The following is a 50,300-nucleotide window of genomic DNA, read 5'->3' on the forward strand; positions in this document are numbered from 1 at the left end:
TTCCCCGGGGCAGCTACATGGTAAACACCCCCCCGCGGCGGGGGGGGGGGGGGCGGTGGCGCCCGGGGGGTTCACTCTCTGGGGACCCCCCCCCGCACGACATGTGCGGTGCCGTCTCGCGTTCCCGGGTCAGGCCGCCATCGAGAGCTCCCGCCTGGCGGTCTCGGCGGGGACGGCCGCCGCGCGGTGGCGGGGCAGGAAGCGCGCGACCACGGCGATCAGGACACCGAGCAGCACGGCGATGCCGAGGCCCACCCTGAGCGTGGCCAGATCGGAGAGGAAACCGATGATCACCGGGCCCAGCAGAAGTCCCGCGTAGCCCATCGCACCGGTCTGGGCGATGGCGGGTCCGGGGGTGTCGGTCGCCTCGCCCGCCAGGGACATGGCCATCGGCGAGACCGTCGCCACGGCGACGCCCACGAACAGCATGGCCGCGAGGGCGACCGGCGCGCTGGGGGCCGTGATGACCACGCCGAAGGTCGCGGCGGTGGCCAGGCCCGAGGCGGCCATCATGCCGCGGGCGCCGAAGCGGGCCCGGACCCGGTCACCGGCCAGGCGCCCGGCCAGCATGCCCGCCTCGAAGATCGGGTAACCCAGGGCGGCCACCGCCTCCGGAGCGCCCAGCGCGTCCCGCAGGTACAGGCCGTTCCAGTCGGCGACCGTACCCTCAACCATGAACGCGCAGAAGGCGATCACGCCGAGCAGGTAGATCATCGGAGGCATCCGGCGGCGGGGCGCGGCGGGGGCGGCGCCGGACGCCGCCGTCGGGTCGGGCAGGTAGGTGCGACTGACCAGGACCGTCGCGGGGAGCGCGAGCAGGGCGACCAGCACCAGGTGGGTGGTGATCGAGAGTCCCGCCGCGATCGCCGCGGTGCCCAGCAGGCCGGCGCCGATCGCCCCGGCGCACCAGCCGGCGTGCATGCCGTTCATCAGCGGGCGGCCGTAGGCGCGCTCGACCACCGATCCCTGCGCGTTCATCGCGACGTCCACCGCGCCGAACGCCATGCCGAACAGGCCGCTCGCGACCACGGCCAGGGGGAACGACGGCGCCACCGCCAGCAGGGCCAGGGCGGTCGCGGTGAGGGGGGCTGCGACCCGGAGGATGCTCCGGCTGCCGAAGCGTGCCATCACGGCGCGCATCGACTGCATGGTGACGAGCGCTCCCAGCCCCCATACGAGGAGGGTGACACCGACCGACGCCTCGGACAGGCCGAGCTTGTCGGAGAGCGCCGGAATGCGCACGGTCATCGATCCACACATCAGACCGGCCAGCACGAATGTGAGAACCGCCCCGGTTCGAGCTGTTCTCAGGTCGCGGGTCATGCTCAATCCCTTCAATAAATGTTTTGACAAACCGGTGAACGGGCACACCAAAGACGGTCGCTTTCGCGCGTGCGGAAGCGACCACCAATCTGTGTGACGGGTTCTCCCTGGCCGGGCCCGCGATCAGGCGCGCGGGCGAGTGAGGGAAACCAGGGGAACCAGGGAAAAGGGTGTCGGGGGCCTGTTAAGGCAGCATGGCCAGCAGGCGCCGTTTCAGAGTCTCGTAGTGCTCGTCGTCATAGAGGTCGGGGTCGTGGCTCGCCACGTCCCACAGTCCCTCGCAGGCGAGGCGCACGATCTGCGCCGCCTCCGGGTCGGGCTCGCTGTCGAGCCCCTCGCGATGCCACCGGGCCATCGCCACCCGCAGCGGTGCCAGAAGATAGAGGTTGCCGGAGGCTCCGGTCACCACGGCCCAGCGCCGCAGCCTGCCGCTCCGCACGGCGGCGAACGTGGCCGCCAGGTAGTTCTTGGTGTAGGTGTCGTGGCCCTGGGCGGCGATGAGCTCGTCGAACTCCTCGATCAGCCGCTCGACCATGCCCTTGATCAGGGCTTCCTTGGTGCTGAAATGGTAAAGCAGGCCGCCTTTGCTGCATCCGGCGCGCTCGGCGACGGTCGCCAGGGTGAGCGCCTGGGAGCCCTGGTCGGAGAGCAGATCCTCTGCCGCGTCCAACAGTTCACCCCGTCTCATGCCAGTTACTGTACCGTCTGGACGGTTTAGTGGTCAACTCCGGGGATGAGGCCCTTCGCGGGCACGGATACCCTTGGAAGGTTGACAGCGATGTGGGGGAGGGGATGCGGCCGTGAAGTCCGCCTATCTCGATCACGCGGCGACCACGCCGATGCTTCCCGAGGCGATCGAGGCGATGACCGCCCAACTGGGCCAGGTCGGCAACGCGTCATCCCTGCACGCCGCCGGCCGTCGTACCCGCCAGGTCGTGGAGGAGTCGCGGGAGACCATCGCCGCCGCGCTCGGCGTCCGTCCCAGCGAGGTCGTCTTCACCGCGGGCGGCACCGAGGCCGACAACCTGGCCATCAAAGGCCTGTACTGGGCCCGCCGCGCCGGGGGCGCGGACAGGATCCTGATCAGCGCGGTCGAGCACCACGCCGTCCTGGACCCCGCGCACTGGCTGAGCGATCACCAGGGGGCGACCGTCGAGCTGCTCGACGTCGACGAGTTCGGCCGGGTGCATCCGCAGACCCTGCGCGAGGCCATCGAGCGCGACCCGGACAGCGTCGCGCTGGCCAGCGTCATGTGGGCCAACAACGAGGTCGGCACCGTCCAGCCCGTCCACGCGCTCACCGAGGTGGCCCGCGAGTACGGCGTCCCCTTCCACACCGACGCGGTCCAGGCGGTCGGTCAGATCCCGGTGGTCTTCGCCGACTCGGGGATCGACGCGCTGACGCTCTCCGGTCACAAGGTCGGCGGCCCGATGGGCGTCGGCGCGCTGCTGCTCGCCCGGGGCGTCGACCCGGTGCCGGTGCTGCACGGTGGCGGTCAGGAGCGGGACGTCCGCTCCGGCACGCTCGACGCCCCCGCCATCGCCGGTTTCGCCACAGCCGTGCGGACCGCGGTGGCCCGGCAGGCCGAGACCTCGACCCGGCTGGCCGCGCTCCGTGACGACCTGATCCGCCGGGTCCGTGAGGCGGTGCCCGATGTGATCCTCAACGGCGACCCGGTGAACCGCCTCCCGGGCAACGCCCACTTCTCCTTCCCCGGCTGCGAGGGTGACGCGCTGCTCATGCTGCTGGACGCCAAGGGCGTGGAGTGCTCGACGGGCTCGGCCTGCTCGGCAGGGGTCGCCCAGCCCTCCCACGTCCTGCTCGCGATGGGCGCCGACGGGTTCCGGGCGCGCGGCTCGCTGCGCTTCTCCCTCGGCCACACCTCGACCGAGGCCGAGGTGGACCGGCTGGCCGAGGTCATCGGCCTCGCCGTCGAGCGCGCCCGCCGCGCGGGTCTGAGCTGATCCGTACAGCTTCGAGCGGTTCCGTACGGCGGGATGGCCCCTTCACCGCCTGCGGTCGCTGTGGCAGGGACAGGATGGTCGCGACGCGCCGCTCGTCCGGTCTGTATGCGCCACGAAGCCGACCGGTCGATCACCTGCGTCCCCCCTGAGCCGGTTCGCCCGAGACGGGCCGCTCCGCCGGTGTGGTGATCGGGGGAGAGAGGACCTCGCCGCTGCCCGACCCCCTGAGCGAGATCGCGCGGCGGCTCGCAGAACCCAGGCGGGGCCCGGGCACCGCCTCAGTGGGTCAGTTCGCGAGGTCCTCGTCCCTGGTGGTCTCGACCCGGCAGTGCGAGAGCGTGTTCCGCTTCGGCTGGTAGACGCAGACCTTGAGATCGATCCTCTTGACCTGGCCCTTGGTCTCGAAAAGGTAGCCCTTGTACCCGGAGGAGGCGCAGGACCAGCGCACCGGGGACCAGGACGGCCCGCCATTCTGGTAGTGGAACCTGGCGCGAACCCAGGCGCAGTGACCGGGGTGGCGGTCTCGGTCGTAGATCCTGCCGTACGCGGTGAAGTGGCTCTGGTTGAAGCCGGTGACCCACAGTCGCGCCTTGGCGTACCCGGAATGTCCGGAGCCGGATGTGACCGTCCCCAGATGGAAGTCGCCCTGGGCCGTCGCGCTCGCCGCGGCGGGCAGTCCCAGCACGAGCGCGGTGGCCAGCAGCGCTCCACGGACGATCCTGCGCATCGTCTCTCCTCTTTCCGGTGCTTCCCGGCGCGGGTTCTTCGCGGCTCGGATGATCCGTCACCAGTGATACGCGAGACGACTTGGAACCCTCTTGCGAGTCACTGCCCGCAAGGGTGTCCAGGACCTGACGTCGAGGGCCGGGCCTTTCGTCTGGACCAGGACCGCCGAAGAAGTCCTCGGCGCTCTCGCCTCATACCGTCGGCCTGTCGGCGAACCTCTGACTCAGGGCACTAGGTCAGGAAGGGCGAGATGGCGATCCAGCCGGGGTCGCCGACCACGTCGACCCGGGGCCGCCCCTCCTCCCAGCTCACGATGAGCTCCTTGGCGTGGATGGCCGTCTCGCTCACCGGGTCGGCGTAGACGTGCAGCACCCGCTGCCCCTCGGCGCTCATGTGCGCGGCGAGCAGGGCCTGGCCGTTCAGCCTGCTGATCCGCCCGGCGAGACGCTCCTCGAAGTCGCGCAGCGCCTCCAGCGAGGGGCCGGTGGGCAGCCCTTCGGCGTCGCGGTGCGCGTACGGCAGCGTGATGGCGATGTGCTGGTCGAACAGCGGGTGGTCGACCGGGCGGAGCGGGTACCGGGCGGTGGCGATCAGGCGGGCACCGGTGGCGGTCTCACCCTCCAGCAGCGCCCACTGCTCGTCCCGGTAGCCGGAGGCCAGATCGGAGACCACGCTCGGCAGGTGCACGGCGGGCACCGCGTCGATCGGCTCGAAGGCCGCGGCGGAGATGTCGCCCACCCAGCGGGCCACGTCGTCCTCGCCGAGCAGCCAGTCGAGGGCGAGCAGCGCCGCCTCGGTGCGCGTCTCGTCGTCCAGAATGGTGAAGATCGGATGGTAGGCGACCACGTCGACCCGGGGGTTGCCGTGCGGGGCGCGCAGGCCGAGCACGAGCTTGTCGAGCGCGAACTCGTAGCCGCCCACGTCGAGCGTTAGGTCCATCGCGTGCGGATTGGCCCGCCGGGACGGGTGGAACTCCCACAGGGCGTCGGCGGGCGGCGCGGCGGCGGCCCAGCGGTGCGCGATGGGGCGCAGCTCGGGGTCGCCGGCCGAGGTGACCACGAGGGCCTGGTCGGCGTCGAGGCCGGGGGCGATCTCCCACACCAGCGACGGGTGGACGACCAGCACCGCGGGCCCGATCCACTCGGCCAGCCGCTCGGCCTCGCCGGCGGCGACCATCGCGTCCAGTTCCGGTCTCGCCTCCGCCCACCACGCCCAGAACTCGCCGATACCGTCAGCAGGGTCGGCGGCGGGCTCGTTCTTCCGCCCGAACAGTCGCATGACCCCGGATTCTCCCAGCCCGACGGGGCGCCCGCCAACGCGGGTACGCTCAAGGGGTTATGAGTCTTCGTGTGCTTGCCGCCATGTCCGGCGGCGTCGACTCCGCCGTGGCGGCCGCCCGCATCGCCGAGGCGGGCCATGACGTCACCGGTGTCCACCTCGCCCTCTCCGCCAACCCCCAGTCCTATCGGACCGGCGCCCGCGGGTGCTGCACGGTCGAGGACTCGCGAGACGCCCGCAGGGCCGCCGACGTGATCGGCATCCCCTTCTACGTCTGGGACATGGCCGAGCGGTTCCACCGCGACGTGGTCGAGGACTTCGTCAGCGAGTACGCCGCCGGCCGCACGCCCAATCCGTGCCTGCGCTGCAACGAGAAGATCAAGTTCGAGGCGGTGCTCGACCGCGCCCTCGCGCTGGGCTTCGACGCGGTGGCCACCGGGCACCACGCGCGCGTCACCGACGGCGTGCTGAGCCGCAGCCCCGACGCGGGCAAGGACCAGTCGTACGTGCTGGGCGTGCTCACCAGGGAGCAGCTCGGCCATGCGATCTTCCCGCTGGGTGACTCCACCAAGGCCCAGGTCCGCGAGGAGGCCGCGCGGCGCGGGCTCATGGTGGCCGACAAACCCGACAGCCACGACATCTGCTTCATCGCCGACGGCGACACCAGGGGCTTCCTCGCCGACCGCCTCGGCACGGCGCCGGGTCCGATCGTCGACGAGTCCGGTGAGGTGGTGGGCGGCCACGAGGGCGCCTACGGCTTCACGGTCGGCCAGCGCAAGGGCCTGCGCATCGACCGGCCGGCCCCCGACGGCCGTCCGCGCTACGTGCTGTCCATCGAGCCGGTCTCCAACACGGTCACGATCGGTCCGCGCTCGTCCCTGGCGGTCTCGGAGATCGTCGCGGAGCGCCCGGTCTGGAACGGCCCGACCGGCGAGCCGCGCGAGCCGCTGACCTGCACGGTCCAGCTCCGCGCGCACGGCGAGGTGTACGGCTGTCGTGCCCGGCTCTCCGGCGGGGAGGTGCGCATCACGCTGGACGCCCCGGCCACCGGGGTGGCGGCGGGCCAGGCCGCGGTGCTCTACCTCGGTGACACCGTGATCGGCTCGGCCACCATCGCCTCGGCCTCCTGACCCGATCGCAGGAGTGCGGGGCGGAGCACCGGCCCGCGCTCCGGTGGCGTTCGTCCCGCGGCCGCGGGAACGCGTCCGTGCCGGTCGCCTCCCGATACGGGCGGGCGTCCGACAGGCCGGGACACGCCCCACCCGGGCGTGAGGTCGGCCCAGGTCAGGGCTCCGGTCAGGGCAGGGTGACCGACTCGCCGGGCTTGAGGCGGCGCATCTCGGCCTTCTGCCTCTCCGACTCCATCTCCAGCCACCTGTCGACCAGGCCGAGCCCGATGTCGTTGAGCAGGCCGTCGTGGGTGGAGAAGGCGCGGGCCGGGCGGACCAGGCGCAGGTACTCCACCATCTCCGCCAGCTTCATCCATGGCGCGTTGGTCGGCACCAGGAGCGTGGGCACCTCGACGCCCGGCGGGGTGAACGCATCGCCAGGGTAGAAGACCTCCTCGTCCACCAGGAAGCCGACATTGCGCACGATCGGCTGGTCCGGGTGGTTGGGGGCGTGCCACTCGCCGACCACCCGCACCCCGAAGCCGGCCGTGTCGAACGTGTCGCCGTGCCGTACCACCTGGGTCTTCGCGGGGACGCCGGTCAGCGTGGCGGCCACGCCCTCGTTGGTCCAGATCTCCAGGGAGGGGTTGGCCTCGGCCGCCCGGCGCAGCCGGTCGGCGTCCACATGGTCGAAGTGCTCGTGGGTGATGAGCACGGTCTGGGCCCCGTCGAGCGCGGACTCCTCACTGAAGGAGCCCGGGTCGATCACGAGCGTGGAACCGTTCTTCTCCAGGCGAACACACGCGTGCCCGAATTTCGTGAGTCTCATTCCCTCACCCTAAGGGGCACGCCGATCTTCGCCGTGCCGCCGGAGGGCCGCTCATGTTCGGCGAGGGGTCAGTACGGTTTGTAGCCGCCGCCATCGCTGAGGGAGGTGATGCCGGGATGACCGTCCAGGGAGCCGTAGCGGCTGATGGTGTAACGGACACCGGCCATGATGTTGTGCACCGGGTTCCAGATGTCGTTGTAGCCGGGCTGTTTGTGGGCCTGGAACGTGGGGTCGATCGTCTGCATGAGCCCCTTGGACGGGATGCCCGCGGCGGCGTTGGAGTCCCAGTTGTTGATCGCCTGCGGGTTGCCGCCCGACTCGTGGAAGATGATCGTCCAGATCTTGTCGACGGTCGCCGGGTCGTCCGGGTTCACGGCCACGCCGTGATCCCGCAGGATGGTGAGCGCCTCCTTGATCCACTCCACGACCTCCTTCTTCGGCGCGGGGATCCCGCCGCCTGATGGCGCGCCGCCGTATCCGCCGGAGCCGTGCCCGATCTCCGAGCCGTTGCCACCGAGGCCGCCGCCGCTTTCGATCCGCGGCCGATAGCCGGGGGTCCGCTGCCAGCCGGAGGTGGGGATGGAGGAGTCACTGCCCGGTGACCTGATGAGGGCGAAGTGGGCGAGCTTGTCCTTCACCTGTGTCTCCAGAGTGGCCACGGCCTTGCCCACGGCGTCCTCGGCGGGTTTGATCGCCTCGCGAGCGTCGGAGACGGCCGCCGTGACCCACGGTCCGAAGGTCTTGTCGAGGTCGCTCTGCTCCGTGTCGGGGTTGTTCCGGCGGTGGGTCTCCACCCGGTTGAGGAGGGTGGCGCAGATGCCGTCGACCTTCGCGCTCGCGTCCGTCAGTTTCGTGGCGACCTCTCCGACGGAGACCGCGCAGCCGTCCAGCGCGTCGTGGAATCCGTCGCCGGCCTTGTCGTACGTCCGCATGTAGTCACAGAAGGCGTCCGCGGAGGCGCCCTGCCAGGCGTCGTCCACGTCGAGCACCGCGGCCTTCAAGTCGCCCATGAGCTCGTTCGCCCCGTTCGCCGTCCCCTGCCAGCGGGTCATGACCGTGCGGATCACCGCCGGGGCGCCACTGACCTTCTTCCTGAGCGCGGCGAGGTCACCGCCGCCGGGCAGTCTGCCAAGGGCCGCCGCGACATCGTCCGAGGCGGTCACTCCCGTCCCCCCGGTCCGCTGGCGGCGTTCGCCCCTCTGACGTTGTCCTGCACCGCCGCCAGGGCGTGTTCGACGCCTCCGAGCTTCTCCCTGACCTGCTGGAGCTCCTCGTGGATCAGCTTCTCAAGGGAGTCGACAAGACCGGCGAGCGTGGCGGATCCGGTGAGGTCGCCGTAGTCGGAGGTGTCGGACGGCGGGGCGGGGTGATCGTCGCCGAGCTCGTCACGAACCCGGTTGGCCAGCTTTCCCACCTTCGTACGGCACCGCTCGAGCGCCTGGAAGTGAAGATCGATGCCTTCCAAAGGACCCTCTCCTCCTCGGCACCGCCCCCGAGCCGATCAAGATCGAGCATAGCGGAGACGGGCCGGCGGGAAAGAGGGGCGTGACCTACACCTCCGGGGGCGGAAAGAGCGCGGTCTGGACGAGGCGGGCGCCGGACTTCCTGTCGACGTGGTATCCCCGGCCCACCGGAAGCGGATGGGGACGCACGTTGCCGAACAGGGAACCCTCGTCCTTGTTGCCGGAGAGGATGACCGCGGGGCTGGCCATGTCCTTGACCCGCTGGATGACCGGGTCGAACATCGCCCGGCCGACGCCGCCCATCGCGCGCGACATGACCAGGTGCAGTCCGATGTCGCGGGCCTGCGGCAGCAGCTCCACCAGCGGCGCCAGCGGGTTCGACGAGGTCGCGACGAGGTCGTAGTCGTCGACGACGATGTAGAGGTCGCAGCCCTGCCACCAGTCCCTGGCCCGGAGCTGGTCGGGGGTGAGATTCGCCGGAGGCAGCCGTTTGAGCAGCGCGGCACGGGCGTCGTTGATCAGTTCGAGGGCGGCCACGCCGGAGGCGGCGTAGCCGATGCGGTGCTCGGTGGCGGCGGAGTCCAGCAGTGACCGCCGGTAGTCGATAACGATCATCATGGCCTCCTGCGGAGTGCGCCGGGCGACCAGGCCCTCGGTGATGAGCCGTAGCAGGTTGGACTTCCCGCTCTCGGTGTCGCCCACCACGATGAAGTGCGGGTCCGTCTCGAAGTCGAGCATGACGGGCGAGAGGGTGGCCTCGTCGATGCCGATCGGGATCCGGCCGGGACCGGTCCGCGCGATGTCGGGCAGCGTCCCGGCGGGCAGTACCGACGGCAGCAGCCGCACGGGCTTGGCGGAGGGACCCTTCCAGGCGTTCTTGACGGCCGAGACGAGCGCGCGCACCCCGGTGGACAGGTCCTCGGCGTTCTGGACGCCGTCGATCCGGGGAAGCGCGGACAGGAAGTGCAGGCCCTCCTTGGTGAGTCCGCGTCCCGGTACGCCCTCCGGCACGGCCAGCGACGACTTCCGGTTGACCTCGGACTCGTAGGCGTCGCCGAGCTTGAGCTCCACCCGGGTGCCGAACAGGTCGCGGATGCCCGGGCGGAACTCCGACCACTTGTTGGTCGCGGCCACGACGTGGATGCCGTAGCCGAGACCGCGTGCGGCCAGGTCGGTGATCACGGGTTCGATCGTCTCGAACTCCTGCCGGACGGTCAGCCAGCCGTCGACCACGAGGAAGACGTCCCCCCAGCCGTCACCCTCGATCGTCCCGTCGGCGAGCCGCTGCCGGTAGGTGGTGATCGAGTCGATGCCCTGTTCGGCGAAGTCTCGTTCTCGTCGCTGGAGGAGGACGGCGATCTCGGCGACCGTACGGCGGACGCGGTCACCGTCGAGGCGGCTGGCGATCCCGCCCACGTGGGGCAGCCCCTCCAGCGAGGCGAGTGAGCCGCCGCCGAAGTCCAGGCAGTAGAACTGCACCTCGCGGGGCGTGTGGGTGAGCGCCATGCTGGTGATCAGCGTGCGGAGCACCGTGCTCTTGCCGCTCTGGGTGCCGCCCGCGACGCCGACGTGACCGGTCGCACCCGCCAGGTCCATCCAGAACGGATCGCTGCGCTGCTCGAACGGTTTGTCGATGATGCCCACGACGGCGTGCAACCGGCCCCGGCCCACCCATCCGGCCGTGGTGAGGCCGTGTTCCGGGGTGACCGACAACGCCGGGAGCAGCCGGCCGACGGTCGGGGGTTCGTCCAGCGGAGGCAGCCAGATGCGGTGGGCGGGCGGACCCTGGTCGTTCAGTCGGCCGACCACGATGTCCAGCAGGCTGCTCGTGCTGTTCCGCACGTGTTCGTCCGCCGACGGCTCCTCCACGACGGGGACCGGGACGAATTCCGGCCCGTACCTCATCACCTGCCGGGTCGCCTCCCGTCCGTCCGGCGTCACCGTGTGGCGCGGGTCCGCCTGGTAGGGGCCTGACACGTAGGCGGCCTTGAACCGGGTCATCCCGGTGGTCTCGAACTTGAGGTAGGCGTTACCCGGGGCGGACGGCAGCTCGTAGGCGTCGGCGACGCCCAGCACGACCCGGCTCTCCATCGCCGAGAACGTGCGCAGGCCCACCCGGTAGGACAGGTGGGTGTCCAGGCCGCGCAGCCGCCCCTCCTCCAGCCGCTGGGAGGCCAGCAGCAGGTGCACGCCGAGGGAGCGGCCGAGCCGCCCGATCATCACGAACAGCTCGATGAACTCGGACTTGGCCGCGAGCAGCTCGCTGAACTCGTCGATGACGAGGAACAGCGTGGGCATCGGCGCCAGGTCCGCGCCCTGCTCGCGGGCCCGCTCGTAGTCGCGGAGCGAGGCGTAGTTGCCGGCGGCGCGCAGCAGCTCCTGGCGGCGGACCATCTCGCCGTGCAGGGCGTCGTACATGCGGTCGACGAGGGGGAGCTCGTCTTCGAGGTTGGTGATGACCGCCGAGACGTGGGAGAGGTTGTCGAGGCCGAGGAAGGTGGCGCCGCCCTTGAAGTCGACCAGGACGAAGTTCAGGATCTCCGACGAGTGGGTGATCGCCAGGCCGAGCACCAGGGTGCGCAGCAGCTCGCTCTTGCCCGAGCCGGTGGCGCCGATGACCAGCCCGTGCGGTCCCATCCCGCCCTGCGCGGACTCCTTGATGTCGAGTTCGACCACCCGCCCGTCGGAGCCGAGGCCGATCGGCACCCGCAGCCGGTTGCGACCGGCTCTGGGCCGCCAGGTCACCGCCGGGTCGAGGCGGGCCGGATCGCCGACGCCGAGCAGGTCGGTCAGCGAGGTGTTCACCGAGAGCACGTCCTGTGTCTCCCCGCCCTTGGCGGTCGAGGCGCGCAGCGGCGCGAGCTGCCGCGCCAGTCCCTCGGACCTGAGGAAGTCCATCCGGTCGGGATCGCCGAGGCGGGTCGACTGCTCCTTGCCCGCGTGGTCGATCTTGACCATGAAGAAGCCCTCCGGCTGGACATCCAGCCGCAGGGTGTTCTTCTCCTCGATCGGTGCCGTCGAGCCGGACAGGTCGATCACGGTGACACCCTGGATGGTGTCGCCGCCCAGCTGGGAGTCGGGTGGCACGTGGCCGCCGTCGATGATCAGCACGTGGTACGGCAGGGCGGCGGAGGAGGCACCCGGGTTGAACCGTGCCCGCTCCCTCAGCTCGTCGCCGACCAGCTTGTCGAGCTCGCCGAGGTCGCCTGTCATGAGCCGGATCGGGCCCGCGGCGTCACTCTCCTCGGGGTGCAGCGCGTGGGGCAGCCACTTGACCCAGTCCCACTGCGACATCCACTCCTCGCTCGCGCACACCATGACGCGCATGTCGTCGGGGGAGTGGAACACGGCGATCTGGGCGACCATCGCGCGGGTGATCTCGCGTACGGACGCCGGGTCGCCGGTCAGCCTGATCCGGGCGAAGGAGTGCAGAGCCACCGCGACCGGCAGCCGGGAGACGGTCGAGTGCGCCCGGACGAACCGTCGCAGCGCGCCGGAGGACAGGGCGTCCAGATCCTCCACCGGCTTGGAGTCGGGAGGGATGAGCTTGAGGGCGAGCTTCTGCACGCCCGTGCCCAGCCGTACCGTGCCGAAGTCGTCGTCGTTGGGGCGCCGTTCCCACAGGCGCGGACCCATGGCGATCCACCACAGCGAGTCGGGGGCGGGGGCGCCCCACTCAAGGGCCTCCCGCTGCTGGGCGGCCGCTCGCCGGACCCTCCTGCGGATCTGGGCGAGGTAGCGGAAGTAGTCGCGGCGCAGACCGTTCAGCCGCTGTCTGCGCTCCCCGGACTGGCGGCCCATCTGCCCCAGCGACATGCCCACCATGGAGAGGGCGAACAGGCCGCTCGCCACGTACATGATCGGGCTGGAGTTACCCCCGGCGGTGAACATCAGGCCCATCGCGGCGCCGCCGGCCAGCATCGGCAGGTAGGTGAGGATCGCGGCGAACCCCTGCGACTCGACCTCGGGAATCTCCGGTGGAGACTCAAGCAGGATCTCGCCCCGAGGCGGTTTGGGCGGGGGACGGCGTTCAGGACGTCGTATGACGACGATGCTCACCCTGGGACCACCCTTCCGGCGGTTCGACGGGTCGCCGGCCACGGATGTTCGCGTGCGGCTCCCGCGTATGATCCATTCTCGCCCGCTACCGTATCCGGCGTATCCGTGATGTCTGTGACGTTCATGGGGAGACGGAGGACAATCGTGAGTTCACTGGCTCAATCGCCCGCTCCGGGATTGATACCTCAGACCGCGCTGGCCCGGGTCGCCGCCCCACTGCCCGCACTGTGTCATGTCACGGTGGTGGCACCCGGGGGGAAGGCGGACCTGGCGCTACCGGCCGACCTTCCCCTGCCGCACATCCTGCCGGGCCTGCTGCAGGCGATGGGCGAGCCGGGGGGCGATTCCGTGACGGCTCCCGGATGGGTGCTCCAGCGGCTCGGCGGCGCCCCGCTGGACCTCGGTCAGAGCCTGGGGGCTCTGGGAGTGCTCGACGGTGAGGTGCTCTACCTGCGGCCCCGCGATTCCATCCTGCCGCCGGCCCTGTTCGACGACGTGGCCGACGTGGTCGCCACCAGGGTGAAGGACGGCCCCGGAAAGTGGGACCCAGAGCACACCCGCCTGACCGGAGTGGGGCTCGCGGTGGCGCTCCTGGTCACCGGAACCCTGTCCCTGATGCTGGCGGGGCCACCGTGGACGGTTCCCGCCGTGCTCTCCGGGGTGTTCGCGGCCCTCCTGATCGCCGCGGGCGCCGCGCTGTCCCGGGCGGTGGGCGACTCCGGGGCGGGCGCGCTGATCGGGTACGCGGCGCTGCCCTACGGCTTTCTCGCCGGACTCCTCGCGCCGCTGGGAACCGGAGGTCTGAGCGGGCTGGGCGCGCCCCACCTGCTGTCGGCGTTCGCCGTCACCGTGCTCGTCGCGACCCTCGGCCTCGTCGCGGTCGCCGACGGCGTGCCCGGCTTCCTCGGCTCCGCCGTGGCCGCGGCGGCCGGGGCGGTGGGAGCCGCCGTCGTGCTGTTCTCCGGTGCCCCCGCTCAGGGGGTCGCCGTGGTGACCGTCACGGTCATGCTGGCGTTCGGCCCGCTGATCTCGACGATGTCGTTCCGGCTCGCCGGGATGCCGATGCCCTCGATGCCTACCAACGCGGAGGAGTTGCGGAGCGACAACCAGCAGGTCGACGGCGTGGCCGTCGGGGAAAGCGCCGGTCAGGCCCGGCAGTACGCGACCGGATTCGTGGTGGCGACCGCGCTGGTGGGGCTGGTGGCCCAGGTCTATCTCGCGCTGGACCCGCGCTGGATCGCCACGGCCACCATGCTGCCCCTGTCGCTGACCTTCCTCATGCGAGCCCGGGTCTTCCAGGGGTTTGGTCAGCGGCTCTGGCTGATGAGCTCAGGAATCGGGGGGATCGTCCTCTTCGCGCTCTCGGAGGCCGTCGCCGGGGGCGGCCTGATGGCGATCGGTGTGACGGCGGCGGTGTTCTGGGTCGCGGCGATCCCGGCGGGCATCGGCCTGTCGCTGCCGCGCGGGAAACCGTCCCCGTTCTGGGGCAGGGCCGGGGACATCGTGGAGACCCTGCTGCTCGTCGCGCTGTTCCCGCTCGCCCTCGGCGTGCTGGACGTCTACTCCTGGGTGCGCGGCCTGGCCGGCTGAGCCACTGCCCGCAGGGCAGGGGTTCGTCCTGCTCGGGGGTGATCCGTATTGCCTCCCGTGGGGAGGGCGGCTAGGTTGCCCGGAAGCTGACCGCCTGTTACTCGTGGGGTAAGTGATGCCCGGGGAGGGGACCCTTGGTGAGGGAATTCGGGGATTTCGCGAACATCGACATCGACAAGCTGCTGAGCGGCGCCGAATCGCAGTTCGCCCAGATGGGGAGAGCCCAGGAGGACATGGCCGGGGTGGTGGGGCGCGCCCAGGACGAGGACGAACTGGTCACGGTGGAATACGCGGTCGAGGGGCTGCGTACGCTCGACATCCATCCCAAGGCGATGCGGCTGAGCTCGTCCGAGCTCGCGGAGAAGATAAAGGCGGTTCTCCAGGACGCCTCCCGGGACCTGCAGGTGCGGCTGAGCGCGGCGATGGGCGAGATGTTCGGCGAGGAGATGAACCCGATGAAGTTCATCGCCAACCCGGACGCGGCGATGGGCCGGTTCGACTCCGCCCAGGACGCCTACAGGCGGACGTTCGACGATGTGATGGGCGAGCTCGACCGCATCCGTCGAAGGCTGGAGTAGTGCCCCGGGTCGTCGGGCCCTCGGGGGTGACCGGCCGGCGCCACTCCGTGTCGATCACGTTGGGCACCCGCGCCGCCCGCGGCCTCCGGCCTGCACGTTTTCCTTAGTGTGTCTAAAGTGTTATCTGAGCTTGATATGCATTCATGTTAGGTATGTTGCGTCTGATAGCTAGCATGCCGTTTGATGATGTTCGCGGCTATGGCCCTTTCTGTCCGCATGTGTGGCTTTATGAGCGTACGGCCGGCGGGGCACGGCATCGTCGCGACGAAGCGGGCTTATGTCACGGAGGTGGCCGGTGACGGAGTTTTTCGGCGCGAGTGCGTCACAGATCCAAAAAGGGGCCGAGCTTGTCGTTGACACCGCGCAGTACGTCGAGGGTCTGCGCAAGGGCGTCGAGACCACGACTTTGGAGTTGACCAGTTCGGGCTGGCTCGGCCCGGCGTCCGCCAAGTTCGTCAGCGCGATGCGCGTCTGGGACGAGCAGATGCTGATCGTGCGACGGGACCTGGAGGAGATCGCCCGAAAGATGGGCGACAACTCCATCGTCTACAGCGCGGCGGACCAGGACGTGCAGGCAGGCGTGGGCAGGGTCGAGGCTCTCATCAACACCCCCAGGAGCTAGCGGCACGGCACCGTGAGGTGAACCCGTCCTACCCATGATCGAGAACGGAGATCAGCGTGTCCGATGACTATACGAAGGTTAACTTCGTCCAAATGGAGCTGGCTCAGGAGAACCTCCTGAAGGTTGTCACGGCCATGGACAAGGCCACCGACGACCTCATCACCAAGCTCGCAGTACTGCTGGGCAACAAGTGGGAGGGCGGCGCGGCGAACTACTTCGAGGATCACCGCAAGATCTGGGATGCCGCCGAGCGGGAGATGGGAAACCAGCTGAACAGCGCTGTGGCCGCCCTCGGTACCGCGAACGAGAACTACCGGGCGGCCGAGGCGCGTAACAAGGCCATCTGGAGCAGTTGACACGGTCGGCACGCGTCTCGCGTTGGTCTCGGCCATCGAGCGTGACGCGATGGCCGGGAACCGTTCGTCTTCTTTAGGGGGAAACGTGAGCAGAGCCTCCATGGACGGCGCTCCAGGCTGGCCCGGGCTGGACGGTAAGACGGAGCTCGAGTACGACACCGCGCTGATGCGGAAGGTCGCGGAGGAGCTGGAGCTGCATCTCGGCCCCCTCAAGGGGGCGGCCCACGACGAGGGGTACACCACGGGGTCACTGAAGAGCGTGCAGGTCAACGGCGGGCTGACCGAGCGGGAACTGGGGTCCTGGCCGCAGGCGAGCGCGTTCGCCAGATCTGTCGGCATGGTCCCCGATCCCGGTGGGGTCGCCTCCCTCGAACAGGGGAACGCGGCGCTGCGGTACGTCTACCAGCTGTTCGTGACGCGCTACGAAGAGGCCATCAAGGCGATCCGCGCGAACGCCGACGAGTATGACAGGGCCGATCCCGACCGAGGAGACGGCGCGAACGCGTAGGAAAGGGGCGTCGTGGGCAGCGAATCAGGGAGCCGGCGGATCCGCGCCACCGGTGCGGCGCCCGAGCCGGGCGAGGTCACCGCGTCGAGGAGCCAGATCGAGCAGTGGCTGCGAGACACCCTGCCGATGATGGTCGACGACGCGGGGTTCGCCTACACGCACGCCGCGAGCACGATCGGCACCCTCCGCGACGCGCTGCCGTCGAACGCGACGAAGCTCAGCCAGTCGTGGCGTGGTGAGGCGTCGGCCGAGGTGCAGAAAGCACTGCTGATGCTGCACTCCACCGCCGGGGAACTGGTCTCCACGATGGAGAAGATGGCCGAGGTCCTCAGGCTGTACGGCGGGGTCTATCTGCCGGAGGCCCGGGAGAAGATCGAGAACCTCAGGGACCCCAAGGGGTTGCCGTTGCCGCGATCGCTGCAGGACGCCCCGCCCGGCTCGCCGCTCCTGTCCGGTACATCGCTCAGGTCCGATACGTTCGACGCCGACGGTACGATCGCGGCCCGCCAGGTGCTGCGCACGCTGAACACGCAGATCACCGAGCTTTACCACAGGGTGCCCGAGGAGATCTCCTACGACCTGCCGACCGTGACGATGCCGTCGGGCACCCACACCTACACCCCCGTCGTGTACCGGGAGGGCGACCCGTACCCGAACGGCCGTCCGCCGTCCGGGGAGGGATCGCAGGGCGCCGGAACGGGGAGCGGCGGGGGAGCGAGCGGTGGCGCGAGCCGGGGCGGGGCGACCTCGACCTCCGGTTCTGGCGCTCCGGCTCCGGGCGCCTCAGGGGCGGACGGTTCGGGACCGAGTGGTTCGAACCCGAGCGGTCCCGGCGCGGATGGTGCTGATCCGGGTGGTTCCGATCCGGGTGGTTCCGGGAACGGCGACCCGGGTTCGGCCGGCTCCACCGGGACGAACGGGCAGGATCCGTCCACCGACGCCGGCGCGGCTCGGAACTCACCGGACGACGGAACCGTCCCCGCGGTGATCGACGGAACGGACGGCACGCCGGGCGGCGACCCCGGAAGCACCGAGGTGGCGAGCTTCGTCCCGCAGAACCCGGTGGCGGTCCCGGTGATCCAGCAGAACCCGGTCGGGCTCATCGGGCCGACGACGACCGTCGCTCCCCCCGTCACGTCGGTTCCTCCGGTGCTGGGCACCCTCGGAACGGGTCCGGGGACGGCTGTGCCGCCCTACGCCGCGACGACCCGGGGAGCGATGGGTGGCATGCCGATGATGCCGTTCATGGGCGGCGGGGCCGGTGGCGAGAGCGCCCAGGAAACCGAGAGGTTCAGTCCGCTGGTGGAGGAGAACGACGTCTGGGGTTCGCGCCCCGACGTGACCTCCGCGCTCATCGGTGAATCCGTCACGGATTCCGGAAAGGCACGGCATGGCGATCGAGCTTGACAAGGACTGGCCCGGCCTGACGGTGAAGGGCGACGACGCCGCGTGGGACCCGACCGAGATCAAACGGATCACGGGTGAGCTGGAAGAGGCGCTGAAGGCGCTGAGGACGCCCACCCAGCCGCCGGCGAGATCGGTCGCCTACGCCGCGGGAAGCACGCCCCCGCCGCTGCCGGGACCGCCCCCCGGCGCCGGATCGCTGCCGGATGTCCGCCTCCAGTGCGCGATCGGCACCGCCCAACTGGGTGAGTGGATCACCGCGGCGAGTTTCGCCCAGACGGTGGAAACCGCTTACATGACCTTCATCGGTGACACGGAGAAGTCCGGCGGCAACTACTCGTCGCTGCTCCAGCAGTGCGACGAGGTCATCGACGCGCTGGTCGACATCGCCAAGACCAATGCCGGCGCCGAGCAGGCCAACCTGGAGCCGGGCACCCGGCGCGACGTCTGACGGGAAGCCACCATGGCGGAAACAGGCATGTTCAAGGAGACGCTCTCGGTCGAGCTCTTCGACAGTCTCCTGGAGAAGATCAAGAAGTGGATCGACAACACCGATCCGGATTCGGTGCGACGGGCCGGCGACTACTACCTCGCCGCCCAGACCCTGCTTGAGAAGGCCGCGCGAGAGCTCAAGGACAAGGCCGTGGACCTGGCCGCCCACTACGGGGGGCCGGCCAGTGTGGCGACGCAGAAACAACTGCAGTACCTGCACGCGACCATTCGCGAGCTGGCGAATGAGATGGGCGGGATGGGCCCGCCGTTGCACCGGTACGCGGACACCCTCGTCTGGGCCCGGCAGAACCTCGTCGTGAAGAGGGGCGAGGACTCGCGCTCGGACCACGACACGGACTGGGCGGACATGATCCCGTTCTACGGGGCGTACCGGGTGGAGGACCGGGCCAGGGACCACTTCTACAAGGTCAACGAGCGGATCGCCGAACACTACGCGCTGCTCCCAGATCTCGGGAAGCTGAATTTCCTCCCCCCGACCCCACTGGAGATTCCCGACTTCAAGCCGGGGGGTTTCTCCCCCGAGGGATTTCCCCGCGGGGGAACCGGATCGGGTTCGCCGTACGGTTCCGGCGGTCCGGGCGCCCTGCCCGGCTCGGGACCGGCGGGAACGGGACCGTACGACCTGGTCTCGCCGGCACTCGACATGAACGGTGCCGGCGGACCGGGCGGGGAGGGGACGGATCTGTTCGGACCGGACCCGGACGTCGGGAGCCCGGGCCTCGTTCAGCCGTCCGGGCCGGCCGGGAACGGCTCGGACCTGTCCACGGAGTTCCCGGGCGGTGTCGGTGTCGGGGCGTCAGGCCGGGACCTGTCCGTGCCGGATGGCGGGACCCGGCTCGCCGGCCTGAACGAGACGGCACTTTCCGGGCCGTCGAACGCCCTGACGACCGGCCTGTCGACGAACGGCGTGCCGGGCATCGGCATGCAGGGTGGCGCGGGAGCGGGTGGCACGGGAACCGGCGGCGGGGGAACGGGCGGCGGGGGAATCTGGGGAGCGGGCGGCGCCGGTGCCCTCTCCGGAGCCCGCGGCGGGATGAGCGGTGTGCCGATGATGCCGTACGGGGCGGCGGGCCATGGGCGGGGTGGCGAAAAGGGCCAGGAGCACGAGAACACCACCGAGCTCCTGGAGGACGACGATGTCTGGGGCAGCGGCGGCTCCACCACACCTCCGCTGCTCGGGTAGACGCGGCACTGGAAGGGGCGGACATGGGCGAACTTATGCCGGATATGAGCGGAATTGCTGCAGGGGCGAGTCTCGGCCCGACGAGCAAGGAGATCGGCTACTCGCCCAGCGAGCTGAAAACGCTTGGCAATGGCTTCGGCAAGGAGGTGCCGGGCCTGGAGTCACTCGGGCAGCGGACCGGCGCGATGGGCATCGGCTTTCCCGCGTTCGGCGTCATCGGCATCGGGCTGATGATGGCCACCGACCAGGCTCGCGACAGCGCCGTCCAGGCTCTCGGAGCGAGCGTGAGGGTGTTGAACTCCTGGAAGACGGCTCTTGGCGCGATGGCCGATGACATCGAGCAGCGGGAGAAGGACATCAAGGACTCCCTGAAGAACGGCGGGGGACCGGGTCTCGGGAACACGGGTCCGGGGGGCGCGGGTCTCGGTGGTGCGGATCTCGGTGGCGCGGGCCTCGACGGTGCGGGCCTGGGGGGTGCCGGCCTCGACGGTGCGGGCCTCGGGGACACGGGTCTTCCCGGCGGAGATCTCGCCGGCGTGGACGGTCTCGCCCCGACCAGGCCCGACCTGAAGACACCCGACATCGACACGCCGGGCACGGACCTTCCCGACTCGAACATCCCCACGCCCGACGCGCCGGGACTGAACACCGACCTGCCGCAGGCTCCCGACACGAATGTCCCGAGCCCGGATCTGGGCGACGCGGCCAACACACCGACCACGCCGAACCTCGGCCTGACGGAGCCGGGGAAGACGAACCTGGCGGGTTACACCCCTCCCGACCTGACGACGTCGCAGCCGAGGACACCGGAGGCCGGCACCTGGTCGGGAGACTCCGCCCGTTCCGCCGGCTACTCGGCCGGAGCAGCGGGCAACAGGCAGTCCGCGCCGGCCGGCGCGCGCGGGGCCGGGGCGAACGGCATGTCGGGGATGCCCTTCATGCCGATGGGCGGCGCCGGTGCCGGCGGCGAACAGCGAAAGGAGCACAACAGCTCACTCGCGGGTCTGTCGGGGGACGAGGCGGACTGGGAGGACGACATCGACGTCGCTCCCGCGGTGCTCGGGCAGGAGCCGTGACCGACGAGGCGCCGGTCCGGCGGCCTGAGGAAAGGTGCTCGCCGTGAGCTATGAGAACGACAAGGCGATGTACATCTGGGCGGCGGGGGAGAGCGCCTTCGCCGCGATCGTGCTCATCTCCCCCGCCGCGAAGTACATCGCCCTGATGATCGGCACCATGATCTCCGATCCCGCCGGGATGCAGAAGCTGGCGGATCAGTGGCGTGACTCGAAGCTGGGGGGCGAGTCCGTGGATCTCGGCGCCCTGGAGGCCGCGGTGGCCGACCAGAAGGCGAAGGCCGAGACCGGGGGATGGAAGGGCGAGGCACGCCAGCTGTTCGACTCCTCCTCGGACACCTTCCTCCAGGAGATGAACAAGCTCGCGAACCACCGGATCAGCGCCGGTGACACCGTCGAGCAGACCGCGCTCATCTTCCACTACGGCGCTCTGGTGGTGTTCTGGGCCGCGAAGCTCATGGACATCCTGGCGGGGGCGGCCCTGGCCGCCACACTCATTCCCGTCTTGAGGGGGCCCACGCAGGTCGCGATCCAGGGGGCGCTCAAAAAGATCGGCGACGGCCTCGTGGCGTTGATCAGGATGAAGAAGAAGGGCGTCCTCACCGCCGCCGGGATTCTCGGCATCGTGAACATGTACAGCGCCACCCAGGCGCAGCTGTTCCCCGCCCTGGAAGCCATCACCGACAAGACGCCCGACTTCGGCGGCGCGGGATTCGACCACCAGTCCGGCAGACTCGTTCCCTCGATGGATCTGAGCGCCGCCCAGCCCAAGGGCGGATTGCTGGGCATGTTCTGACCTGGACCGGCCTCGTGGCGGGCTCCGGACCACGAGGCTCCGGACCACGAGGCTCCGGACCACGAGGCTCCGGACCACGAGGCTCCGGACCACGAGGCTCCGGAGCATGCGGAGGGCGGGCTCCGCGCTCACCGGCGTGCCGGACGTTCTACTGCTGGGGGCGGGCGGCCGACGGCTGCTCCACCCGCACGGGGTTCCGCGCGGCCGCGGGATCGAGCACCGGACCCTCGGGGATCAGGAGCATGAGCTGCGCGGGGAGCGGGGCGACGTTCTCCACCGCGTACCCGAGGCTTCCCAGCGCCTCCGGGGTCTGGATGGCGTGCCGCCGTCCCTGGTCGCCGATCAGGTAGAGCGACTGGACCGAGTCCAGCCTGCCGTTTCCCGGCAGCACGCCCACCAGGGCGCCGGTGCCGGGCGGGAGCACCACCTGGTCGACCGCGTCCTGGCTGAACCGGCCCGTCGGCGGCGTGGGTATCCGCACCGTGCTCTCGATCGTCAGCGTCGCCTGGGTCGAGCCGCGCTCCGTGTCGGAGTAGACGGCACAGAGCGGGTCGGTCGGATTCGGAGTGATGATCTTCGGCATGACCGGGGGAAGCCCGGTGGAATCCATCCGGGTGGCCGACACCTTCATCCCGTTCACGCTGGCGGCGTCCGTCTCGATCGGCAGTGCCTGTCGCCGGCCGTACGCCTTCTTGCTGTCGGGGTGCTGCAACAGCAGGTTGACCTGGGTGGGGTTGAGGCCGGCCAGCCCGTCGGAGAGCAGGACGTACCACTTCTCGGAAGCGCCGACCAGCGCGGGAACCCGGTACACCCGGCCCACCACGGACTTCTCCCCGCCGGGCCCGCGGGCCGCGCGGCCGAGGCCGGGCACCTTCGGGCCGCGGAAGTCAGGTCCGATGGGCAGCGCGTTGAGCCAGGCCGCGGGGACCTGGCGGCGCGCGCCTTCCGGCAGCGACCGCACATTGTCGGCCGGTACGAGCATCCGCTGGTTCGACCAGAGCAGCCAGGTCTCGTTCCCCTCCTCGACGACCATGGCGCTGTCCGTCCCGATCGGGCGGCCTCCGACGTTCAGGCCGCCGATCAGCGAGGTGTGCAGCCGGCGCTCGCCTCGGGCGTCCGCACCCTCCACCACACAGGCCGACCACGGGGTACGGACCAGCTTGTCGGGGGTGGGCAGAGACTGGGGGGCGCCGGGGATGCCCACCAGCACGCCGCGCTGGAAGCCCGCCAGGGAGGCCGAGCCGACGGTGCGCACGGTCACCTCCTGCTCGCGCAGGAGCAGCCGGGCGGAGGTTATGTTGGCGACCGGGAGCATCTCCTTCCGCGACGCGCTGTAGACGAGGATCGCCCCCGACTCCTCCTCCACGATCACGGTCCCCGGCTCGGTGAGCGCGGTCGCGCCGCCGGGAAACAGCAGCCCGACTATGCCGAAGCCGGCCGTCACCAGCACCGCGACCAGCACACCGCAGAACATCGCCACATTGAGCCTGCGCATCGGTGACTCGGGCAGGTCCGGCTCGCCCTGGAGCAGGGCCAGATTCAGGCGCTGGACCATCAGCTTGTGCGCCTGGTAGAGGTCACGACGGGTCTGCATGCCACTCCCACCTCGCGGATCTCGCCGGGGAACGGCGGATACCGGAACTCATCGCGCGCTCACCCGCCACTCTCGATCCGGGCGGGCCGCCATCCCCGGCGCCGGCCCAGCGGAATCACCAGCCTGACCAGGACGGCCAGGACCGCCAGTGAGAGGGAGACCAGGGCGACCCAGGCGGCGATCGCGATTCCACGGGAGTCCTCCACCGGGACCCGCGGGATCACGTCGGCCGGCAGCGGAGCGGCCTCGTCCGGAGCGATCGCCACCGTCTCCGACGGCAGGATCGCCGAGACGGCCAGCAACGGGTTGATCATTCCCGAGCCGGTCCCGGCCCCGGCACCGCCGCCGGCGGTCAGCCTGATGCGCCGCTGCACCGCCAGGTGGTCCAGTCCGGGGTGCCGGGCGCGCACCAGCGCCGCGACTCCGGCGACGTACGGCGCCGCGAAGCTGGTGCCTTCCAGCCTTTCGGCGTAGGCCCTGCCGGGCGAGGTGGAGGTGATGTCGACGCCGGGGGCGAGCACGGAGACCGGGGTGGTGGTGCTGGAGGAGGAGGCCCTGGTGCCGTCCGGGTTGGCCGAGCCGACGGAGATGACTCCGGGATAGGCGGCCGGGTAGGCGGGCGCGGAGGTGCCGTCGTCCTTGTCGACGTTGCCCGCGGCGGCCACTATCACCACGTCCTGGGCCAGGGCGTAGTTCACCACCTTCTTCAGGTCGGGCTGGTCGTACGCCTTGACCGACACGTTGATCACGTCGGCGCCGAGCCGGACGGCCCGCAGTATCGCGTGGGCCAGCCGCTCCGCCTCTCCGATGTCCTTGTTCGTGTGCTTGACGGATATCAGCCTGGCCTCCGGCGCGACGCCGGCGAACGGCACTCCCTTGATCTCGCTTCCCCCGATGATGCCCGCGACCTCCGTACCGTGTCCGATGCAGTCACCGCCGCCCGTTCCGGTGAGGTCGACCAGTGACTTGGCCATCTTCGTCAGCTGGGGGTGGGTGATGTCCACGCCGCTGTCGACGATCGCGACCGTCACCCCCGCGCCCCTGGTCAGCTTCCACACCTCCGGCAGGTTGAAGCGCCGCTGGGCCCATGACTCCCCGATGCTCTTCGTCCCGCGGGGCGGAGAGCAGTCGGCCGTCCCCGTCGCGAAGGTGGGCACGGGAGTCGTGATCGTCACTGCGAGCACTCCCGCGACAAGCTTCCCACCGATCATTGAAACCCCCGAAACGGACGGACGTCAGAGCGCTCTTGATCTCTCAGAGGGGTGGGCGGGGTCTCCGCCGTCACCTGATCCCGGCCGGATGCCGCTCGGTCTTCTCCGCCCCGCTCACCTGTTCCTGGAGGCCGGCGGGCATCCGCCGGCCTCACGGTCATCGGCAGGGGAGAGCACCGTGACGGTGCTCTCCCCTGCCGCGTTCATCCCGTGGTCATCCGCAGTTGGCCCAGCCGGCGCTGGTGCTGCCGCCGGGGCCGCCGCCGGAGATGCGCACGCACTTGCCCTTGGCGGGAACGTAGACCGGGCCCGCGTAGTACTCGAAGTTGCCCCGCTCGGTCTTGGCACCGCCACCCTGGGCCTCCAGGGTGACCCAGACCTGTGTCGCCTTCCCGACGTCGGCGGTCTTCATCGTGACCGCGCAGTTGGTGCCGCTGGAGGTGTTGTAGAGCTGGTAGGTCGTTCCGCCGCCGAACTGGACGGACCGCTGCACGTAGTAACCCGACCCGCAGACCTGCGTCGGGGTGTAGGGGTTGGAACGCTGCGCCGCCGCGGCCGGTTTCGAGGTGGCGGCCGGCTTGGCGGCGGCCGATGACGCCGGCGGCTTGGTGGTCGGCTTGGCCGCGGGCGGCGGTTCCGGGTTCACCACCGGGGGGTTGGTGGTCGGCTTCGACGAAGCGGGCCTGGACTGGGTCGGGGCCGGAGACTGGGGGGCCTCCTGCGTCCGGCTCGGCTCGGCCTGGGTCGGGGCCGGGGACTGGGGCGCCTGCTGCGTCTGGCTCGGCCTCGGTTGTGACGTCCGCCGAGGTTCGGTGGCTCGGGGAGTCGGCTGCGTCTCCTTGGCCTGCTCCGTCGGACGGGCCTTGCGCGTCTCCTTGGCCTGCTCCGTCGGCTGGGGCTGGGGCGGTGGCGGTGGCGCGGTGATCGGCGGGGTGGCGGTCGGAATCGTCGGCACCGCGGCCGGCGGTGAGGTGAGCGGGTTCAGCGTCGGAGGCGTGGGGGCGTCGGTGGACAGCTGCAACGGCCCGACGTCTCCCACCCGCGGCTCCGGTGTCACGCCCCAGGGCACGGTCACCCGGTTCGCCGGGTCGTCCGCGGCGCCCTGGCTCGGGTCTCCACCGCCCTGGCCGGGACCCGCACCTCCCTGGAGGGGATCGCCGCCCCCCTGGGCCGGGTCAGTACCGCTCTGCCCCCGCCACTGGCTCGCCAGTGCCAGCGGGGCCTTCTCGTTCGCGGCGGCCTGTTCGACGTTGCCAAGCGAGGCGTAGCTTCCGGCGGCCCAGATTCCGAGGCCGGACATCAGGGCGACCACGCCGACACCGGCCACCAGCATGAGGGGGAGACCCGTGGACCTGCGCTGTTCCCTGGCGGGTTCGGTGATCACCGCCCCGCTCAGCGGGGGCGGGCTTCCCGGCAGCGGCGGTGTGCTCCAGAGCGGGGCCGCCGGTGGCAGCACCGAGGCCGGGTACAGGGCTCCGTCCTGCGGGCCGGTGTTCGCGCCGGGCACGCTCGGGCCGCCCTCAGCAGGGGTGGCGGGAGCCGGCAGGAGCGCTTCCGTGGGCTGCTCGCCGAGCAGTCGCAGCATGGCCGCTCTGGTGTCGGGCCGAGCCTCCGGGCGGCTGTCCAGGCAGAGGGCGATGAGGGAGCGGAGCCCCGACGGGATGCCGGTCAGGTTCACCGGGCTCTCCGCCGCAGTGCCGGCCTGCTCCGTCTCGGGCCGGTCGAGGCGAGGCGGTCGCCCGGTCGCCGCGTAGCAGACCGTCGCGGCCCAGGAGAAGAGGTCCGCGGGCCTTCCCGCCGCGGTGGCCGGGACCGGTGCCTGACCGGTGCCGGAGAGCAACGCCGGCTGGATGTGCTCGGGGGCGCGGTATCCCGGCTCGGAACCGCTGTCGCCGAGGCCGATGTCGCAGACGCGGGGACCGTCGGGACCAAGGAGCACGGTGTCGGGGCTGAGACCGCCGTGGACGAGGCCGGACAGGTGGACGGCCGTGAGCGCGGTGAGCGTGCTGACGGCGAGCCGCTCCAGGGCGTCCCCGCTGAGCGGTCCGTCGGCGGACACCGCCTCGCGCAGGGAACGACCTTCCACGTGCTCGCGGACCACGTAGGGGGAGTCGTCGAACCAGCCGACCTCAAGGAGCCGGGCGGTGTGCGCACCGGACACGCGCCTGGCGGCGTGCAACTCGTTTGTGATCCGTTCGCAGGTCTCCGGATCGGCGCCCGGGTGTGCTTCCAGCACACGGATCACCCGGATGGTGTCCTCGTCTGGCAGATGACCCAGGTAGACGGCCTGAGTGGGATCTTCGACGAGCCGGCCGACCAGGAGGTGAACACCGATGCGCTCCGGATCTTCCGGCAGCAAAGGGTGCAAATCGCCCATGGAGTTCCTTTCCGGCTCAAATCTCTCTACCGGTACCTACCGATTGATCAAGAACCATCCAATCAAATCCGGCCCACCTGAATCACCGTTTTCATCCGTTCTTCATGTTTTTTCGCCTATCGAGGGTGAAATGACTGTTTCATTTGCGTATCGGAGTAATGGCGAAGTCGCTTCCGGTAACGAGGGCGGCGATTCCCTCCGTCTGACACACCGCGCCCGGCACCGGGAACCGATCGGTGGGATCGCGGGAGAGGAGATCGCTCGGGCGGGTGCGGGAATCCGCGGTCCTAAGCTGGCCTGGGTGGGTGCGCCGGGCGGACGCCGGTGAGCATCGCCCATGTCCCGACGCGAGACCAGGAGCAGGCAATGAGCCAGTACCCGTGGGGCGAGGCGACCGCGACCGGCATCGGGTCGCATCCGGGGGAGGACCACGCCGAAGCGGTCAGGGTCGTCCTGGGCGAGTCGCCCGCGCTGCCGTATCTGCCGGAGTTGCCCGCCAGAGGCGTCGGCGCCGACATGATCGGGCGCACCGCCTCGCTGCTGCTGGAGATGCCGGTGGAGGTGCAGCCCTCGGGCTGGCGGTTCGCCGACCGGCCGGGCCGCGACCTCAAGCGCGCCCGAGACCACCTCGTACGCGACCTCGACGCCCTGGAAGAGGCGGCCCAGGGATACGAGGGACCCTTCAAGATCCAGGTGTGCGGCCCGTGGACGCTGGCGGGAGCGGTCGAGCTCAAGTACGGCGACAAGACGCTCGCCGATCCGGGGGCGGTGCGTGACCTGGTGGACTCCCTGACCGAGGGACTCGCCGCGCACATCGCCGACGTGCGCCGCAGGGTGCCCGGCGCCTCGGAGATCGTGGTCCAGATCGACGAGCCGGGGCTGCCCGGCGTCCTCGCGGGCACGGTGCCGACCGCCTCGGGCTTCGGGCGGCTGACCGCCGTCGACCGCCAGGTCGCCGCGGACCGGCTCGGCGCGGTGTTCCCCGCGGGGACGTTCGTCGTCGTGCACTGCTGCGCCCCCGACGTGCCCTTCCGGGTGCTGCGCGCGGCGGGGACGGCGGGCGTCTCGCTCGACGCCCGCCGGTTGAACAGGCGCGACGAGGACGCGATCGGCGAGGCCGTCGAGGCGGGGACGGCCCTGTTCCTCGGTGTCGTGCCGGGCGTGGACGCGAGGCTTCCCGATGTCGGCGTGGTCGCCGGACCGGCCGTCGAGCTCTGGCGCCGTCTCGGCTTTCCCGCCGCGACGCTGGCCTCGCAGGTGGTGCTCACCCCGGCCTGCGGCCTGGCCGGGGCCTCGCCCGCCTACGCCAGGGCGGCCCTGGCCACCTGCCGTAAGGCCGCCCGGGTGCTGCAGGACGACCCCGGCGAGTGATCCCGGCCGCCGGGCGTGCCAACTCGGGGTAAGGAGGGGCACGGACTGTCGGTGCTCAAGGATACGTTTGGCTTGGCCGACGACGAGGGGAGAGGCGGGCGATGGGCGCTGAGGTCGAGGGCGTGCCGGTGCGGGCGTTGGAACGGCACGCGGAGCTGACCGAGCTGGTCGAGGAGGCCAACTGGCGCTACCACGTGCTCGACTCGCCCACCGTGAGCGACGCCCAGTACGACGGCTGGATGCGCGAGCTGCGCGAGCTGGAGGAGGAGAGCCCGTCCCTCCGCACGCCCGACTCCCCCACCCAGAAGATCGGCGCGCCGATCTCCAGCGATTTCAATCCCGTTGAGCACCTGCAGCGGATGGAGAGCCTCGACAACGCCTTCAACGCCGAGGATCTCGCCGCCTGGCGGGCGAGGGCCGAGCGGCTGGCCGAGCGCGACCCCGCGCCCTACCTGTGCGAGCTGAAGATCGACGGCCTGGCGATCGCACTGGTCTACGAGAAGGGCCGCCTGACCAGGGGGGCCACCAGGGGCGACGGCCGGGTCGGTGACGACGTGACGGCCAACGTCCGCACGATCGCCAACGTGCCGCACCGCCTGACCGGCGACGACGTGCCCGACCTGGTGGAGGTCAGGGGCGAGGTCTACATCCCGGTCGAGGAGTTTGGGAAGCTCAACGAGCAGCTGGTCGAGGCGGGCAAGGCCCCGTTCGCCAACCCGCGCAACTCCGCGGCGGGCTCCCTGCGGCAGAAGGATCCGCGCGTCACCGCGCAGCGGCCGCTGCACATGATCGTCCACGGGATCGGCAAGTGGGAGGGGACCGCCCCGCCCCGCACCCAGTCGGAGATCTACGACCGGCTCGCGGCGTTCGGCCTGCCGGTCAGCGACCTCTACCGGGTCGTCGACGACCTTGAGGGCATCAACGACTTCGTCGGCTTCTACAGCGAGCACCGTCACGACCCGGCCTACGAGATCGACGGCGTCGTGGTCAAGGTCAACCGCATCGAGCTCCAGCACAACCTGGGCTCCACCAGCCGGGCCCCCCGCTGGGCGATCGCCTACAAGTATCCCCCCGAGGAGGTCAACACCAGGCTCCTCGACATCCAGGTCGCGGTGGGCCGCACCGGCAGGGTCACGCCGTACGGGGTCATGGAGCCGATCGTGGTGGCCGGCTCCACCGTCGAGCGGGCCACGCTGCACAACGCCTCCGAGGTCGCGCGCAAGGGTGTGCTGATCGGCGACACCGTGGTGCTGCGCAAGGCGGGTGACGTCATCCCCGAGATCGTCGGCCCGGTCGTCGACCTGCGCGACGGCACCGAGCGGGCGTTCACGATGCCGGAGCGCTGTCCGGAGTGCGACACCGAGCTGGCGTACGAGAACGAGGGCGACGCCGACCTGCGCTGCCCCAACACCAGGGCCTGTCCCGCCCAGCTCCGCGAGCGCATCTTCTTCGCGGCCGGTCGCAGGGCCTTCGACATCGAGGGGCTGGGCTACGTGGCGGCCACCGCGCTGACCCAGCCGCTGCCGCCGCAGGAGCCGCCGGTCCGCACCGAGGCCGACCTGTTCGATCTGACGATCGAGCGGCTGCTGCCGATCAGGTCGGTGGTCCGCGACCCCGACACCGGGCTGCCCAAGACCGATCCGGAGAGCGGCGAGCAGAAGGTCGTCACCTTCTTCGCCAACCAGAGCGGCGAGCCGAGCAAGAACGCCGAGAAGATGCTGGAGCAGCTGGAGAAGGCCAAGGGCCAGCCGGTCTGGCGGGTGCTCGTCGCGCTCTCCATCCGGCATGTCGGCCCCCCGACCGCCCAGGCGATCGCCGCGGAGTTCGGTTCCATCCACACGATCGCGAAGGCCTCCGAGGAGGAGCTCGCCGCGGTCGAGGGTGTCGGCCCGCGAGTGGCCGCGGCGATCCGCGACTGGTTCGAGGTCGACTGGCACCGGGAGATCATCGAGCGCTGGGCGGGCGCCGGGGTCCGGATGGTCGACGACCCGCCGGCCGAGCAGCTTCCGCAGACCCTGGCCGGGCTGACCTTCGTGGTGACAGGCACGCTCGCCGACTTCACCCGCGACGAGGCCGGTGAGGCACTGGCCGCCCGAGGCGGCAAGGTCTCGGCGTCGGTGTCGAAGAAGACCTCCTTCGTGGTGGTCGGGGAGAACGCGGGTTCCAAGTTCGACAAGGCCGTGAAGCTCGGCGTGCCGATCCTCGACGAGGCCGGTCTGCGGGTCCTGCTGGCCGAGGGGCCCGAGGCGGCGGCGAAGGTGACGGTGCAGCCCGAAAAGTGATGGAACCGCCCCGCCGCCGTGTGCAAGGACGCGTGAATTTCCAGTGACGGAACGTGCGCAATCGGTTTCGCGAAGTGGCCCGTAGGCCGTACTCTCCCATAGTGAACTAATGGGGGTTTTGTTACTCATGGCCGACCCAACCGACACTCGCGATACCGGACCGCGTCTGGGATCGCCCCTCTGGGCCTATCTCGCCGCCGTCATAGCGGTCGGGTTCGTCGCCCTCGTCGTGTCCCAGCTGCGCATGGACACGGCCGAGATCGTGGAACTCGCCCGGAGCCCGCTGTTCTGGATGCTCACGGTCCTTGTCGTGCTGGGTGAGTTGCGGCCGGTGATCCTGTCGGCGTCGCTGACCGTGGGCGGCACCTACCCGTCGACCATGTTCACCTTCGCCGCGCTGCTCCACTACGGCCTGCCGATCGCGGTGCTGCTGCAGGTGGTCGCCATGGTCGTCAACGGGGCGGTCACCCGTAAGGCGTGCCACCGGGTGATGTTCAACATCGCCCAGGTGACCCTGGCCTGCACCGCCGCCGGGATGGTGCTCGGCCTCTTCGGCGACCGGCCCGTCACGGTGGGCGCCGGGGTGCCCGACGGCACCGACCTGCTGGCGATCGGGCTGGCCGGGCTGGCCTACTTCGTGGTCCGGGCCGCGCTGGTCTCCGGCGCGGTGGCGCTGCACGAGCGCAGGTCGATCCACCGGGTGATCAAGACCACGATCGGCCACCAGAGCCTCGTCTACGCCGGGCTGCTCGGCATGGCACCGCTCGTCGTGGTGGTGATGAACCACTCGCCGGCCCTGGTGCCGCTCTTCCTGGCGCCGGTGCTGGCCGTCTACTTCACGGCCAGCATGTCGGTCCGCCGCGACCACCAGGCGATGCACGACGGTCTCACCGGGCTGCCCAACCGCAAGATGCTCGTGCTCAGCACGGAGGAGGCGCTCGCCGAGGCGCGGGAGGGCGAGCGGGTCGGCCTGTTCCTGCTCGACCTCGACCGGTTCAAGGAGATCAACGACACCCTCGGGCATCCGGTCGGCGACCGGCTCCTGCAGATGGTCGCGCACCGGCTCACCCACAGCGTCCGTCCCGGCGACGTGGTGGCCCGGCTCGGTGGCGACGAGTTCGCCGTTCTGCTGCCCTCGGTCAGGGACGCCGCGGCGGCCAGGGAGGTGGCGGCGCGCCTGCGGGTGGCGATCACCGAGCCGGTACGGCTGGAGGGCATGAGCTTCGACCTGGACGCCTCGTTCGGCATCGCCATCTACCCCGACCACGCACCGGACTTCGAGATGCTCCTGCAGCGCTCGGACGTGGCGATGTACCTGGCGAAGGAGAGCAGGACCGGGGTCGAGATCTACGCCGCCGACAAGGACCGCAACAGTCCCGAGCGGCTCACCCTCCTCGGTGACCTGCGCAGGGCCATCGACCGCTCCGAGCTGCGGCTGCACTACCAGCCCAAGCTCGACCTGTCGGGAGGGCAGGTGCGGGGCGTGGAGGCGCTGCTGCGATGGCGCCACCCGGAGCGAGGGATGATCTCCCCCGGAGAGTTCGTGCCGATGGCCGAGCAGTCGTATCTGATGCGCCACCTCACCGGATACGTCATCGACGCGGCCCTGGAGCAGGCCGCCCACTGGTGGCACACCGGCCTGCACGAGCAGATCTCCGTCAACGTCTCGGCCCGCGACCTGCTCGACTCGGCGCTCTCCGACCAGCTGGGAGCGGGCCTGGCGCGATACCGGCTGCCGCCCAAGGCGATCCAGCTGGAGGTCACCGAGCGCATCCTGATGACCGACCAGGCGTACACCGCCGACGCGGTCCGCGCCCTGGCCTCGCTGGGCGTGCCGCTCGCGCTCGACGACTTCGGCACCGGCTACTCCTCGCTGGTCCGCCTGCAGCGTCTGCCGGTGGCCGAGGTCAAGATCGACTCTTCGTTCGTCCGCCGGATCGGCGAGTCCAAGGACGACGAGCGGATCGTCCGCTCGATCGTCGACCTGGTCCGCTCCCTCGGCCTGCGCTCGGTCGCCGAGGGCGTCGAGTCGGCCGAGGTGGCCGAGCGCCTGGCCGACATGGGGTGCGACCTGGGCCAGGGCTGGCTGTTCGCCAAGCCCATGTCGGCCGCTGACGCGACAGTATGGTTGCGCAAGCATCGAGGGCTCGCCCCGCACGACCTCGGCTTCCTGCGTCCCACCGAGATCCTCGACTCCCAGCGGGCCTGGTCCTCCCTGTCGCCGTGATCTCGTGTGCGGCCGTTCCGCCTCCCGGCAAGCGTTCTCCGGGGCCGCGCGAAGAAGCTTTCAAGATCGATTTCGGGCAGTAAAACGTTTCGTGACCTTCCCGGAGCCGGGGCGCGGCGCGGCCGGGGTTCGGCGATCCCGGCGGGCGGCGGCACCCTGCTCAGGGAGTCTCGGATCGGTGCGCACCGGACAGGCCGGGGGCCGATTTCTCCGGCCTGGCGGGCCGGGGACGGCCTGACCGCTTCGAGTAAGAGATCTTCGGTTGGTTGCGACGGTGTTAATGAGTCGGGACCCTCAGGTCGCGAGCCATAGGATGACACTGTCCAATTGCCATTCCACGAAACGGGTTCAACGACTCATGTCCGCCATAACCCGCGACGAGGTCGCTCACCTCGCCCGGCTGTCCCGGCTGGCGCTGGCCGACGAGGAGCTCGACCACTTCGCCGCCCAGCTCGATGTGATCATCGGTGCGGTCGCCCGCGTCGCCGAGGTGGCGGCCGACGACATTCCGCCGTCCTCGCACGCGTTGCCGCTCACCAACGTCTACCGCCCCGACGAGGTACGGCCGGGACTGACGCCGGAACAGGCGCTGTCAGGCGCCCCGGCAGTCGAGGACGACCGCTTCCGCGTGCCGCGCATCCTCGGGGAGGAAGCATGAGCCTCATCCACAAGACCGCCGCGGATCTGGGCGCGCTGATCGCCGCCGGAGAGGTCTCCGCCGTCGAGGTCGCCCAGGCCCATCTCGACCGGATCGCCGCCGTCGACCCGCAGGTCAACGCCTTCCTCCACGTCAACGCCGAGACGACCCTGGAGCAGGCGCGGGTCGTCGACGCCCGCCGGGCCGCCGGCGAGGAGCTCGGCCCGTTGGCCGGCGTGCCGATCGCGCACAAGGACGTCTTCACCACCGTCGACATGCCGACCACGGCCGGATCCAAGATCCTTGAGGGTTATCGCCCGCCGTACGACGCCACCGTGACCCGCCGTCTGCGCGAGGCCGGCCTGGTGATCCTCGGCAAGACCAACCTGGACGAGTTCGCGATGGGCTCCTCCACCGAGAACTCCGCCTACGGCCCCACCCGCAACCCGTGGGACCTGTCCCGCATCCCCGGCGGCTCCTCCGGCGGCTCGTCCGCCGCGGTCGCCGCCTACGAGGCCCCGCTGTCCACCGGCACCGACACCGGCGGCTCGATCCGCCAGCCCGCCGCGGTCACCGGCATCGTGGGCATGAAGCCGACCTACGGCGGCTCGTCCCGCTACGGCCTGATCGCCTTCGCCAGTTCGCTCGACACGCCGGGCCCCTTCGCCCGCAACGTGCTGGACACCGCGCTGCTGCACGAGGCGTTCTCCGGCCATGACGTGATGGACGCGACCTCCGTCGACGCCCCGGTGCCCTCGGTCGTGGCGGCGGCGCGCAGCGGCGACGTGGCCGGGCTGCGCATCGGCGTGGTCAAGGAGTTCGGCGGCGACGGCTACCAGGCGGGCGTGCTCGCGCGCTTCCACGAGACCGTGGAGCTGCTGGAGTCGCTGGGCGCGAAGGTCTTCGAGGTCTCCTGCCCCTCGTTCACCACCGCCCTCCCGGCGTACTACCTCATCGCCCCCTCGGAGTGCTCCTCCAACCTGGCCCGCTTCGACGCCATGAGGTACGGCCTGCGCGTCGGCGACGACGGCACGCGCAGCGCCGAGGAGGTCATGGCCCTGACCCGGGCCCAGGGCTTCGGCCCCGAGGTCAAACGCCGCATCATCCTCGGCACGTACGCGCTGTCCAGCGGTTACTACGACGCCTACTACGGTCAGGCGCAGAAGGTCCGCACGCTCATCGCGCGCGACTTCGAGGCCGCCTTCCAGCAGGTGGACGTGCTCATCTCGCCGACGACGCCCACCACGGCGTTCCCGATCGGCGAGCGCGCCGACGACCCCATGGCGATGTACCTGGCCGACCTGTGCACCATCCCGGCCAACCTGGCGGGCAACGCGGCCATCTCCGTGCCGTGCGGCCTGGCGGACGAGGACGGCCTGCCGGTCGGTCTGCAGATCATGGCTCCGGTGCTCGGCGACGACCGCTGCTACCGGGTCGGTGCCGCGGTCGAGAAGGCCCTCCAGGCGCGGTGGGGCGGCAACCTGCTGTCCAGAGCCCCGGAGCTGTAAGGGTTTTCTGGATTTCGGGGCGAGGGGGCGACAGGTGACAGGGAGAACGGCGGCATGATCACTCGGATCGAGATCGACGGGTTCAAGTCCTTCTTGAGCTTCGATCTCGATGTGCCGCCCTTCCTCGCGCTGGTCGGACCCAACGCGAGCGGCAAGTCGAACCTCTTCGACGCCGTGGGGTTCGTGGCGGCTGAGATCGAGGGGCCGGGCGGGCTGCTGGGCGCGACCCGCGGGCTGCCGGGCGAGCAGTTCCACCGGGTCGCCCACGGTTCCGCCGTGGGCGGGTTCGTCGTCTCGGTGGAGGCACTGGTCACCCCGGAGCCCGGCTCCGTGGTGCCGGTCAGGTTCGACGTGGGCGCGGAGATGGTGCTGAAGATCCCCAGATCCAGCGGGGCCGTGGTCAGCCACGTGGCCCAGCGGATCCCGCACGAGCTGCTGGATCTCCTGGTCGAGGACCCGGATCCGGAGGGCACGCCCCGCCGTACGGTCTCCTCGTGGCGCCGCTACTCGCCGTCCCCGGCGGCGATGCGCCGCCGCTGCCCCTCGGCCGACCGGGGAGCGCTCGCGGACGACGGCGCGAACCTGGCCGCGGTGCTCGGGCGGATGGCCGGTACGGAGGCGCTGGCCGACCTCGTGGTCGACCTCGCGGGAGTGCTACCCGACGTCACCGGGCTGGTGCCGCGCACCGACCGGAGGGAGTGCTCCTTCGACCTGCTCGTCGACGGTCAGGGAGCGGTGCCGGCCACGCTGCTCTCCGACGGCACCCTGCGGGTCCTCGGCCTGCTGACCGCCCTGCACGACCCCGACCACCCGGGCACGCTGCTGGTGGAGGAGATCGAGAGCGGCGTCCACCCGGGGCGCCTCGGCGAGCTGCTGCGGCGGGTGCGCCAGAGGACCTCCGGGCCGGGGGGTGCCGAGCCGCCGCGGCAGGTGATCCTCACCAGCCAGTCCCCGATCGTCGTCGCGGAGGTCTACCGGACCGAGCCGGACGCGCTGACGTTCCTCGACACCGCGGTCCGCGTCGACCCCGACAACGACCGGGTGTCGAGGGTGACCGTGGCCAAGCCGATCCAGCCGGACGGCGAGCCGGGCACGTTCGTCTCACCCCGGCAGGTCCGCAAGTACCTGGGCGCGGCCGCATGAGCCGCCCGCTGGTTCCCGGACTCATCGCGGAGGGGGAGACCGACGAGGGCTTCCTCAGCATCGTGATCGCCAGGCAGCTGCGCGAGCTCACCTGGATGTCGCCGTACGCGGTGGACGTCAAGGAGACCGAGGTCGTCTCCCACGACCGGGAGCACATGGTCACCGCGCTGGAGGAGCTCGCGGCCGACTGTCACCTGCTCTTCACCCACGATGACGGGCGGGAGCGCCGCCGTAGCGACGGCGTCCGCTACCACTCGCACTACCTGGTGCCGGTGATCGGACTTGGCGACACCGGGGCCTGGCTGCTCGCCGACCGCGCCGTGTGGGCGGGGCTGGCGGGCAGTGACCTCGGCGGGCTGCCCGCGCGGCCCCGCGATGTCGAGAGGATCGCCGATCCCGCGGGGGTGCTGGCCGCGACCGTCCCCCGGCGTGGCAAACCGGTCCGCGACTACTTCGAATACATAGGACGCAACATCGACCTCGCCGCTCTGGCCCAGGTGCCCGCCTACGCGAACTGGGTGGCCGAGACGAGGAACGCTTTGAAGGGACTTGGTTACCTGTGAGTGCTGAGAGAATCCGACGCAGTGAGCGTAGTGGCGCGCGAGGGACGAGCGCTCCGCGTAGCGAGGGAGGAGCGGTGAACGACAATGAGCGCTGAGACGTTGATGCCGTACGACGAGGCGCTGGAGCGCTTCGAACCGGTGCTGGGCCTGGAGACACACGTCGAGCTGGGCACGGCGTCGAAGATGTTCTGCGGCTGCCCGACCACGTTCGGCGCCCCGCCGAACACGCACGTCTGCCCGGTCTGCCTGGCGCTGCCCGGCTCGCTGCCCACGACCAACGCCGCCGCGATCGAGTCGACGATCCGTATCGGCCTGGCGCTCAACTGCTCCATCGCCGAGTGGTGCCGCTTCGCCCGGAAGAACTACTTCTATCCGGACATGCCGAAGAACTACCAGATCAGCCAGTACGACGAGCCGCTCTGCTTCGACGGCTACCTCGACGTCGAGGTCGACGGCAGGACGGTACGGATCGAGATCGAGCGCGTCCACCTGGAGGAGGACACCGGCAAGTCCACCCATGTGGGTGGCGCGACCGGCCGCATCCACGGGGCCGACTACTCGATCGTCGACTACAACCGGGCCGGCATCCCGCTGGTGGAGATCGTCACCAAGCCGATCCCGGGGACCGACAGGCTCGCCCCCGAGGTCGCCCGCGCCTACGGCACCGAGCTGCGCGAGCTGGTGCGCGGTCTCGGCGTCTCGGACGTACGCATGGAGGAGGGCTCCATGCGCTTTGACGTCAACGTCTCGCTCATGCCGCGTGGCTCCTCGGAGTGGGGCACCCGCACCGAGACCAAGAACGTCAACTCGCTGCGCAGCGTCGAGCGCTCCGTACGGGGTGAGATCGAGCGCCAGGCCGCGATCCTCGCCGACGGCGGCCGGATCATCCAGGAGACCCGCCACTTCCACGAGAACACCGGCACCACCACCTCGGGACGGTCCAAGGAGGAGGCGCAGGACTACCGCTACTTCCCCGAGCCCGACCTGGTGCCGATCGCCCCCGACCCCGCGTGGGTGGCCGAGCTCAAGGCGGCCCTGCCGGAGCTGCCGGGCGTGCGGCGCAAGCGGCTCCAGCAGGAGTGGGGCGTGTCCGATCTGGACATGACGTCCATGCACAACGCCGACGCCATCGGCCTGGTCGAGGCGACGGTGGCCGCCGGTGCCCCGCCCGCGGACGCCCGCAAGTGGTGGATGGGCGAGCTGGCCCGCCGTGCCAACGAGGCGGGGCTCCCGCTGAGCGCGCTGCGGATCACCCCGGACCAGATCGCCAGGGTGTGCGCGATGGTCGCCGGGGGGGCGCTGAACGACAAGCTGGCCCGCCAGGTGCTGGAGGGCGTGCTGAACGGTGAGGGCTCCCCGGACGAGGTGGTGGCCGCCCGCGGCCTGCAGATCGTCAACGACGAGGGCGAGCTGATGGAGATCATCGACCAGGTCCTGGCCGGCAACGCCGACGCTGCGGACAAGGTCCGCAGCGGCAAGGTCGCCGCCGTCGGCGCCCTGGTCGGCGGCGTCATGAAGGCCAGCCGGGGCAAGGCCGACGCGGGCCGGGCCAGGGAGCTCATCCTGGAGCGTCTCGGCGTCTCCGGGTAATCGGCGTCTCCGGGCAACCCGCGCGTAGGGTTTCCCGGGAGCTCAAGCGAAGGGTCTGCGAGTGGCCCGCGCGTAAGGTTTCCGGGGAACTCACGCTGAAGGTTTTACGGGGAGCTCGTGCGAAGGGTTTCCGGGAGTCCGCGTGAAAACCCCGCCGCCCTGGCGGGGGCCGCGCTCGCGCCCGGATGATCCGATCGCGTCCAAGCTCCACGAGCGGCCCGTGGTTGCGTACCACCGCTCGCGAGAAGTTGGGCGCGACGGCACGGGAGTCGTCCCTCCGTGCCGCCGCGCTCCTCATGGTGGGTTCGGCGGCTCTGCGTAGTGCTCACCGAGCCGTTCGGCGATCCGGACCGCGACCTGCGTCAGGTTGTCCACCGGAGCATGCTCGGCGGGCTCCTCCTGGTAGGCGGCGCCCCAGCAGAAGACGGTTCCTGCGTGATCGGCCCACACGGTCAGCTCTGCGCTGACCACGAGGCGAGGCTGTCCCTCGTCGTAGGAGATCGCCGAATAGATCCGGTGAGTGTGCAATTCCATGCGCAGGCGCTGCAGAGCCGTGACGGCGGCGGGCCGCCGGATGGCGGCGCCCAGCCGGTCGCCCGCCGGTGTGCCGTAGGACGGGATCACCGTCAACTCCTCTCATCTGCTTGAGAACATGACTCCGACGGGCTCAGGTGGTCGGCCGCGATGGCCACGAGCGGCGTGGCACCTGGGGACGGGGTTCGCCAAAGGCCGAGTTCCACCTGTTGCATGCGGTCCCACAGTTCGGCGGCGCTGTCTGCGTAGACGGCGCGGAAACACGCCGCGTCCCGGCAGTCCCAGGCTTCGAAGCGCCGGTATCTCAGGCTCCACCAGACCAGCCACCCGTACGCGTACGCCTGCACCTGCTCGGCGGCCAGCACCGCATCGGCGTCAGCACGGGTCGACATGCTCTGCCAGGATCACGTCGGCCAGCAGCGGCAACTCGCAGCCCAGCAGCGTGGTGAGGGGGCGGGCGCGCAGGATCTCGTAGTGCTCGGCGAGCAGTTCGGCGGCCGTGGCCGAGTCTGAGGCGGCGCTGAGTAGATGCTCACCGGATCCGTCAAGCTCGGGACTGGTCCACCAGAAGTTCTCACCGTCGCTGTAGGCCAGGAGCCCGCGGTAGACGGACACGACGGCGTTGCCGGAACGGAGCTCATGGATGTCGGCCGAGATGCCATGGGCGCGATCCAGTTCGGCGACCAACTCTTCGGCGCGGAGCCGGGCGGCGGTCGGCGGTGTGGCGGTGTGCACCGGGGAAGGGAGACCGCCGCGCCTGCTCACGAGAGCGTCACTACGCTTCGGGGCCACGTTCATGCCGCGACCCCTCGCCGGTACGGCTCACGCCGCCGGGGCGGGGAGGTGGTGTCCGGCGAGCGGCCCCCGCCATAGGCATCGGTGACCGCCACCGGCCGCGCGTGACGTCCGGGACGAACCTGGGACGGAGTGACGGGCGGGTGAACCTTCAGCGGGCGCGACGGCGCCGCGACCGGTAGCCGACCGCCCAGGCCCAGACGCCGCCGCGCGGCCATCCGGGCGCACACCTGCCGGGGCGTGGGCTGCTCCCACAGATGGTCACGACGGTGAGGCAGGCTGCGCGCCTCATGGGCATAGGGGGCATGCCCGCACCACCGGCAGCCCAGCGGCAGCGGCGGGGAATCCGCATTCCAGCGGATGCGAATGGCTCTAATCTTGCCCATGGATCAGGACTCACTTCCTGGTCGAGGGACCCGTACGGCGTGTCAGCGCCTACGGGTCCCGTTTCTTTTGCGTCTCCTCTCATCACAACGCTGCGTAATCCCTCCGGCACAGATGCGTTTGGAGGACACTGGGGGCGACAGAACCGCCCCCAACTGCGGCGAAGAGGTGTACGTGATGGCCGCTGATCTCCCCCTGTGGGCCGTACGACTTCGTGAGGAACGACGCAACCGGCTGTGGCCCCAGCGCGAGATGGCCCGCCGACTCGTCGAGGCGGCCGACGAGGAAACCCGCAACCACCTGCCCACCCGAGAGACCCTGATCCGCCGGATCAAGGCGTACGAGGCCGGGCACAACCGGCCCGGTGACCCGTACCGCGTGCTGTACGCACGAGCGTTCGGCATCCCCGAGGCTGACCTGTTCGACGATCCGCAGGATGTCTCTGCATCTGAGCATCCGACCCGGGGTAGCCTCGCGGGGAAGGCGCCAGATGGAGACGACATGGAACGCCGACGACTTCTACAGCTCGCCGCCACCGGGTTCGGAATACTCGGCCTGTCCGGCGAAGCAGTTCGCCAACTGCTCGACCTGTCTCTCGCACATGATTTCCGCAGCGCCGAGGAATGGGCGCTGACCTGTGACGATCACCTCTACGCGCTCCGGACCCGACCTCCCGCACAGGTGGCAGCCGATCTCATCATCGATCTGCTCCTGGTGCGACGGCAGTTGGAGACATCGGCTCCCGCCGAGGTAGCCGGACTGCAGAGGACCATGGCCACACTTTCCACCGTCCATGCCAACGCGCTGACCCGCCTGGGCGATCACGGGGCCGCCGTCCGCTGGTGGCACACGGCCCGCCACGCGGCTGATGCATCCGGGGATCGAGAACTCCGACTGCTGGTCCGTGCGGAAGAGGCGGGCCACGGACTCTACGGGCAGCGCGCCCCGGAGACGGTGCTCCACCTCGTTCACGACGCGAAACAGATCGCCGGTGGGCCTTCCGTCGACCTGATGACCACCCAGGCCAAGGCCCTCTCCCTGCTTGGCAGACACGATGAGGCGCTCGGAACGCTGAACGCTCTTCTCGACCTGGCGGCAAAGGGCGTCACCGGAGACTCCCTCGGCTTCTGGAAAGCGAATCAGATCCATTTCGCCGAGAGCTGGGTCTACGCCGGTGCGGGCGACGAGGCCAGGGCGGACACGGCCCGGACCAATGTGCTCAGGCTGACCCGCGACTACCAGTACCAGGCCAACGTCGCACTCCACGAGGCACTCTGCATGGTCGTCAGGGGGGACGTCGACGAGGGCATGCGACAGGCGGCGGCGGTGATAACCCCCCTTGCACCCGCCTACCGCAGCAACCACATCATCGAAACCGGGAAAATACTGCTACGCGCCATACCCCGCGATCAGCAAGACCGCCCCGCTGTCGGCGATTTTCACGAAGTGCTGACCAGCGAGGTCTCGAAGAGTGCGTGAACGAATAGATTTTCGAGCATCCTCGCGCGGGCCATCAATCTCGACCTGGACTCACTTGGGTGCATGAGTGGAAACCCCTAAGAGGCGTGAGATGACCGAGGCGCTGACGAATATCACCTAGCAGGAACCCTGCGGGATAGCGAGGTGGTGAACATGGGTCTTCGTGACCCCTTGCCCGCCGAAGAGGTTAAGTGGCGCCTGGCATCAAGCGGCTGGTCCGGCGACACCAACGAGATCAGCAAGAACTACTCGATCGACTACGACAGCGCGATGCGCGCCGTCACCGAAATCGCACAGGTTGCCATCGAGTTGGAACATCGGCCGGACATCGATATCCGATGGGACCATCTGCGGATCGCCATGACCACTCACACGGCAGGCGATGTCGTAACGGAGCTGGATTTTCTTCTTGCCGCCCGGATCAACGAAATCACCGAAAAGCACGGAGCCGTAACGACCTGACCCGAAGCGCTGTACCGGCGCGTCTGACCCACGAGCGGCCCCTGGTATCCGCGCCACCGCTCGCGGGAGTTCAGTGCGACGGCACGAAAGGGTCCGTGCTGTCACGGCTGTTCACGGGGCGGTGAAGGTGTACCGGGCCCGCGCGCTGTGCAGCCTTTCGACCTGGTCGGACAGTTCCGAGGCGAGTGTCTCGGTGGAAAAGCGCATGAACGTCTCGCGGACACAGGCTTGTCGCTGCCGCTGGGTGACGGCGGTGCGCAAGGTGACGTACCGGACAGGGACGGTGAGGTCGGTCGCGCAGATGATCTTCCAGCCGGGATGGGCCTGCCGGAGCGCGGCGAGCCGGCGTTCGGCTAGTTCCGCCGCCTCCTCGGAGAACTGCGGTCTTCGCAGGGCGGGCTCTTAGAGCTTGTCATCGCGAAGCCTCCATCCGGGTCCGGGTCCGCTGCTCGTGCTCGTCGAGCTGGCGACACAGGCAGCTCGGGGCGGGGGCGTGCAGGGTACGGGTGCAGACGCAGCTCGGCACCGGGGGCCGGTGGCGTACCAGATGCCGTTGGCCCGCCAGATCCTCCAGGGCGGGAACGCGTGGCCGATGCCCATGGCGAGCGCATCGGCCTGGTCCCCGGTCAGGAGTGGCGGACTCTCAACGTCCGGCGCGTGTGGTGACAACACCCCGCTGACCAGCTGATCAGCGTCAGCGTCGAAGGAAATCGATCATCTCGGTTCTGGTCTCCTCATGCGGTTCGACCGATGCCGCCTGCCGTATCCAGTGCCTTGCCTCGTCCGGTACGGCTGAGGCCGACCAGGTAGTCAACGCGGCCAGGGCGGCGCGCCGGATCCGAGTGACTCGGTTGCGCAGTGCCACGTCGATCAGCGCCAGCCCGATGCCGGGGAAGGCCTCCAGCCCGCCCACGATGGACTCCAGCGCTCGATCCGGCCCGTACTCCTCGCCGATGTCGTGGCTGTCCTCTGGCCCATTGGCCAGATCGGCCAGGGGAAGAAGTCGTTCGGCCAGGTGGCTGAGCTGCTCGGCTTCCTCGGCGGTGGCGAGCCGGATGGCGTGGTGCCAGGCGAACTCATCCAGCGGATCAATCTTCAGGCGGGCGATGATCTGCTCGACCACCTGCAGATGAAGTTCGTCGGCAGCCCACATCGCATGGCTGAAATCGACATGGTGTGGATCGGCCAGGCACCCCAGCACGAGGTCTTTCCACCGAGGTTGGGTGGTGAGTTCCTCGTAGCGGCGGCGGAGCTGCGCGATCATGTCGGGCGGCCAGGGCGAATCGTCGTCGGACTCGCGCAGGAAGGCCAGGATTCTCAGCACGGCGTGCAACCTGTCGAGCGTGGCCTGCCGGTCGGCAAGGAGGTCGGCGAAGCGATGCATGGCCGGTACGGCGTCGGCGTAGTCGCCCATGTCTTCGGCCGGACCACCCAACGCCAGGGCGGCCAGGATGTCCGCGGCGCCGTCGAGCAGGGTGTCGTCGATGTCCGGCTCCAGCAGGGCCGAGTACAGGTCGCCGGTCGTGGCCGCGAGGTGGGCCAGGTATTCATTCATGATCCCGTTGCGGAAACCATCCCTCAGCAACCAGGCCTTGATCTGTGGATCGTCGCATCCCTTGAGCCGTTCCACCGCGTGGATGCGGCCCCAGTCCCGCACTCGGCGGGCCAGTTCGTAGGCGGCACGTTGGCGGTCGGGCTGAGTGTGCTGCAGGGCCACCACCGCGTACAGGGTGAGCTCCTCCAGCGTGCCGAGCAGGAGCAGCAGCTCCCTGTCCCGCTCCTCTCCACAGACGCCGAGCAGCACAATGCCGATCTTGACAGCGCCGCGCCGGGTACCGTGCTCGGTCAGATGCCGCCCGACTTCGCCGATTCGATCACGGGGGAGCCGCCGTCGCCGGATCTGATCGACGAGGTCGTCAGCGATGCCGAGTGCCGATACGGTGCCGAGCCGATCATGTAGCCGCAGAAGATCTTCACGGGCGGGGTCGCCGGTGACGAGCCTGCTGATCAGGTCGGCGATTTCGATGACGACGTTGTTGTCGGGCTCGATACCAAAGTGGTGGCTCTGGATGCCGTCCATGACGACGCTGGTGATGAACGGCTCACAGTCACCGCGGGGCGGGTCATCTGGGAGCCGGTAGGCGTCCTCGGGCCACGGGCCGGGCCCGTAGCGCAGGGACATCGCGAGTGCGTGAGCGAGGAAGGTGGGGCGATCGTCGAGGGGATCGTCACCCAGCTTCCACGTGCCGGGGTTCACCGGCTGGGGCGGTGGCCGCCCTTCCCGTAGGTCATGCCCGCCATGATGGGCCATCGGGCGTCCGGATGGCAACCACGGGCCACTCACCTTGACTGCGCCACCTCGAGATTTTGATCAATTTACGCCGGTCTCGTATCGCGTGAAGCAAACGAGGTCAGGCGGGGGTGGCCTGGGCGGCGATGAGCTGTGCGTACTTGCCGTCGGTGGCCATCAGTTCGTCGTGGGTGCCGCGTTCCACGATGCGGCCGGAGTCGACCACCAGGATCAGGTCGGCGTCCCGGATGGTGCTCAGCCGGTGGGCGATGACGATCCGGGTCTGGGTGAGCCAGAACAGATTGGACTCGATGGTCGCCTCGGTGGTGCTGTCCAGGTTGCTGGTGGCCTCGTCGAGCAGCAGGATCTTCGGCCGGGGCAGGAGGGCGCGGGCCAGGGAGAGCCGCTGGAGCTGACCGCCGGAGAGACCGCCGCCGTCGGTCAGCACCGTCTCGTACCCCATCGGCATCGCCATGATCTCCTCGTGCAGCGCCGCCACCTCCGCCGCGGCGACCACCCGTTCCAGGGGCGCGTCGGGAAGGTTCAGCGCGATGTTCTCCCGGATCGAGCCGTTGAACAGGGAGGTGGCCTGGCCGACCACACCGAACTGGCGGCGCAGGGTGCGCAGGTTGAGCTCGGAGGCCGGGACGCCGTCGTAGAGGATCTCGCCCTCCACCGGGATGTGCAGCGTCAGCAGCAGCCTGGCCAGCGTGCTCTTGCCCGAGCCCGAGGCGCCCACCAGCGCCACCTTCTGCCCCGGCCGGATGGAGACCGAGACGTCCCGCACCACCCACGGGCTGTGGGGGTCGTGCCGGAAGCTCACGCCGCGCAGCTCCACCGCACCGCGCAGCCGCAGCACCTCGATGCCCTCGCTGGGCTCGGGCTCGGAGGCCAGGATGTCGGACAGGCGGTCGAAGTGCGCGCCCACCTGCTGCAGGCTCTGCAGGCCGGTCATCAGCGAGCCGAGCGGGGTCAGGGCGCCGAGCGCGATGGCGTTGAGCGCGATCAGCGCGCCCACGGTCAGCTGCCCGTCGAGGACCCGCCACGCGCCGAGCCAGAGCAGCCCGAGCGGGGCGATCACCCGGCTCGCGGACAGCGCGGCCTCCACCAGGCCCTGGGTGAGGCCGCTGCGCACGTCGGCGTTGAGCTGCCGGGCGAAGTGGGCCGACCACTGCTCCACCGCCCGCTTCTCGGCCCCGGACGCCTTCAGCGTCTCGATGCCGGTGATGGCCTGGATGAGGCTGCTCTGCGACGCGGAGAAGGCGGTCAGCTCCTGCTGGGTGAGCAGGTTGATCCGGCGGGTGGTGGCCAGCACCAGCAGCCCCTGGAAGGCGACCACGCCGGTCAGCGCCAGCCCGAAGACGGGATCCCACACGTACACGAGCACGAGGTAGCCGACGGCGAGCGGACCGTCCAGCAGCGCCGCCACGATCTGGCCGGTGAGGATGTCGCGCAGCGTGGAGACGCTGGCGGCCCGGGTCAGCAGGTCGCCCTTGCCGCGCTGCGCGAAGTAGCGGTACGGCAGCGTCACCAGGTGGCCGATCACCCCCTCGGTGAGCTCCTGGTCGGCGCGGGCCCGTACCGCCACCAGCAGCGCCGCCCGCAGGTAGCCGATCACGAACTGGGCCAGCCCGGCCAGCAGCACGGCCCCGCCCAGCAGGGGCAGCAGGTCCGCGGCCTGGGACGGGATGATCCTGTCGATCAGCAGCTGGGAGAAGAAGGGCAGGGCCAGCCCCAGCAACTGCAGCAGCAGCGAGGCCGCGACGACCTGCGCGAGCAGGCCGCGCCGACGCCGGAACAGGGTACGGACGAACTCGCGCCGCCAGGCGCTCGCCATCGAGGACGTGCCGCGGTGGAATCCCTCGCCGGGTTCGAAGACCAGCAGCACGCCGGTGAACCCGGCGCTGAACTCCTCCGCGGTCAGCCTGCGGCGGCCCCGCCCCGGGTCGACGAGGTCCACCCGGTCGGGCGACCAGCGCTCGACCACCACGAAGTGGTTGAACTCCCAGTGCGCGATCGCGGGGAGCGGCACGCGCGCCAGGTCCTCGGGCGCGAGCGAGAAGGCGCGCGCCTTCAGGCCGTGCTCGCGGGCGCCGTCCACGATGGCCTTGGCGCTCAGTCCGTCCCTGCCGACCTGGAGCCGTTCGGACACCTGGTGCAGGGTGGTGCGCTGGCCGTGGTGGCAGAGCACCATGGCCAGGCACGCGGCGCCGCACTCGGTGACGGTGTTCTGCAGCAGGACCGGTACGCGGCTCCTCATCCGCCGGCTCCCAGCGCGAGCGCGATCAGCGTGGCGCCGGCCGCCAGGACGGCGGCCACCAGGATCCACAGCAGCAGGAACGACGGGCCGCTGATCACCAGCGGCATCCGGGCGACGGAGCGGGCCTCGGCATGCCGGCGCAGCGCCTCCGCCCGGTAGACGAGACGTCCCGGCGGGCCGCCCCCGGGAGGGGACCCCGTCGGCTGCCCTTCCGGAGGCGCTGACGTGGAATGCGGCCGGTCGCCGGGCGGGGGCGTCGGCGGGGTCGCCCCGGGCGGGCGCTGCCGAGGAGGCGGAGGTGAGTACGGTGCCCGGGGGCGGTACCCCTCGGTGTCCTCCCAGTTGCGGGCCCTGTGCCGGCCGGGCGCGGGAACGGCCTGGGTGCGGTCCGGATCGATCACGACCAGTGCCATTCGACCGTGGCCGCGGCGCGGCGCTCCGCCAGCCAGCCCGCGATCGCGTCGCTGACGGGCAGCCCGGCCCACAGCTCGACGAACCCCCACGCGCCGTTGGAGTTCAGCTCCAGGAAGACGTACTCGCCGCCGGGGGTGACGATGAAGTCCAGCGCCGCGTAGGTCAGCCCGACGTCGGCGACCAGCCGGGCGCAGCGCAGCGACACCTCGGCGGGCAGTTCGTGCACGCCGTACCTGACCCGGTCGTTGTCGTAGTGCCGCCAGTCGTCCCTGGCCGCCCGGGAGCCCGACGCGTCGATCTCGGCCGCGAACACCCGCGCCCCCACGACGATCACCCGCAGCTCGACCGCCTTGGGGACGTAGGGCTGCAGGATGACCGGCTCGTGCCGGATCCGGTGCCGGGAGGCCAGGTGGCGGCGGGTGACCACGGTCGTGTACGCGCGGTGCTCGGCGCCGTCGACCTGGAACGGCTCGGCGGTGATCTGCTTGGCGACCAGCCGCCCCTCCGCCGACTCGTACGCGTCCGCCAGCTCCGCGGGGTCGTTGGTGTAGACCGTGTCGGGTACGGAGAAGCCCAGCTCGATCGCCCGTGCCATGTGGAAGATCTTGTTGTGCGCGCGGCGCTCGTCCGTCCGGCGGCCGGGCAGCCGGCGCGCGGTCAGCAGGCTCCACACCCCGTCCAGCATGAACTCCGCCTGCTCGTCGACGTGCGCTCGATGGCTCGGCTCGGTCACGGTGCCGGCGGCCGAGGGCCTGCCCGGCCGGCTGCGCCACACCGCGGTGACCCGGGACAGGTCGACCGTCTCGGTGCCGGTGTCCAGCATCAGCCGCCGCTCCCCTCGGCCGCGTCGGCGCGACCCCCGTTGGTCTTCCGCTCCCGGGATCGGGAGCCGGTCACCAGGTCCTTGTTCTCGGCCCCGGTCGTGTGGAGAACCCTAGAAACGGACACTTGCGGGCCACTTGTGCCCTGGTTGTGTCCGGGGCCGGAGGTTCTCGACCGTCCTGGCCGCCTCCGGGCGATCCGCGTGGCCCGGCCCGTCGAGGCGGTCTCCGCCCCCCTGAATCCGGGAAACGCGAAGAAAAGCGTCCGGCGATCGGCGGGATTGTTTCATGTGGTAATTCATATTTCTGAAATTCAACAGGTATTGACGAAATTCTTGATGGCTTGCAAAGTGATCACTGCAGTCCCACCGTTCACTCTGGTATGACCTGACCTCACATCGGAGAGCACGAAAAATGAGAAGGTTCCTGGCATTCGCCGCCGCGACGTTGACGGCCGCGGCGGGAATGGCCGTCGCGGCGGTTCCCGCCCAGGCAGCCCCGGTGAACAGGCTTTCCGTCCTGTCGGCGCTCCCCGCGGTGGACGCCGTGGTCATCGCGAACGGGGTGCGACTGCGGGCCAGCGCCGGAGGGTCGACGGTTATCGGCTATCTCTATTACGGCGATTACGGACAGGTGCTGAATCCGAACTCGACGAGCGGCTGGTGCAACTTCCGGCTGGGCGGCAGATCGGCCTCGGGACTGGCGGCGGGCACTACGGGATGGGTCTCGTGCAGCTACCTGGCCAGGGAGGACGGCCTGGGCGCCGACGGCTTGAACGTCGACACCCTGCGGGGATAGACCCGGCCGCCCGGCTCCCCACGGCCGGGCGGCCGTCATCCGGTCAGGCGCCGCGGCGGGTGGCCGCCTTCCTGAGAAGCGGGGCGAACAGCGCCAGTACCGCCACGACCAGCAGCGTCGCCGCGATCGGGCTTCTGACCAGGACCGTCACGTCGCCCGCGCCGATGGCCAGGGCCCGGCGGAGCTGGATCTCGGCCATCGGGCCCAGGATCAGGCCGATCACCGCCGGGGCGACCGGCAGGCCGAAGCGGCGCATCGCGAAACCGAGCAGGCCCAGGAGATAGAGGATGACCAGCTCCACCCAGGAGGAGTTCAGCGCGTAGACGCCGAGCGCCGCGAACAGCGCGATCCCCGAGTAGAGGTAGGGGCGGGGGATGTGCAGCACCCGGGCCCAGAGCGGGGCCAGCGGCAGGTTGAGCACCAGCAGCATGGTGTTGCCCACGAACAGTGAGGCGATCATGCCCCAGACCAGTGCCGGATTGTGGTCGAACAGCTGCGGCCCCGGCTGCAGCCCGTACTGCTGGAAGGCCGCCAGCAGGATCGCGGCCGTCGCGGAGGTGGGCAGGCCCAGGGTGAGCAGCGGGACCAGCGTGCCCGCCGCCGAGGCGTTGTTGGCGGCCTCGGGACCCGCGACGCCCTCGATGGCGCCCTTGCCGTACTCCTCGCGGGCGATCCCGCGCGCCAGACGTCTCTCGATCGAGTACGACAGGAACGTCGGGATCTCCGCTCCGCCGCCGGGCAGCGCGCCGAAGGGGAAGCCGAGTGCGGTGCCGCGCAGCCAGGGCCGCCAGGAACGCGACCAGTCGGAGCGGCCGAGGAACGCCCGGCCGACCGGGATCACCTCCGGCGGGCCGTGCCGCAGCCGGGAGGCGACGTAGAGCACCTCGCCCACGGCGAACAGGCCGACCGCGACGATCACCACGTCGATGCCGTCGAGTAGCTGCGGCACGCCCAGCGTCAGCCGGGCCTGGCCGGTCTGCTGGTCGATGCCGATGAGCCCGACGACCAGGCCGAGCCCCAGGGACGCCAGTCCCCGCACCACGGAGCGGGACAGCACGGACGAGACGGCCGTGAAGGCCAGCAGGGCCAGTGCGAAGTAGTCCTCGGGGCCGAAGGAGATGGCGAAGTCCACCACCAGGGGGGCCGCGACGACCAGTAGCGCGGTGGCGATGGTGCCCGCGGCGAACGAGCCGATGGCGGCGGTCGCCAGCGCCTGGGCGGCCCGGCCCCGCTTGGCCATCTTGTTGCCCTCCAGCGCGGTGATCATCGAGGAGCTCTCGCCGGGCGTGTTGAGCAGGATCGAGGTGGTCGACCCGCCGTACATGCCGCCGTAGTAGATGCCCGCGAACATGATGAACGCGCTGGCCGGAGGGACGGTGAAGGTGATCGGCAGCAGCAGCGCCACGGTCATGGCCGGGCCGATGCCGGGCAGCACGCCCACCAGCGTGCCCAGCGTGACGCCCACCAGCGCGTACAGCAGGTTGACCGGGGTGAGGGCGGTCGCGAAGCCATCCAGCAGCAACCGGAACGAGTCCACTCAGATCACCCCGGACAGCAGCCCGGCCGGCAGGGTCACACCGAGTCCTTTGACGAAGGCCAGGTAGGTGGCGGTGGACAGCAGGATCGCGATGACGCCCGCGCGCAGCCGGTGGGGGGCGCCGAGCGTCACGGACAGGCCGAAGAAGAGCAGCGCGCCCGCGACGATCCAGCCGAGCAGGTCGAGCAGCCCGGCGAAGGCCAGGAAGATCACGCTGACCAGCGCGACGGTGCGCCAGTCCGCCCGCGCGCCGGAGTCGGCGTCCTCGGCGTCCTCGGGATCGCCGTGGCCCCCGCTGAGCACGTCGATCACGTAGAACAGTCCGATCAGCAGCATCGCCGCCCCGACCAGGGCAGGGAAGAACCGGGGGCCGAGACCGAAGGAGGAGCCCGCGGCGGCCACGTCCGCGGTGCCGGCGATCACGAACGCCCCCAGCGCGAGGACCAGCACCGCCAGCCCCAGCTCGGGCCGCCGCCACGACCAGCCGGTCGCGGTCTCGGGCGCCGCCTCGTCTCCCGAACGCGGGACGGGCTCAGGACCGGAATCCGGGACGGGGCCGGGGGACGCGCCGCGCCCTGCGAGGAGCCGGGCTCCTCGTCGCCGACCGCGGCTGCCGGGCTGAGCGCGGCGGCCGGCGCGTTCTCTGCCG

The 50,300-nt window shown here is 70.4% G+C and carries 44 protein-coding genes; 23 read left to right on the plus strand and 21 right to left on the minus strand.

Features of this window, described 5'->3' with window-relative positions:
• Nucleotides 1-129: 129 nt before the first annotated feature.
• On the minus strand, nt 130-1,323 hold the full coding sequence (locus AB0J58_RS31555) for an MFS transporter (protein ID WP_364222625.1): 1,194 nt from the start codon (nt 1,321-1,323) through the stop codon (nt 130-132).
• Between the two features lie 184 nt (nt 1,324-1,507).
• The gene (locus AB0J58_RS31560; RefSeq protein ID WP_343976854.1) at nt 1,508-2,011 is read right to left on the minus strand and encodes a TetR/AcrR family transcriptional regulator; all 504 of its coding nucleotides are present in this window, start codon (nt 2,009-2,011) and stop codon (nt 1,508-1,510) included.
• Between the two features lie 112 nt (nt 2,012-2,123).
• Between AB0J58_RS31560 and AB0J58_RS31565 the strand changes: the two genes are divergently transcribed.
• Nucleotides 2,124-3,287 (plus strand): cysteine desulfurase family protein, encoded by a 1,164-nt coding sequence (locus AB0J58_RS31565; RefSeq protein WP_364222628.1) that lies wholly within the window; start codon nt 2,124-2,126, stop codon nt 3,285-3,287.
• Between the two features lie 286 nt (nt 3,288-3,573).
• On the opposite strand, the gene AB0J58_RS31570 is transcribed toward AB0J58_RS31565, so the two are convergent.
• Both AB0J58_RS31570 and AB0J58_RS31575 read right to left on the minus strand, forming a co-directional pair.
• The gene (locus AB0J58_RS31570) at nt 3,574-4,014 is read right to left on the minus strand and encodes a hypothetical protein (protein ID WP_364222631.1); all 441 of its coding nucleotides are present in this window, start codon (nt 4,012-4,014) and stop codon (nt 3,574-3,576) included.
• A 230-nt stretch (nt 4,015-4,244) separates the two neighbouring features.
• Complete coding sequence (locus tag AB0J58_RS31575) at nt 4,245-5,291, minus strand: DUF695 domain-containing protein (RefSeq protein ID WP_343976842.1); 1,047 nt, start codon at nt 5,289-5,291, stop codon at nt 4,245-4,247.
• A 59-nt stretch (nt 5,292-5,350) separates the two neighbouring features.
• Between AB0J58_RS31575 and mnmA the strand changes: the two genes are divergently transcribed.
• Nucleotides 5,351-6,421: a tRNA 2-thiouridine(34) synthase MnmA gene (gene mnmA / locus AB0J58_RS31580; protein WP_364222634.1), complete on the plus strand. Its 1,071-nt coding sequence runs from the start codon at nt 5,351-5,353 to the stop codon at nt 6,419-6,421.
• A 166-nt stretch (nt 6,422-6,587) separates the two neighbouring features.
• Here the strand turns inward: mnmA and AB0J58_RS31585 are convergent, their stop codons facing one another.
• From AB0J58_RS31585 to eccCa, 4 genes are all read right to left on the minus strand, one after another.
• On the minus strand, nt 6,588-7,229 hold the full coding sequence (locus AB0J58_RS31585; protein WP_364222636.1) for an MBL fold metallo-hydrolase: 642 nt from the start codon (nt 7,227-7,229) through the stop codon (nt 6,588-6,590).
• A gap of 68 nt (nt 7,230-7,297) precedes the next feature.
• Nucleotides 7,298-8,392, minus strand: coding sequence for a transglycosylase SLT domain-containing protein (locus AB0J58_RS31590; RefSeq protein ID WP_364222638.1), 1,095 nt, complete (start codon nt 8,390-8,392; stop codon nt 7,298-7,300).
• A complete protein-coding gene (locus AB0J58_RS31595) occupies nt 8,389-8,694 on the minus strand; it encodes a hypothetical protein (RefSeq protein WP_364222640.1) in 306 nt (101 codons plus the stop codon). The genes AB0J58_RS31590 and AB0J58_RS31595 overlap by 4 nt, the downstream gene beginning before the upstream one ends.
• 85 nt (nt 8,695-8,779) lie before the next feature.
• Nucleotides 8,780-12,751 (minus strand): type VII secretion protein EccCa, encoded by a 3,972-nt coding sequence (eccCa, locus tag AB0J58_RS31600; RefSeq protein ID WP_364222642.1) that lies wholly within the window; start codon nt 12,749-12,751, stop codon nt 8,780-8,782.
• 177 nt (nt 12,752-12,928) lie between these two features.
• Here eccCa and eccD point away from each other — a divergent pair, with 177 nt between their 5' ends.
• From eccD to AB0J58_RS31650, 10 genes are all read left to right on the plus strand, one after another.
• Nucleotides 12,929-14,341 carry a type VII secretion integral membrane protein EccD gene (gene eccD / locus AB0J58_RS31605; RefSeq protein WP_364222644.1) on the plus strand — a complete coding sequence of 471 codons (1,413 nt, stop codon included), beginning with the start codon at nt 12,929-12,931 and terminating at the stop codon, nt 14,339-14,341.
• A gap of 137 nt (nt 14,342-14,478) precedes the next feature.
• Nucleotides 14,479-14,919 carry a YbaB/EbfC family nucleoid-associated protein gene (locus tag AB0J58_RS31610; RefSeq protein ID WP_364222730.1) on the plus strand — a complete coding sequence of 147 codons (441 nt, stop codon included), beginning with the start codon at nt 14,479-14,481 and terminating at the stop codon, nt 14,917-14,919.
• A 295-nt stretch (nt 14,920-15,214) separates the two neighbouring features.
• Complete coding sequence (locus tag AB0J58_RS31615; RefSeq protein WP_364222646.1) at nt 15,215-15,541, plus strand: WXG100 family type VII secretion target; 327 nt, start codon at nt 15,215-15,217, stop codon at nt 15,539-15,541.
• A 56-nt stretch (nt 15,542-15,597) separates the two neighbouring features.
• A complete protein-coding gene (locus tag AB0J58_RS31620; protein WP_364222648.1) occupies nt 15,598-15,897 on the plus strand; it encodes a WXG100 family type VII secretion target in 300 nt (99 codons plus the stop codon).
• Between the two features lie 85 nt (nt 15,898-15,982).
• On the plus strand, nt 15,983-16,405 hold the full coding sequence (locus tag AB0J58_RS31625) for a hypothetical protein (RefSeq protein ID WP_364222650.1): 423 nt from the start codon (nt 15,983-15,985) through the stop codon (nt 16,403-16,405).
• A gap of 12 nt (nt 16,406-16,417) precedes the next feature.
• Entirely contained in the window at nt 16,418-17,812 is a 1,395-nt protein-coding gene (locus AB0J58_RS31630; RefSeq protein WP_364222652.1) for a hypothetical protein, read from the plus strand.
• Complete coding sequence (locus AB0J58_RS31635; RefSeq protein WP_364222654.1) at nt 17,796-18,260, plus strand: hypothetical protein; 465 nt, start codon at nt 17,796-17,798, stop codon at nt 18,258-18,260. The genes AB0J58_RS31630 and AB0J58_RS31635 overlap by 17 nt, the downstream gene beginning before the upstream one ends.
• A 12-nt stretch (nt 18,261-18,272) precedes the next feature.
• Complete coding sequence (locus AB0J58_RS31640; protein ID WP_364222656.1) at nt 18,273-19,505, plus strand: hypothetical protein; 1,233 nt, start codon at nt 18,273-18,275, stop codon at nt 19,503-19,505.
• Between the two features lie 44 nt (nt 19,506-19,549).
• Nucleotides 19,550-20,581: a hypothetical protein gene (locus AB0J58_RS31645; protein ID WP_364222658.1), complete on the plus strand. Its 1,032-nt coding sequence runs from the start codon at nt 19,550-19,552 to the stop codon at nt 20,579-20,581.
• A 43-nt stretch (nt 20,582-20,624) separates the two neighbouring features.
• Nucleotides 20,625-21,374, plus strand: a complete 750-nt coding sequence (locus AB0J58_RS31650; RefSeq protein ID WP_364222661.1) for a hypothetical protein — start codon at nt 20,625-20,627, stop codon at nt 21,372-21,374.
• 148 nt (nt 21,375-21,522) lie between these two features.
• Here the strand turns inward: AB0J58_RS31650 and eccB are convergent, their stop codons facing one another.
• The 3 genes from eccB to AB0J58_RS31665 form a co-directional block, all read right to left on the minus strand.
• Nucleotides 21,523-22,968 (minus strand): type VII secretion protein EccB, encoded by a 1,446-nt coding sequence (gene eccB, locus AB0J58_RS31655; RefSeq protein ID WP_364222664.1) that lies wholly within the window; start codon nt 22,966-22,968, stop codon nt 21,523-21,525.
• Nucleotides 22,969-23,027: 59 nt separating this feature from the next.
• A complete protein-coding gene (locus AB0J58_RS31660; protein WP_364222667.1) occupies nt 23,028-24,143 on the minus strand; it encodes a S8 family serine peptidase in 1,116 nt (371 codons plus the stop codon).
• A gap of 250 nt (nt 24,144-24,393) precedes the next feature.
• Nucleotides 24,394-26,556, minus strand: coding sequence for a serine/threonine protein kinase (locus tag AB0J58_RS31665; RefSeq protein ID WP_364222670.1), 2,163 nt, complete (start codon nt 26,554-26,556; stop codon nt 24,394-24,396).
• 366 nt (nt 26,557-26,922) lie between these two features.
• Here AB0J58_RS31665 and AB0J58_RS31670 point away from each other — a divergent pair, with 366 nt between their 5' ends.
• The 8 genes from AB0J58_RS31670 (at nt 26,923) to gatB (ending at nt 37,877) form a co-directional block, all read left to right on the plus strand.
• The gene (locus AB0J58_RS31670) at nt 26,923-27,927 is read left to right on the plus strand and encodes a methionine synthase (protein ID WP_364222673.1); all 1,005 of its coding nucleotides are present in this window, start codon (nt 26,923-26,925) and stop codon (nt 27,925-27,927) included.
• Nucleotides 27,928-28,028: 101 nt separating this feature from the next.
• The gene (gene ligA, locus AB0J58_RS31675; RefSeq protein ID WP_364222676.1) at nt 28,029-30,209 is read left to right on the plus strand and encodes an NAD-dependent DNA ligase LigA; all 2,181 of its coding nucleotides are present in this window, start codon (nt 28,029-28,031) and stop codon (nt 30,207-30,209) included.
• 127 nt (nt 30,210-30,336) lie between these two features.
• Entirely contained in the window at nt 30,337-32,436 is a 2,100-nt protein-coding gene (locus tag AB0J58_RS31680; RefSeq protein WP_364222679.1) for an EAL domain-containing protein, read from the plus strand.
• Between the two features lie 358 nt (nt 32,437-32,794).
• Entirely contained in the window at nt 32,795-33,094 is a 300-nt protein-coding gene (gene gatC / locus AB0J58_RS31685; protein ID WP_030913706.1) for an Asp-tRNA(Asn)/Glu-tRNA(Gln) amidotransferase subunit GatC, read from the plus strand.
• The gene (gatA, locus tag AB0J58_RS31690) at nt 33,091-34,581 is read left to right on the plus strand and encodes an Asp-tRNA(Asn)/Glu-tRNA(Gln) amidotransferase subunit GatA (RefSeq protein ID WP_364222682.1); all 1,491 of its coding nucleotides are present in this window, start codon (nt 33,091-33,093) and stop codon (nt 34,579-34,581) included. Before gatC ends, gatA begins: the two co-directional genes overlap by 4 nt.
• Nucleotides 34,582-34,635: 54 nt before the next feature.
• Entirely contained in the window at nt 34,636-35,724 is a 1,089-nt protein-coding gene (locus tag AB0J58_RS31695) for an AAA family ATPase (RefSeq protein ID WP_364222685.1), read from the plus strand.
• Nucleotides 35,721-36,287, plus strand: coding sequence for a hypothetical protein (locus tag AB0J58_RS31700; RefSeq protein WP_364222688.1), 567 nt, complete (start codon nt 35,721-35,723; stop codon nt 36,285-36,287). The genes AB0J58_RS31695 and AB0J58_RS31700 overlap by 4 nt, the downstream gene beginning before the upstream one ends.
• An 84-nt stretch (nt 36,288-36,371) precedes the next feature.
• Nucleotides 36,372-37,877: an Asp-tRNA(Asn)/Glu-tRNA(Gln) amidotransferase subunit GatB gene (gene gatB / locus AB0J58_RS31705; protein ID WP_364222691.1), complete on the plus strand. Its 1,506-nt coding sequence runs from the start codon at nt 36,372-36,374 to the stop codon at nt 37,875-37,877.
• A gap of 294 nt (nt 37,878-38,171) precedes the next feature.
• Here the strand turns inward: gatB and AB0J58_RS31710 are convergent, their stop codons facing one another.
• The 3 genes from AB0J58_RS31710 to AB0J58_RS31720 are packed head-to-tail and all read right to left on the minus strand — an operon-like array spanning nt 38,172 to nt 39,209.
• Nucleotides 38,172-38,501: a hypothetical protein gene (locus AB0J58_RS31710; RefSeq protein ID WP_364222694.1), complete on the minus strand. Its 330-nt coding sequence runs from the start codon at nt 38,499-38,501 to the stop codon at nt 38,172-38,174.
• Nucleotides 38,502-38,503: 2 nt separating this feature from the next.
• Entirely contained in the window at nt 38,504-38,803 is a 300-nt protein-coding gene (locus tag AB0J58_RS31715; RefSeq protein WP_364222697.1) for a hypothetical protein, read from the minus strand.
• Nucleotides 38,787-39,209 carry a hypothetical protein gene (locus AB0J58_RS31720; RefSeq protein ID WP_364222700.1) on the minus strand — a complete coding sequence of 141 codons (423 nt, stop codon included), beginning with the start codon at nt 39,207-39,209 and terminating at the stop codon, nt 38,787-38,789. Before AB0J58_RS31720 ends, AB0J58_RS31715 begins: the two co-directional genes overlap by 17 nt.
• Nucleotides 39,210-39,842: 633 nt before the next feature.
• On the opposite strand from AB0J58_RS31720, the gene AB0J58_RS31725 reads away from it, so the two are divergent.
• Together AB0J58_RS31725 and AB0J58_RS31730 are read left to right on the plus strand one after the other, a co-directional pair.
• Nucleotides 39,843-41,069 carry a hypothetical protein gene (locus AB0J58_RS31725; protein WP_364222703.1) on the plus strand — a complete coding sequence of 409 codons (1,227 nt, stop codon included), beginning with the start codon at nt 39,843-39,845 and terminating at the stop codon, nt 41,067-41,069.
• A 153-nt stretch (nt 41,070-41,222) separates the two neighbouring features.
• Nucleotides 41,223-41,531 (plus strand): 4a-hydroxytetrahydrobiopterin dehydratase, encoded by a 309-nt coding sequence (locus AB0J58_RS31730; RefSeq protein ID WP_364222706.1) that lies wholly within the window; start codon nt 41,223-41,225, stop codon nt 41,529-41,531.
• Nucleotides 41,532-41,642: 111 nt separating this feature from the next.
• Here AB0J58_RS31730 and AB0J58_RS31735 read toward each other — a convergent pair whose 3' ends face one another.
• From AB0J58_RS31735 to AB0J58_RS31755, 5 genes are all read right to left on the minus strand, one after another.
• The gene (locus AB0J58_RS31735; RefSeq protein ID WP_364222709.1) at nt 41,643-41,792 is read right to left on the minus strand and encodes a hypothetical protein; all 150 of its coding nucleotides are present in this window, start codon (nt 41,790-41,792) and stop codon (nt 41,643-41,645) included.
• A 433-nt stretch (nt 41,793-42,225) separates the two neighbouring features.
• Nucleotides 42,226-43,611 carry a hypothetical protein gene (locus AB0J58_RS31740; RefSeq protein WP_364222712.1) on the minus strand — a complete coding sequence of 462 codons (1,386 nt, stop codon included), beginning with the start codon at nt 43,609-43,611 and terminating at the stop codon, nt 42,226-42,228.
• A gap of 331 nt (nt 43,612-43,942) precedes the next feature.
• Nucleotides 43,943-46,081: a peptidase domain-containing ABC transporter gene (locus AB0J58_RS31745; protein WP_364222715.1), complete on the minus strand. Its 2,139-nt coding sequence runs from the start codon at nt 46,079-46,081 to the stop codon at nt 43,943-43,945.
• Entirely contained in the window at nt 46,078-46,494 is a 417-nt protein-coding gene (locus tag AB0J58_RS31750) for a hypothetical protein (protein ID WP_364222718.1), read from the minus strand. Before AB0J58_RS31750 ends, AB0J58_RS31745 begins: the two co-directional genes overlap by 4 nt.
• A complete protein-coding gene (locus tag AB0J58_RS31755; RefSeq protein WP_364222721.1) occupies nt 46,479-47,318 on the minus strand; it encodes an ATP-dependent carboxylate-amine ligase in 840 nt (279 codons plus the stop codon). Before AB0J58_RS31755 ends, AB0J58_RS31750 begins: the two co-directional genes overlap by 16 nt.
• Nucleotides 47,319-47,730: 412 nt before the next feature.
• Here AB0J58_RS31755 and AB0J58_RS31760 point away from each other — a divergent pair, with 412 nt between their 5' ends.
• Nucleotides 47,731-48,114 (plus strand): hypothetical protein, encoded by a 384-nt coding sequence (locus AB0J58_RS31760; RefSeq protein WP_343969989.1) that lies wholly within the window; start codon nt 47,731-47,733, stop codon nt 48,112-48,114.
• 43 nt (nt 48,115-48,157) lie between these two features.
• Here AB0J58_RS31760 and AB0J58_RS31765 read toward each other — a convergent pair whose 3' ends face one another.
• Both AB0J58_RS31765 and AB0J58_RS31770 read right to left on the minus strand, forming a co-directional pair.
• Nucleotides 48,158-49,651, minus strand: coding sequence for a tripartite tricarboxylate transporter permease (locus tag AB0J58_RS31765; RefSeq protein WP_364222724.1), 1,494 nt, complete (start codon nt 49,649-49,651; stop codon nt 48,158-48,160).
• The coding region (locus AB0J58_RS31770) for a tripartite tricarboxylate transporter TctB family protein (RefSeq protein ID WP_364222727.1) at nt 49,652-50,300 on the minus strand (649 nt) is incomplete at its 5' end.

This window comes from Streptosporangium sp. NPDC049644 (assembly GCF_040675205.1).
In the GTDB taxonomy this organism is placed as follows: Bacteria; Actinomycetota; Actinomycetes; order Streptosporangiales; family Streptosporangiaceae; genus Streptosporangium; species Streptosporangium fukuiense.

What these genes read in the sequence shown, in the direction of transcription:
- AB0J58_RS31555 (WP_364222625.1), bottom strand. Translation starts at nt 1,323, where the DNA reads ATGACCCGCGACCTGAGAACAGCTCGAACCGGGGCGGTTCTCACATTC.
- AB0J58_RS31560 (WP_343976854.1), bottom strand. Translation starts at nt 2,011, where the DNA reads ATGAGACGGGGTGAACTGTTGGACGCGGCAGAGGATCTGCTCTCCGAC.
- AB0J58_RS31570 (WP_364222631.1), bottom strand. Translation starts at nt 4,014, where the DNA reads ATGCGCAGGATCGTCCGTGGAGCGCTGCTGGCCACCGCGCTCGTGCTG.
- AB0J58_RS31575 (WP_343976842.1), bottom strand. Translation starts at nt 5,291, where the DNA reads ATGCGACTGTTCGGGCGGAAGAACGAGCCCGCCGCCGACCCTGCTGAC.
- mnmA (WP_364222634.1), top strand. Translation starts at nt 5,351, where the DNA reads ATGAGTCTTCGTGTGCTTGCCGCCATGTCCGGCGGCGTCGACTCCGCC.
- AB0J58_RS31585 (WP_364222636.1), bottom strand. Translation starts at nt 7,229, where the DNA reads ATGAGACTCACGAAATTCGGGCACGCGTGTGTTCGCCTGGAGAAGAAC.
- AB0J58_RS31635 (WP_364222654.1), top strand. Translation starts at nt 17,796, where the DNA reads ATGGCGATCGAGCTTGACAAGGACTGGCCCGGCCTGACGGTGAAGGGC.
- AB0J58_RS31640 (WP_364222656.1), top strand. Translation starts at nt 18,273, where the DNA reads ATGGCGGAAACAGGCATGTTCAAGGAGACGCTCTCGGTCGAGCTCTTC.
- AB0J58_RS31645 (WP_364222658.1), top strand. Translation starts at nt 19,550, where the DNA reads ATGAGCGGAATTGCTGCAGGGGCGAGTCTCGGCCCGACGAGCAAGGAG.
- eccB (WP_364222664.1), bottom strand. Translation starts at nt 22,968, where the DNA reads ATGCAGACCCGTCGTGACCTCTACCAGGCGCACAAGCTGATGGTCCAG.
- AB0J58_RS31665 (WP_364222670.1), bottom strand. Translation starts at nt 26,556, where the DNA reads ATGGGCGATTTGCACCCTTTGCTGCCGGAAGATCCGGAGCGCATCGGT.
- AB0J58_RS31670 (WP_364222673.1), top strand. Translation starts at nt 26,923, where the DNA reads ATGAGCCAGTACCCGTGGGGCGAGGCGACCGCGACCGGCATCGGGTCG.
- ligA (WP_364222676.1), top strand. Translation starts at nt 28,029, where the DNA reads ATGGGCGCTGAGGTCGAGGGCGTGCCGGTGCGGGCGTTGGAACGGCAC.
- AB0J58_RS31680 (WP_364222679.1), top strand. Translation starts at nt 30,337, where the DNA reads ATGGCCGACCCAACCGACACTCGCGATACCGGACCGCGTCTGGGATCG.
- gatC (WP_030913706.1), top strand. Translation starts at nt 32,795, where the DNA reads ATGTCCGCCATAACCCGCGACGAGGTCGCTCACCTCGCCCGGCTGTCC.
- gatA (WP_364222682.1), top strand. Translation starts at nt 33,091, where the DNA reads ATGAGCCTCATCCACAAGACCGCCGCGGATCTGGGCGCGCTGATCGCC.
- AB0J58_RS31695 (WP_364222685.1), top strand. Translation starts at nt 34,636, where the DNA reads ATGATCACTCGGATCGAGATCGACGGGTTCAAGTCCTTCTTGAGCTTC.
- AB0J58_RS31700 (WP_364222688.1), top strand. Translation starts at nt 35,721, where the DNA reads ATGAGCCGCCCGCTGGTTCCCGGACTCATCGCGGAGGGGGAGACCGAC.
- gatB (WP_364222691.1), top strand. Translation starts at nt 36,372, where the DNA reads ATGAGCGCTGAGACGTTGATGCCGTACGACGAGGCGCTGGAGCGCTTC.
- AB0J58_RS31715 (WP_364222697.1), bottom strand. Translation starts at nt 38,803, where the DNA reads ATGTCGACCCGTGCTGACGCCGATGCGGTGCTGGCCGCCGAGCAGGTG.
- AB0J58_RS31720 (WP_364222700.1), bottom strand. Translation starts at nt 39,209, where the DNA reads ATGAACGTGGCCCCGAAGCGTAGTGACGCTCTCGTGAGCAGGCGCGGC.
- AB0J58_RS31725 (WP_364222703.1), top strand. Translation starts at nt 39,843, where the DNA reads ATGGCCCGCCGACTCGTCGAGGCGGCCGACGAGGAAACCCGCAACCAC.
- AB0J58_RS31730 (WP_364222706.1), top strand. Translation starts at nt 41,223, where the DNA reads ATGGGTCTTCGTGACCCCTTGCCCGCCGAAGAGGTTAAGTGGCGCCTG.
- AB0J58_RS31740 (WP_364222712.1), bottom strand. Translation starts at nt 43,611, where the DNA reads ATGGACGGCATCCAGAGCCACCACTTTGGTATCGAGCCCGACAACAAC.
- AB0J58_RS31745 (WP_364222715.1), bottom strand. Translation starts at nt 46,081, where the DNA reads ATGAGGAGCCGCGTACCGGTCCTGCTGCAGAACACCGTCACCGAGTGC.
- AB0J58_RS31750 (WP_364222718.1), bottom strand. Translation starts at nt 46,494, where the DNA reads ATGGCACTGGTCGTGATCGATCCGGACCGCACCCAGGCCGTTCCCGCG.
- AB0J58_RS31755 (WP_364222721.1), bottom strand. Translation starts at nt 47,318, where the DNA reads ATGCTGGACACCGGCACCGAGACGGTCGACCTGTCCCGGGTCACCGCG.
- AB0J58_RS31760 (WP_343969989.1), top strand. Translation starts at nt 47,731, where the DNA reads ATGAGAAGGTTCCTGGCATTCGCCGCCGCGACGTTGACGGCCGCGGCG.